The sequence below is a fragment of the Phyllobacterium sp. K27 genome, from assembly GCF_054796155.1.
Genome location: NZ_CM139240.1, coordinates 1,427,606 through 1,485,276, shown reverse-complemented (window position 1 = coordinate 1,485,276; position 57,671 = coordinate 1,427,606). Strand labels below are relative to the sequence as shown.

General features: G+C 51.8%; 51 protein-coding genes (2 of these 51 running past the window's edge). 19 read left to right on the top strand and 32 right to left on the bottom strand.

From position 1 onward, the window contains the following. From ACYJL1_RS07175 to ACYJL1_RS07155, 5 genes are all read right to left on the bottom strand, one after another. Window positions 1–693, bottom strand: the 5' portion of a protein-coding gene (locus ACYJL1_RS07175; RefSeq protein WP_460897692.1) for a cytochrome c1. It extends 177 nt beyond the left edge of the window; the window shows 693 of its 870 coding nt (coding positions 1–693); it begins with the start codon at window positions 691–693; its stop codon lies off the left edge, out of view. Between the two features lie 20 nt (window positions 694–713). Then, window positions 714–2,012: a cytochrome b gene (locus ACYJL1_RS07170; RefSeq protein ID WP_460897691.1), complete on the bottom strand. Its 1,299-nt coding sequence runs from the start codon at window positions 2,010–2,012 to the stop codon at window positions 714–716. Between the two features lie 21 nt (window positions 2,013–2,033). Beyond that, on the bottom strand, window positions 2,034–2,597 hold the full coding sequence (gene petA, locus ACYJL1_RS07165) for a ubiquinol-cytochrome c reductase iron-sulfur subunit (RefSeq protein ID WP_460897690.1): 564 nt from the start codon (window positions 2,595–2,597) through the stop codon (window positions 2,034–2,036). A gap of 185 nt (window positions 2,598–2,782) precedes the next feature. Beyond that, entirely contained in the window at window positions 2,783–4,633 is a 1,851-nt protein-coding gene (locus tag ACYJL1_RS07160) for an ABC transporter ATP-binding protein (protein ID WP_460897689.1), read from the bottom strand. Between the two features lie 130 nt (window positions 4,634–4,763). Then, the gene (locus ACYJL1_RS07155; RefSeq protein ID WP_460897688.1) at window positions 4,764–6,596 is read right to left on the bottom strand and encodes an ABC transporter ATP-binding protein; all 1,833 of its coding nucleotides are present in this window, start codon (window positions 6,594–6,596) and stop codon (window positions 4,764–4,766) included. Window positions 6,597–6,956: 360 nt separating this feature from the next. Here ACYJL1_RS07155 and ACYJL1_RS07150 point away from each other — a divergent pair, with 360 nt between their 5' ends. Further along, entirely contained in the window at window positions 6,957–7,430 is a 474-nt protein-coding gene (locus tag ACYJL1_RS07150) for a tRNA (cytidine(34)-2'-O)-methyltransferase (RefSeq protein WP_460897687.1), read from the top strand. 53 nt (window positions 7,431–7,483) lie between these two features. Here the strand turns inward: ACYJL1_RS07150 and ACYJL1_RS07145 are convergent, their stop codons facing one another. Both ACYJL1_RS07145 and ACYJL1_RS07140 read right to left on the bottom strand, forming a co-directional pair. Continuing rightward, on the bottom strand, window positions 7,484–8,587 hold the full coding sequence (locus tag ACYJL1_RS07145; RefSeq protein WP_460897686.1) for an ABC transporter substrate-binding protein: 1,104 nt from the start codon (window positions 8,585–8,587) through the stop codon (window positions 7,484–7,486). 215 nt (window positions 8,588–8,802) lie between these two features. After that, window positions 8,803–9,075, bottom strand: coding sequence for a hypothetical protein (locus ACYJL1_RS07140; protein ID WP_460897685.1), 273 nt, complete (start codon window positions 9,073–9,075; stop codon window positions 8,803–8,805). A 157-nt stretch (window positions 9,076–9,232) separates the two neighbouring features. Between ACYJL1_RS07140 and hemF the strand changes: the two genes are divergently transcribed. Further along, window positions 9,233–10,144 (top strand): oxygen-dependent coproporphyrinogen oxidase, encoded by a 912-nt coding sequence (hemF, locus tag ACYJL1_RS07135; protein ID WP_460897684.1) that lies wholly within the window; start codon window positions 9,233–9,235, stop codon window positions 10,142–10,144. A 95-nt stretch (window positions 10,145–10,239) separates the two neighbouring features. Beyond that, a complete protein-coding gene (locus tag ACYJL1_RS07130) occupies window positions 10,240–10,422 on the top strand; it encodes a DUF1059 domain-containing protein (RefSeq protein WP_460897683.1) in 183 nt (60 codons plus the stop codon). Between the two features lie 9 nt (window positions 10,423–10,431). Here the strand turns inward: ACYJL1_RS07130 and ACYJL1_RS07125 are convergent, their stop codons facing one another. From ACYJL1_RS07125 to ACYJL1_RS07115, 3 genes are read right to left on the bottom strand one after another with little or no spacing between them, the layout of a single operon-like run. Beyond that, window positions 10,432–11,703, bottom strand: a complete 1,272-nt coding sequence (locus ACYJL1_RS07125; protein WP_460897682.1) for a CCA tRNA nucleotidyltransferase — start codon at window positions 11,701–11,703, stop codon at window positions 10,432–10,434. Next, window positions 11,700–12,341 carry a CoA pyrophosphatase gene (locus ACYJL1_RS07120; RefSeq protein WP_460897681.1) on the bottom strand — a complete coding sequence of 214 codons (642 nt, stop codon included), beginning with the start codon at window positions 12,339–12,341 and terminating at the stop codon, window positions 11,700–11,702. The genes ACYJL1_RS07125 and ACYJL1_RS07120 overlap by 4 nt, the downstream gene beginning before the upstream one ends. Beyond that, the gene (locus ACYJL1_RS07115) at window positions 12,338–12,946 is read right to left on the bottom strand and encodes a DUF1285 domain-containing protein (RefSeq protein ID WP_460897680.1); all 609 of its coding nucleotides are present in this window, start codon (window positions 12,944–12,946) and stop codon (window positions 12,338–12,340) included. Before ACYJL1_RS07115 ends, ACYJL1_RS07120 begins: the two co-directional genes overlap by 4 nt. Window positions 12,947–13,069: 123 nt before the next feature. Between ACYJL1_RS07115 and ACYJL1_RS07110 the strand changes: the two genes are divergently transcribed. From ACYJL1_RS07110 to ACYJL1_RS07095, 4 genes are read left to right on the top strand one after another with little or no spacing between them, the layout of a single operon-like run. After that, window positions 13,070–14,077 carry an AAA family ATPase gene (locus ACYJL1_RS07110; protein ID WP_460897679.1) on the top strand — a complete coding sequence of 336 codons (1,008 nt, stop codon included), beginning with the start codon at window positions 13,070–13,072 and terminating at the stop codon, window positions 14,075–14,077. Next, entirely contained in the window at window positions 14,077–14,991 is a 915-nt protein-coding gene (locus tag ACYJL1_RS07105) for a DUF58 domain-containing protein (RefSeq protein ID WP_460897678.1), read from the top strand. The genes ACYJL1_RS07110 and ACYJL1_RS07105 overlap by 1 nt, the downstream gene beginning before the upstream one ends. Continuing rightward, window positions 14,988–17,816 carry a DUF4159 domain-containing protein gene (locus tag ACYJL1_RS07100; RefSeq protein ID WP_460897677.1) on the top strand — a complete coding sequence of 943 codons (2,829 nt, stop codon included), beginning with the start codon at window positions 14,988–14,990 and terminating at the stop codon, window positions 17,814–17,816. The genes ACYJL1_RS07105 and ACYJL1_RS07100 overlap by 4 nt, the downstream gene beginning before the upstream one ends. Before the next feature lie 3 nt (window positions 17,817–17,819). Beyond that, window positions 17,820–19,901, top strand: coding sequence for a hypothetical protein (locus tag ACYJL1_RS07095; protein ID WP_460897676.1), 2,082 nt, complete (start codon window positions 17,820–17,822; stop codon window positions 19,899–19,901). 2 nt (window positions 19,902–19,903) lie between these two features. Here the strand turns inward: ACYJL1_RS07095 and ACYJL1_RS07090 are convergent, their stop codons facing one another. Continuing rightward, on the bottom strand, window positions 19,904–20,410 hold the full coding sequence (locus ACYJL1_RS07090; RefSeq protein WP_460897675.1) for a GNAT family N-acetyltransferase: 507 nt from the start codon (window positions 20,408–20,410) through the stop codon (window positions 19,904–19,906). A 302-nt stretch (window positions 20,411–20,712) separates the two neighbouring features. On the opposite strand from ACYJL1_RS07090, the gene ACYJL1_RS07085 reads away from it, so the two are divergent. After that, the gene (locus tag ACYJL1_RS07085) at window positions 20,713–21,690 is read left to right on the top strand and encodes a glutathione S-transferase family protein (RefSeq protein ID WP_460897674.1); all 978 of its coding nucleotides are present in this window, start codon (window positions 20,713–20,715) and stop codon (window positions 21,688–21,690) included. A gap of 12 nt (window positions 21,691–21,702) precedes the next feature. Here ACYJL1_RS07085 and ACYJL1_RS07080 read toward each other — a convergent pair whose 3' ends face one another. After that, window positions 21,703–22,173 carry an NUDIX domain-containing protein gene (locus tag ACYJL1_RS07080; RefSeq protein ID WP_460897673.1) on the bottom strand — a complete coding sequence of 157 codons (471 nt, stop codon included), beginning with the start codon at window positions 22,171–22,173 and terminating at the stop codon, window positions 21,703–21,705. 85 nt (window positions 22,174–22,258) lie between these two features. On the opposite strand from ACYJL1_RS07080, the gene ACYJL1_RS07075 reads away from it, so the two are divergent. Further along, on the top strand, window positions 22,259–23,167 hold the full coding sequence (locus tag ACYJL1_RS07075; protein WP_460897672.1) for a metallophosphoesterase family protein: 909 nt from the start codon (window positions 22,259–22,261) through the stop codon (window positions 23,165–23,167). Between the two features lie 29 nt (window positions 23,168–23,196). On the opposite strand, the gene ACYJL1_RS07070 is transcribed toward ACYJL1_RS07075, so the two are convergent. From ACYJL1_RS07070 to putA, 7 genes are all read right to left on the bottom strand, one after another. Next, window positions 23,197–23,811 carry a hypothetical protein gene (locus ACYJL1_RS07070; RefSeq protein WP_460897671.1) on the bottom strand — a complete coding sequence of 205 codons (615 nt, stop codon included), beginning with the start codon at window positions 23,809–23,811 and terminating at the stop codon, window positions 23,197–23,199. A gap of 180 nt (window positions 23,812–23,991) precedes the next feature. Further along, window positions 23,992–25,695: a 2-isopropylmalate synthase gene (leuA, locus tag ACYJL1_RS07065; protein ID WP_460897670.1), complete on the bottom strand. Its 1,704-nt coding sequence runs from the start codon at window positions 25,693–25,695 to the stop codon at window positions 23,992–23,994. A 302-nt stretch (window positions 25,696–25,997) separates the two neighbouring features. Then, on the bottom strand, window positions 25,998–26,939 hold the full coding sequence (locus ACYJL1_RS07060; protein ID WP_460897669.1) for an alpha/beta hydrolase: 942 nt from the start codon (window positions 26,937–26,939) through the stop codon (window positions 25,998–26,000). Between the two features lie 282 nt (window positions 26,940–27,221). Next, entirely contained in the window at window positions 27,222–28,151 is a 930-nt protein-coding gene (locus ACYJL1_RS07055) for a cation diffusion facilitator family transporter (protein WP_460897668.1), read from the bottom strand. A 15-nt stretch (window positions 28,152–28,166) separates the two neighbouring features. Further along, window positions 28,167–30,350, bottom strand: coding sequence for an anthranilate synthase (locus ACYJL1_RS07050; RefSeq protein ID WP_460897962.1), 2,184 nt, complete (start codon window positions 30,348–30,350; stop codon window positions 28,167–28,169). Between the two features lie 233 nt (window positions 30,351–30,583). Beyond that, window positions 30,584–32,263 (bottom strand): formate--tetrahydrofolate ligase, encoded by a 1,680-nt coding sequence (locus ACYJL1_RS07045; protein WP_460897667.1) that lies wholly within the window; start codon window positions 32,261–32,263, stop codon window positions 30,584–30,586. Window positions 32,264–32,348: 85 nt separating this feature from the next. After that, window positions 32,349–35,438: a bifunctional proline dehydrogenase/L-glutamate gamma-semialdehyde dehydrogenase PutA gene (gene putA, locus ACYJL1_RS07040; protein ID WP_460897666.1), complete on the bottom strand. Its 3,090-nt coding sequence runs from the start codon at window positions 35,436–35,438 to the stop codon at window positions 32,349–32,351. Window positions 35,439–35,548: 110 nt separating this feature from the next. Here putA and ACYJL1_RS07035 point away from each other — a divergent pair, with 110 nt between their 5' ends. After that, window positions 35,549–36,010: an Lrp/AsnC ligand binding domain-containing protein gene (locus ACYJL1_RS07035; protein ID WP_115052381.1), complete on the top strand. Its 462-nt coding sequence runs from the start codon at window positions 35,549–35,551 to the stop codon at window positions 36,008–36,010. A gap of 62 nt (window positions 36,011–36,072) precedes the next feature. Here ACYJL1_RS07035 and ACYJL1_RS07030 read toward each other — a convergent pair whose 3' ends face one another. The 6 genes from ACYJL1_RS07030 to ACYJL1_RS07005 form a co-directional block, all read right to left on the bottom strand. Further along, window positions 36,073–37,212, bottom strand: a complete 1,140-nt coding sequence (locus ACYJL1_RS07030; protein ID WP_460897665.1) for a DUF2333 family protein — start codon at window positions 37,210–37,212, stop codon at window positions 36,073–36,075. 10 nt (window positions 37,213–37,222) lie between these two features. After that, window positions 37,223–38,509 carry a DUF6638 family protein gene (locus ACYJL1_RS07025; RefSeq protein ID WP_460897664.1) on the bottom strand — a complete coding sequence of 429 codons (1,287 nt, stop codon included), beginning with the start codon at window positions 38,507–38,509 and terminating at the stop codon, window positions 37,223–37,225. Further along, the gene (locus tag ACYJL1_RS07020) at window positions 38,509–40,419 is read right to left on the bottom strand and encodes an AAA family ATPase (protein WP_460897663.1); all 1,911 of its coding nucleotides are present in this window, start codon (window positions 40,417–40,419) and stop codon (window positions 38,509–38,511) included. The genes ACYJL1_RS07025 and ACYJL1_RS07020 overlap by 1 nt, the downstream gene beginning before the upstream one ends. A gap of 13 nt (window positions 40,420–40,432) precedes the next feature. Further along, entirely contained in the window at window positions 40,433–41,584 is a 1,152-nt protein-coding gene (locus ACYJL1_RS07015; protein ID WP_460897662.1) for a hypothetical protein, read from the bottom strand. Between the two features lie 3 nt (window positions 41,585–41,587). After that, window positions 41,588–42,676 (bottom strand): hypothetical protein, encoded by a 1,089-nt coding sequence (locus tag ACYJL1_RS07010; protein ID WP_460897661.1) that lies wholly within the window; start codon window positions 42,674–42,676, stop codon window positions 41,588–41,590. 137 nt (window positions 42,677–42,813) lie between these two features. Next, the gene (locus ACYJL1_RS07005; RefSeq protein WP_460897660.1) at window positions 42,814–43,395 is read right to left on the bottom strand and encodes a thymidine kinase; all 582 of its coding nucleotides are present in this window, start codon (window positions 43,393–43,395) and stop codon (window positions 42,814–42,816) included. A gap of 188 nt (window positions 43,396–43,583) precedes the next feature. Between ACYJL1_RS07005 and ACYJL1_RS07000 the strand changes: the two genes are divergently transcribed. The 3 genes from ACYJL1_RS07000 (at window position 43,584) to choV (ending at window position 46,503) form a co-directional block, all read left to right on the top strand. Continuing rightward, a complete protein-coding gene (locus ACYJL1_RS07000) occupies window positions 43,584–44,525 on the top strand; it encodes a choline ABC transporter substrate-binding protein (protein WP_460897659.1) in 942 nt (313 codons plus the stop codon). Window positions 44,526–44,620: 95 nt separating this feature from the next. Then, the gene (gene choW, locus ACYJL1_RS06995) at window positions 44,621–45,463 is read left to right on the top strand and encodes a choline ABC transporter permease subunit (protein ID WP_460897658.1); all 843 of its coding nucleotides are present in this window, start codon (window positions 44,621–44,623) and stop codon (window positions 45,461–45,463) included. Then, entirely contained in the window at window positions 45,460–46,503 is a 1,044-nt protein-coding gene (gene choV, locus ACYJL1_RS06990) for a choline ABC transporter ATP-binding protein (protein WP_460897657.1), read from the top strand. The genes choW and choV overlap by 4 nt, the downstream gene beginning before the upstream one ends. Before the next feature lie 49 nt (window positions 46,504–46,552). On the opposite strand, the gene ACYJL1_RS06985 is transcribed toward choV, so the two are convergent. From ACYJL1_RS06985 to ACYJL1_RS06960, 6 genes are all read right to left on the bottom strand, one after another. Beyond that, window positions 46,553–46,816, bottom strand: coding sequence for a hypothetical protein (locus ACYJL1_RS06985; protein WP_460897656.1), 264 nt, complete (start codon window positions 46,814–46,816; stop codon window positions 46,553–46,555). Between the two features lie 56 nt (window positions 46,817–46,872). Further along, a complete protein-coding gene (locus tag ACYJL1_RS06980) occupies window positions 46,873–47,706 on the bottom strand; it encodes an ABC transporter ATP-binding protein (protein WP_460897655.1) in 834 nt (277 codons plus the stop codon). Then, window positions 47,703–48,560 carry an ABC transporter ATP-binding protein gene (locus tag ACYJL1_RS06975; protein ID WP_460897654.1) on the bottom strand — a complete coding sequence of 286 codons (858 nt, stop codon included), beginning with the start codon at window positions 48,558–48,560 and terminating at the stop codon, window positions 47,703–47,705. The genes ACYJL1_RS06980 and ACYJL1_RS06975 overlap by 4 nt, the downstream gene beginning before the upstream one ends. Before the next feature lie 2 nt (window positions 48,561–48,562). Continuing rightward, a complete protein-coding gene (locus ACYJL1_RS06970; protein ID WP_460897653.1) occupies window positions 48,563–49,474 on the bottom strand; it encodes an ABC transporter permease subunit in 912 nt (303 codons plus the stop codon). Between the two features lie 11 nt (window positions 49,475–49,485). Continuing rightward, entirely contained in the window at window positions 49,486–50,490 is a 1,005-nt protein-coding gene (locus ACYJL1_RS06965; RefSeq protein WP_460897652.1) for an ABC transporter permease subunit, read from the bottom strand. A 115-nt stretch (window positions 50,491–50,605) separates the two neighbouring features. Beyond that, entirely contained in the window at window positions 50,606–52,213 is a 1,608-nt protein-coding gene (locus tag ACYJL1_RS06960; RefSeq protein ID WP_460897651.1) for an ABC transporter substrate-binding protein, read from the bottom strand. A 316-nt stretch (window positions 52,214–52,529) separates the two neighbouring features. Between ACYJL1_RS06960 and ACYJL1_RS06955 the strand changes: the two genes are divergently transcribed. The 5 genes from ACYJL1_RS06955 to ACYJL1_RS06935 all read left to right on the top strand — a co-directional run bounded on the left by ACYJL1_RS06955 (window position 52,530) and on the right by ACYJL1_RS06935 (window position 56,410). After that, a complete protein-coding gene (locus ACYJL1_RS06955) occupies window positions 52,530–53,291 on the top strand; it encodes a 3-hydroxyacyl-CoA dehydrogenase (RefSeq protein ID WP_460897650.1) in 762 nt (253 codons plus the stop codon). 127 nt (window positions 53,292–53,418) lie between these two features. Continuing rightward, on the top strand, window positions 53,419–54,615 hold the full coding sequence (locus tag ACYJL1_RS06950; protein WP_460897649.1) for a hypothetical protein: 1,197 nt from the start codon (window positions 53,419–53,421) through the stop codon (window positions 54,613–54,615). Continuing rightward, on the top strand, window positions 54,612–55,202 hold the full coding sequence (locus ACYJL1_RS06945; RefSeq protein ID WP_460897648.1) for a protein-S-isoprenylcysteine O-methyltransferase: 591 nt from the start codon (window positions 54,612–54,614) through the stop codon (window positions 55,200–55,202). The genes ACYJL1_RS06950 and ACYJL1_RS06945 overlap by 4 nt, the downstream gene beginning before the upstream one ends. Before the next feature lie 209 nt (window positions 55,203–55,411). After that, entirely contained in the window at window positions 55,412–55,909 is a 498-nt protein-coding gene (locus tag ACYJL1_RS06940; protein ID WP_460897647.1) for a hypothetical protein, read from the top strand. A gap of 114 nt (window positions 55,910–56,023) precedes the next feature. Then, the gene (locus ACYJL1_RS06935) at window positions 56,024–56,410 is read left to right on the top strand and encodes a DUF930 domain-containing protein (RefSeq protein WP_460897646.1); all 387 of its coding nucleotides are present in this window, start codon (window positions 56,024–56,026) and stop codon (window positions 56,408–56,410) included. Window positions 56,411–56,466: 56 nt separating this feature from the next. Here ACYJL1_RS06935 and ACYJL1_RS06930 read toward each other — a convergent pair whose 3' ends face one another. Then, entirely contained in the window at window positions 56,467–57,363 is an 897-nt protein-coding gene (locus ACYJL1_RS06930; protein ID WP_460897645.1) for a cell wall hydrolase, read from the bottom strand. A 270-nt stretch (window positions 57,364–57,633) separates the two neighbouring features. On the opposite strand from ACYJL1_RS06930, the gene ACYJL1_RS06925 reads away from it, so the two are divergent. Continuing rightward, window positions 57,634–57,671, top strand: partial view of a hypothetical protein gene (locus ACYJL1_RS06925; protein ID WP_460897644.1) — the 5' portion only. It continues 154 nt past the right edge of the window; the window shows 38 of its 192 coding nt (coding positions 1–38); it begins with the start codon at window positions 57,634–57,636; its stop codon lies beyond the right edge, outside the window.

The following is a 57,671-nucleotide window of genomic DNA, read 5'->3' as shown; positions in this document are numbered from 1 at the left end:
ACCATCATCATAAGTCACCTGGCCGTCTTGCAGCGGCTGTGCCATGGCAAGCGATTTGGCAGCTATGAAGTAGGGATTATAATATGTTCCTTCCGGAATTTGCATGCCTTCAGGAGGTGTCTGGCCATATCCGGTCAGCAGCGCATGGATGTAATCCGGGCCGCCTTCCTGATACTGAACCCATGGCACAAGATCATACAGAAACTGCGGGAAGCCGCGTTCCACAGAACGAGCCTTAGCAATCAAAGAGAAATCGGGCGGGGCAGCGCCACCATTGGCTGCGGCAGCCGCTTGGACATTCGGAAACGGTGATGGGAAATGGTCAGCTGGTATAGCCTTCCGGTTGACAATCTCGCCATCGGCATTCGGAGCATCCGGCACTTCGTACTCAGCAGCAAAAGCCTTTACCTGAGCTTCATTGTAACCCAGCTCCTCAAGCGCGCGAAACGGAACCAAGCTCATTGAATGGCAAGCCGAGCAAACTTCCTTATATACTTTCAAACCGCGCTGCAGCTGCTGCTTATCATAGTATCCAAAGGGACCGGCAAAGGTCCATTTGATTTCTTCCGGATGCTTGATCGGGAAATGCGTTGGCTCGGCTGCATGGTTGGCTTCTTCGGCCGCACTCGCACCACTGAAAGCCAGCATTGCACCGAAACCGGCAGCGGCAAGACCGAGGAGGATTTTTTTCATGTTTGAGTCCTTCACGATTCTTAGGCCCTGATTTCCGGAGCAGCGGTCGCGCCAGTTGGGTGACCACCATTCTTGGTTTTGGCAAGTACCGCTTCCGTAATCGAATTCGGCAAGCGTCGTGGCGTTTCGATCAAACCTAACAAAGGCATGATGACGATGAAGAAGCCAAAGTAATAAGCCGTTCCGATCTGTGAGAAGACCGTGTAGAGGCCTTCGGCAGGGCGTGAGCCCAGCCAGCCCAGTACAATCGCATCGATGACAAACAGCCAGAAGAACAGCTTGTACCAAGGGCGGTAAACAGCAGAGCGAACTTTAGATGTATCCAGCCACGGCACCAGGAAAAGGATCGCAATAGAACCGAACATGGTCAACACGCCGCCAAGCTTCGAGTCGATTGGTCCGATGTTAAAGGTGATAGCACGCAGCATGGCATAGAACGGCAGGAAATACCATTCGGGCACGATATGCGCAGGAGTCTTCAACGAGTCCGCCGGAATGTAGTTATCCGGATGACCGAGATAGTTAGGCATGTAGAAGACGAAATAAGCGAAGAGGATAAAGAAGATGCACAGGCCAAAAGCATCCTTTACCGTCGCATAGGGTGTGAACGCGACTGTATCGGTCTTCGACTTGACTTCGATACCTGTAGGGTTCGTCTGGCCGGTGACATGCAGCGCCCAAACGTGCAGCACGACAACGCCGGCAATCATGAACGGTAGCAGGTAATGCAGCGAGAAAAACCGGTTCAACGTGGGATTATCGACAGCGAAGCCACCAAGCAGCAACTCTTGAATGGGATTGCCGATGACCGGGAAGGCTGTGAAGAAGCCGGTGATAACCGTGGCACCCCAGAACGACATCTGCCCCCATGGCAGGACATAGCCCATAAAAGCAGTCGCCATCATCAAAAGCAGAATGATGACACCAAGTATCCACAAGAGCTCGCGCGGAGCCTTGTAAGACCCGTAGTAGAGACCCCGGAAAATATGAATGAACACAGCGAGGAAGAACATCGATGCGCCATTGGAATGAAGGTAACGAAGAAGCCAACCCGAATTGACGTCGCGCATGATTTTTTCAACAGAGTTGAAAGCAAGACCCGTATCGGCGGCATAATGCATGGCGAGCACAATGCCCGTGATGATCTGCGAAACCAGCATCAACGCCAGAATTCCGCCAAAGGCATAAGCATAGTTAAGATTGCGCGGAACCGGATAAGCTACGAAACTATCGTAAAGGAGACGCGGCAATGGAAGTCGCGCGTCAAACCATTTTTCGATACCGGTATTAGGCGTATAGGATGAATGTCCACCGCTCATGTCGTGTCTCCCCGTAAACCCTTAGCCGATTTTGATGACGGTGTCGGAAATGAATGAAAGCGGCGGAACCGGCAGGTTCTCCGGCGCAGGCCCCTTACGGATACGTCCGGCCGTGTCATAATGCGAACCATGGCATGGACAGAACCAGCCACCGAATTCACCCTGCTGCCCAAGTGGAATACAGCCGAGATGGGTGCAAACCCCCACCATCACCAGCCAGTTTTCCTTTTCCTTGACCGCGGTACGATCAGCATCCGTTGCCTGTGCATCGCTTGGAAGATTGGCGTTGCGCGCAATCGGGTCCTTGAGCTCACTGAGCTGCACAGCTTTGGCTTCTTCAACTTCCTTAGGCGTGCGATTGCGAATGAAGATCGGTTTGCCGCGCCATTTTACTGTCAGCGACATACCCGGCGTCAGAGCCGAAACATCAACTTCAATGGACGAGACTGCCAGCGTGGATGCATCCGGGCGCATCTGGTCGATAAAGGGCCAAGCAAAGGCGCCAACACCGACCGCACCGGCCATACCTGTCGCAATATAGAGGAAGTCACGCCGTGTCGGCTCGGTCGTATCGTGTGCGCTCACGGGGCCTGGTCCTTTCCGAATAACAACGCAGTTGGAGTCCCCGCTTTATCAACAATAGCAGATTGGCCCATATCAATGAGCCAAGCGGAATCCCCAACATATCGGGTGGTTTCTAAGCGTGTCGCAGGGGCTTGTCCAGCCTGACAAGGGCACAAGGGCAGGATGTCGCAGGGATAACCCCGGGGTCAGTCATGGGCAATAAATCCTCCGGACTGGCGCATCCAAAGGCTGGCATAAATCCCGTTCGCCGCAATGAGTTCCTCGTGCTTACCAGTTTCCACAATACCACCTTCGTCCATCACCACTAAACGATCCAATACAGCAATGGTGGAGAGCCTATGGGCAATGGCGATGACCGTCTTACCCTGCATCAGCTGGTAGAGACTGTCCTGGATTGCAGCCTCAATCTCGGAATCAAGCGCAGAGGTCGCCTCATCCAGTACCAGAATGGGAGCGTCCTTCAGCATAACACGTGCGATCGCTATGCGCTGGCGTTGCCCGCCGGAAAGCTTGACGCCGCGCTCACCAACATGCGCATCCAGACCCTTTCGTCCTTTCTGATCACTTAAATCACTAATGAAAACATCGGCTTGTGCATTTTCGACCGCCTCTTGCAAAAGTGCTTCGGTGGCATCAGGCCTGCCATACAGAATATTGTCTCGCACGGAACGATGCAGCAGCGACGTGTCCTGCGTGACCATACCGATATTGGCACGCAGCGAATCCTGCGTAACGTTCGCTATATCCTGACCGTCAACGACAATCTTCCCGCCTTCGAGATCATAAAACCGCAAAAGCAAATTAACGAGAGTTGACTTTCCTGCGCCCGAGCGCCCTACAAGCCCCACCTTCTCGCCAGGGCGGATCGATAGCGACAAACCATTGATAACCGATTTGGCACTGTCATAGTGAAACTGGATATTTTCGAAGTTGATCGAGCCCTGCGGCACCACCAGTTCTTGTGCACCTGGTTTGTCAAGGACCATCACAGGTTTTACCAGTAGCTCTTTAGAGTTTTGTATCGTGCCGTAGTTGCGCAAAAGGCCATTCAGGTTGGCCATCATCCGGGTAAGCAACATACTCAGACGCAGCACCAGTCCCAGAGTGAAAGCCACTTCACCCGATGAGATTTCTCCGGCCAGCCACAGGTCTATCGATACATAGGCGACCGTGCAAATCATGATTCCGCTGGTAGACGCCAATGAAATACGAATACCGCTCAAGCCTCGCGTCAAGGCGGTGATGGCACGCAACCAACGATCCATGCCCCGACGGATATAGGCATCATCGCGGCTTGCCGTTCCAAACAGTTTCAATGTCTGAATATTGCTATAACCATCCACGAGTTGGCCCATCGCGACGGAACTGCTTTCTGCCGTTTCGCGCGCCGCCCGGCGCACGCGCGGTAGGAAATAACGTGCGGTCAAACCAAAAACAGCGAGCCATGCGATCACCACAGATGCAAGACGCCAATCCAATCTCCCGATTAGAAAAAGAGTAGTGGCGCAATAGACGACACTAAACCAGACGGCCTGCAGCAGCGTAACCATAAAGTCACCAAGCGCCTGCCCCGTGGCCCAGACCTTCGTAACGATACGTCCGGAAAAATCGTTCTGAAAAAAAGACAGGCTCTGGCGATAGACGATGCCGTGAGCTTGCCATCTAACGAGATTATTGAAGCCGGGAACGATTGCCTGCTCTTCAACAAGCGCCGCAAGTGAAAGCACCAGCGTACGACCGATCAATACCGCCAAAAGCATGAGAAGAAGTGCTATCCCATGCTCGTCTATCAATCCGCCCCATCCTTCAACGCGATCCGTCGAGGACAGGATATCTATGATTTTTCCGACAAACCAGAAAAGCCCTGCTTCAAAAAATGCAATAAGCCCGCCGCAGACAAGCATCGCAAGAAATACATATTTTTGTTGCCGGACATAGAACCACATGAATGCCAGTGTGTGATTTGGAACACGGTCAGTCGGAGCCCTGGCGTAAGGATCAACCCAGCTTTCGAAAAGGGTAAATAGGCGCTTCATGCAGACCACATCAGTGCGGAATCCTTGAGGCTTGTTAAACCAAATCGGCCGTAACAAATGGCGACCAATAGAGCACTTTCCGTTGAGTCCTGACGGTCGTCAAATTAAACTTGCTTCACTCAACTGTCTGCTAATCATCCATTGCCAAGAAGCCTCCGGATTGGCGTGCCCACAGATCAGCATAAATACCACCCGCCGCAATAAGTTCATCGTGACTACCGCTCTCTACAATCTGCCCCTTATCCATGACAACGAGGCGGTCAAGCGCTGCGATGGTGGAAAGCCTATGCGCAATGGCAATGACTGTCTTGCCCTGCATCAGGCGATAGAGATTGTCCTGAATTGCGGCTTCCACTTCTGAATCGAGCGCCGACGTCGCCTCATCCATAATAAGGATAGGTGCGTCTTTCAACATTACCCGGGCAATTGCAACGCGCTGACGCTGTCCGCCAGAAAGCTTGACGCCGCGCTCACCCACATGAGCATCAAAACCACGACGCCCTTTCGGATCGGAAGCAGCTTCAATGAATGTATCTGCCTGCGCATTCTTGACCGCTTGCCTCATCAACTCTTCAGAAGCATCCGGTCTGCCGTAAAGCACATTGTCTCTGATTGAGCGGTGCAGCAGTGACGTGTCCTGGGTGATCATGCCAATATGTTCACGCAATGAATCTTGCCGAACTTTCGAAATATCTTGCCCATCAATTGTGATTTTCCCGCTTTCGAGGTCGTAAAATCGCAGCAGAAGGTTTACGAGCGTGGACTTTCCTGCGCCTGAGCGTCCGACCAATCCGATTTTCTCGCCTGGCTTGATCTCAAGAGACAGCCGATCGATGACACCGGCGCCCTTACCATAATGAAAACCGATTTTATCAAAGGTAATGGCACCAGCTCGCACATCAAGGTTGGGAGAATCAGGCACATCCATGACTAATCGGGGGAGCGAGATGGACGTAATACCGTCTTCCACTGTGCCGATATTTTCGAACAGCGCGGACATTTCCCACATGATCCACTGCGACATGCCGTTAAGACGCAGCACAAGACCTATACCCACGGCCACAGCACCAACAGAGATCGCTGCGCCAAGCCAAAGCCAGATCGCTATAGCGCTCACTGAAAATAGCAATAAGCAGTTCATCGCGTAGAGAGTCACGTGAAAGCCGGTCACCATGCGCATCTGGCGATAGGCAGTAGACAGAAAATCCTGCATCCCCTCGCGGGCATAGCTTTCCTCCCGTTTGGAATGGGAGAAAAGTTTGACAGTCGCAATATTGGTATAACTGTCGACAATTCGGCCCGTCATCGATGAGCGGGAATCAGCCTGTGCTTTGGATGCAACCTGCAACTTGGGTATAAAATACCACATTAGCCCTATATAGGACGCCAACCAAACCAAAAACGGCACCATGAGACGCAAGTCGGCGGCGGCGGCAATAATGAGGGTGCCCGTGAAATAGACGATCACATAATTGAGCACATCGAGCAGTTTCATCACCGCTTCACGCACAGCCAATGACGTCTGCATCAGCTTGGTGGAAATACGTCCCGCGAACTCGTCCTGAAAAAAAGTCATTGATTGGCGAACCACATAACGGTGCACCATCCACCGAATTCGCATCGGATAGTTACTTAGCAAGGTCTGGTGGATAACCAGCGAGTCAAGAAGCACGATGCCAGGCATCACAATAAGGACGATGCCTGCAAGCAGGGCCAGTTTCCAGCCTTCGTCTGCGATGAAGGTTTCACGCGAGTGATTGGATAACCAATCAACGATGTTGCCCAGAAACGCATACATCGACACTTCGAGAACTGCGATCAGCGATGTACACACCGCCATGATGGTAAGCCACGGCCAGACACCACGCGTATAGTGCAGGCAGAAGGCTACCAGAGTTTTTGGTGGCTCACTCGGTTCAGCAGAGGGAAAAGGCTCAAGCCTGTCTTCAAACCAGCGGAACATTGTCGGACCTCTTTCGGCATCGGCAAGAAATTATACCCGGCATGAATTGCCGAATCTGGTTGGGGAGAATCGCATGGAGTAATTTGCAATCGCCAACCATTGGAACGAATGCGGATTGTGTCTTGAAGAAACTAGATCGTATGAATTGACACAGCACCGCTTGCGAAACCGGCCAAGGCTTCCATTGATGGGGCCATCCGGTTTGGAAGAAGTCGGGGAAGTTCGGGCATCGACACCTTCAAATTTTTCTCAAGCGTTGCGGTGCAACCCCTATAGCGATTATGAACGTCAAATGCGAGGGGCCAATCTGCATCAACGGGGATTCGTTTAGCCAATTGTTGTCAATGGAGCACGCCGTACGTGACCAATAGTAGTTCGAACTTGCGAGTAGCACTTTATCAGCCCGACATTCCCGGGAATACGGGTACTATATTGCGCATGGCCGCTTGTTTTGGCATCGGCGTTGACGTGATTGAGCCTGCGGGTTTTGACATTTCCGACCGCTCCCTCAAGCGCGCTGGTATGGATTATCTGGAACAGGTCGCCCTGACACGCCATTCAAACTGGGAGGCCTTTCAAAACTGGCGGCTCGGTCAAAATCGCCGTCTGCTTCTATTCTCGACAAAAGCTGCAACGCCCTATACAGAATTTTCGTTTCACGTCGGTGATATTCTACTGCTAGGGCGAGAATCGTCCGGTGTACCAGAGGAGGTGCACCAAGCGGCAAACTCGCGATTGATCATTCCCATGGTCGAGGGCGCTCGTTCTTTGAACCTCGCATTGTCTGCCGCAATAGCCACGAGCGAAGCACTTCGGCAACTGCATCCTGTATAAGAGAAAGACGCCGCCGATCATTAATGATCGGCGGCGTCTTTGATTGCGCGCAACTAGTCGAGCTGAACCGGTTTACCGTCTTCCCACTTATAGAAGACGAAAGCTGGTGTCGTCAGGTCGCCCGTTTCCGAGTAGGAAAGATCGCCAACAACTGTCGGTAGCGCTTCGCCGGACTTTATTTTCGCAGCAACTTCCGTTGGCTCTGACGAACCGGCCTTTTCGATACCTGCGGCGATTACTTGCAAGGCGGCATAGGCGTTCAAGGTAAAGGCCTCAGCTGGAATATTCTTGGCAGTGAGCGCTTCTACAATCTTTGCAGCGGCAGGGTTTTTCGTTGGATCAGCACTATTGGTAAACAACGTACCGGCAGCAGCTTCACCGCCAATAGCCCAATATTCGGTATTTGACAGACCATCCGGGCCAATCAGCTGTGCCTTGATGCTCTGATCTGACAACTGACGAGCGATCAGACCGCCTTCAGCGTGATAGCCACCGAAGTAAATGACATCGGCCTTCTCGGACTTAATACGGGTAATCAGTGCGCTGTAGTCCTTTTCACCAGCATTAATGCCTTCAAACACGACCTCATTCACACCGCCCTTATTGAGAACAGCCTTCAGACCGTTACCAATGCCCGTGCCATAAGGCGTCTTGTCATAGATAATGGCAATACGCTTGTCTTTGAAATTATCAAGAATGTATTTGCCAGCAACATCGGCCTGCTGATCATCCCTTCCGCATGTGCGGAAAACGGTCTCAAGGCCACGAGTCGTCAGTTCTGGCGTTGTAGCAGTTGGCGTAACCATTACGATGCCATTCTCGGCCAATACGTCCGACACAGGCATTGCCACGCCAGACGTTACAGGCCCAACGACAAACTTGATGCCTTCGCCCACAACCTGGTTGGCTACGGAAACGCCCTGCTTCGGTTCGCCCGCATCATCAAACACCTTGGTGACAATTTTCTCACCCTTGATGCCGCCTGCCGCATTGATTGCCTCAGCCGCGCTTTCAACACCATTTTTTACCTGCAAACCGTATGCGGCAACTGGACCTGTGACAGGCGCAATGATACCCACAATGATGTCAGATCGGGCAAATGATGTCATTGCCATAGTGGCTGCCAGAGCCACTCCAGAGATCAATGATAAACGCATATTATCCTCCAATTATTGTGCGTCCCGGAAGATTCTCCGGTGCTGGAAAAAGTTCTACTGGCTTTAAAATAGACTGTCAGCACGATTCATCTGAATTAGCGAGAAATCGCCTGAAAACCCGCGATAATTTCAAAAGGCGATCGATTTTGGCCAAATCCCGATCATTTCGTTGAAGAATTCATCAATTTTATTGTTGTTTAGTGCCAAAATGCGATTTAGTCAGCATTGGGCAGTCGTCGCATGGTAAACTCGATAATATCTCCCGGACGCTCGTACCAGCTTTCAATCTCCGTCCAATATGCCGCCTTGGGGTATTGAGCAAACCATTCCTTCGCTTTTTCGCGCGCTGCAAGGCGCGGAAGCTTGAAACTCTCGCGAACGAATGCGCCGCGCTGCGGCCCCACATCTTCACGGCTTTGCCTCAATCTCTTGCGCAGACCGTCGAGAGGCGGTTTCGGAAACTGCGACTTGGGTGCTCTGGAAACCATACTCGTATCCTTCACTGAGCCCTACACGTCATAGATTATGTGGAGGGCCGCCGAAAAACGAGTCATTTTTTGTGCATTCGCGAATTGGGTAAACAGCTTTGTCTTTTGGCTGCAATCTCTTGTGCTATTGTGCTGGACAAACAAGGATTCTCATCTCATGGACCGTCCCGACATACTCGCCATCCTTCCAGAAGGGCTGGAAGAAAAGAAGACAGTAGCGACCGGCTGGTTTGCTGAACTGCGCGACAAGATTTGCGCAAGTTTTGAGCTATTGGAAGATGAGTTGGAGGGACCTCTATCTGATCGTGCGCCTGGTCGATTCAAACAAACGCCTTGGAAGCGTGAAGGTGATGGCGGCGGAGGAACCATGTCGGTGATGCATGGCCGTGTTTTTGAAAAGGTCGGCGTTCATATTTCCACAGTTCATGGCGAGTTCAGTCAGGAGTTTCGCAAGCAAATACCCGGTGCTGACGAGGATCCACGCTTTTGGGCCTCAGGAATATCGTTGATTGCACACCCACAAAGCCCGCTTGTACCTGCAGTGCATATGAATACACGAATGGTCGTGACGACACGGCAGTGGTTCGGTGGCGGTGCCGATTTGACCCCTGTTCTGGAACGCAAGCGGCAAGTGGACGATTCTGATACGGTAGCGTTTCATAAAGCGATGAAGTTTGTTTGCGATAAACATTCTGCAGTTGCCAATCACGAAAAATTCAAATCCTGGTGCGACGAATACTTCTACTTGCCGCATCGTAATGAGCCCCGCGGCACGGGCGGCATTTTTTACGATTGGCTGCATTCATCCGAAGAGAACGGGGGATGGGACGCAGATTTCAATTTCACACGCGATGTAGGCCGAGCATTTTCAGTTGTTTATCCCTATCTCGTCAGACAAAATTTTAATCAGGATTGGACCGATGCCGATCGTCAGGAGCAGCTTGTCCGGCGCGGTCGCTACGTCGAGTTCAACCTGCTTTACGATCGCGGAACGATCTTCGGATTGAAGACCGGAGGCAATGTCGATTCCATCCTTTCTTCCATGCCGCCGACAGTGAAATGGCCCTAGAAGGGATTTCGGGGGATCAAATTGAGTTATAATGCGTTATAGTCTCTACCGTTGTGAAAGAGTGCATTTGTGCACTTACAATAGGGAGAGAAGCTATGAAAGAACTTCATTGCATTGTTCCCGGATGCCAGTGGCACACACGTCACGACACCGAGGCTGAAATCATTCGCCGGACGACAGAACACCTGCGTGAAACTCATGGCGAGACAACCATTCGCGAATCCATGCTGGACACAATCAAAGCCAACATCCAGCCTGAAAAGGGCAAGGCGGCCTGATCGTCTTGTCTAATCTGTAACGGCAATCTCCGGTATTCGCGCCAAAAGTGCCTCGCGTTCCAGCGCGAAACCGGAATTCACCCATTCTTCTTCGAGTTTCCGTTGAATTTGGCCAATTGCCGGCCCCTTAAGTCCACTCTTTGCTACAATATCGCCGCCGGAGAGCGGAAATTTTGGCCGCTTGTAGTTTGCAATATATGCAAGCTGTTTTGTTAAGTGTCCAGCGCGCATCATGGCGTTATTGTCAGTCATTGCTTGACCGCGTGCGCTAACGATTGCCAAGCGCAGCCGATCTTCAATAGCTTGGACATTGCTGCGATAAAGCTTCTTGGTGAACCCTATTTCGGATATTTCCGCAGCAGGAAGCGTCGCATCTGCCCAGTTTTCGAGCCGCTCGCGCTCGCTATTTGACAGCTTAAGCCTGGCCGCCATTTCGGCTATACGCCCGACGTCTGGAGGAATGATACTAGCAAGGCGTAATATAGGGTCAACGTCCCAACGCAAATCCTGCTCAGTAATGACAAGACCGTGAATGCTATCAATACCCCACTTTTCACTTTCCGGCAGCACCGCAGACAGCACACCGGCCTGCCGCATCCACAATAAAGCTCGCGATGGATCGGGGGCCGCAAGAAGTTTTTTGAGTTCCGACCAGATGCGCTCTGCCGAAAGTTGTGCGAGACCCTCTTTCAAACGTGCGCAGGCTATCAGCCCTTCGCTTTCCGGACGACCTTTTCCATACCAGGCAAAGAAACGGAAAAACCGTAATATACGAAGATAATCCTCCCGGATGCGTTGCTCCGCATCCCCAATAAAACGAAGAGTCTGACTTTCTATATCCGCAATACCGCCTACCAAATCCGTAACCGTGCCATCGGCATCAGCATAAAGTGCGTTGATGCTGAAATCCCGGCGTTGCGCATCCACTGACCAGTCGCGGCCAAAGGCCACCTCAGCATGTCGCCCATTGGTACTCACATCAGCGCGTAGACTCGTAACCTCATAAGGCTTGCCGTGACTCACAACGGTTACTGTCCCATGATCAATACCGGTTGGGATTGCTTTAAAGCCTGCACTGGTTGCTCGTTCTAGCGTTATTTGCGGTAAACAAGTTGTCGCAATATCAATATCGGATACGGCTTGACCGAGAAGAGTATTACGCACAGCCCCACCGACAATGCGTGCTTCATCACCACCGGAAGACAATACAGCCAGTAGCGATTGCAGTGATGGTTCATTCAGCCACTCTGCCTTGCCTGCGATGGAAACTATCTTGCTCACTTGTAGAGCCTTTCATAAAGCGTTCTAATAATACCCGCGGTCACGCCCCATATAAAGCGATCCCCAAACGGCATTGTATAATAAAAGCGTTCCTCGCCCTGCCAAATTCGGCTTTCACGGCGGTGATTGGCAGGATTCATCAAGAATGACAAAGGTACCTCGAAAACATCCGCCACTTCATCAGGATTTAGCCTTAAGTCGAAGGGCGGAAATACCAATCCGATGACAGGCGTGATCGAATAGCCTGTCGTTGTCAGATAACGCGGAAGACGGCCTATCAACTCAACATTGCGGCGTTCCAGTCCGATTTCTTCATGGGCCTCACGCAATGCCGCCGTCTCAGCCTCATAATTGTCTTCCGGGTCAATTGCACCGCCGGGGAATGCGACTTGTCCGGAATGCTTGCGCATGTTTGCGTTTCGCAATGTCAGAATGACATTCGCCTCTTCGCCGCGATCGACGATCGGCACAAGCACCGCCGCATCCCGCAAAGGATTGGCAGCAATCAACATGTTAAGGTCGGGGTTGAGCACATGGTCACCATGATCGACCTCTCCATCCGGACGGCCCTTCAACCCCATGCGTCGTGCAAACGAACGTGCTGAAAACCCTTCAGTCAAAGCCGCATTCTCGCTCATCGACTTTGCTTCTCAAGTTCACTGGCAGGCATGATCGGAAAGACAGTATTTTTTGAACGGACTGCAAACATGGTCCTGCCGTCAATTTCGATCTCCTCACCATAATTAATCAACTCGTACATTACAGGCCGCGCAAGCAGGGCCTCGAGGCGACCCCGCACCAGTAGATAGGGTTTCAACCCACCATTGTCCTCATCAATGGTAAAGCGAAGAGGATTGCTCGAACTGGCCTCAACGATATCGCCGACATTGGTGCGGAATGTCATTATTTGAGTGCCAGCTACGCTCGCGACGTTCAGCTCAACAGCGAGAAAATGCGCATCCTCAACGCGAATACCGACCTTCTCGACAGGAGTAACAAGATAGGTTTTTCCATCTTCATCCTTGCGCAACACCGTGGAAAACAACCGGACGAGCGGCTGCCGTCCAATAGGGGTACCCATATAGAACCAGGTCCCGTCGGCCCTTATCTCCATGTCGAGATCGCCGCAAAAATCCGGGTTCCATTTGTCGACGGGTGGCAGCCCTTTTCCTGTAACCACGGCACGGGAGATGAGTGCTTCAAGCCCTGCTGCGTCTCCCGGTAGCTTCGTTGATTTTGCCATAGCCCCGACCTTTTTTCTGTATACGTCACGAAATAGTCAACGTTGGACCGCTTGTCAGCATGTCATAGTGTTTTAGATTCATTTAAGAAAGAGTCTGAGCAGATACCAGTTAAGAGGTGACCCATGAGTGTGATTAAACCTGAGGTATCGGTCGATCCGAAGGAGATGATCGCAGAAGCCGAGAAGGCTCTGACAGATATCGCCAGCATCAAAACGGGTATTGGCAAAGTCATATTCGGTCAGGAAAGCGTCATCGAGCGAACACTTGTCGCGCTTCTGGCTGGTGGACATGCGCTTCTTGTCGGCGTGCCGGGTCTTGCAAAAACCAAACTGGTTGAAACCTTGGGCACAGTGCTCGGCCTTGACGAGCGCCGCATTCAGTTCACGCCTGACCTGATGCCATCCGATATTCTGGGCTCGGAAATCATGGAACAGGATGAGCATGGCAAGCGGACTTTCCGCTACGTCAAAGGTCCGGTTTTTGCGCAATTGCTCATGGCCGATGAAATCAATCGCGCGTCACCACGCACGCAATCTGCATTGCTGCAAGCCATGCAAGAGTATCATGTAACAATTGCTGGCGAGCGCTATGACCTGCCGCAGCCTTTTCACGTTCTGGCAACACAGAACCCGCTGGAACAGGAAGGCACCTACCCTCTTCCAGAAGCCCAGCTCGATCGATTCCTCATGCAGATTGATATCCTTTATCCGGAGCTTGAAGCTGAGAGGCAGATCCTTCTCGCGACAACCGGAACAACAGAAGCTGTTGCGGAGAAAGTCATTGATGCCGAGCGTCTCCGCACAATGCAAAATCTCATTCGACGGATGCCGGTCCCCGAAGGTGTGGTCAATGCAATCCTCAATCTCGTTCGGGCTGCACGCCCGGGCGCGGATAATGAGATGGCAAAAAAATTCATCTCGTGGGGTCCCGGTCCTCGTGCAAGCCAAGCCTTGATGCTCTGTGCAAGGGCGCGAGCCCTCTACGATGGTCGTCTTGCTCCATCGGTGGATGATGTGAAGGCGCTTGCTGAACCAGTCCTGCAACATCGCATGGCATTGACCTTTGCCGCCCGCGCCGATGGTATGAATGTCCGGGATGTCATTGGAAACCTGACCAAGGCCGCGATCTGATGGCAGCTATCGGCGCGCAGGTCCAAAAGACTGGTACGGGAGACGCGCTTGCGCGCGCGCGCCAGCGCGCCGCGCTTCTGCCCGATCTGCTCGTCGAGGCACGCCGAATTCTCAATACGGTAAATACCGGATGGCATGGCCGTCGTAAGAGCGGTGTTGGTGAAAGCTTCTGGCAGTTCCGACCCTATGCAGAAGGCGAAGCTATATCGCGCATTGACTGGCGCCGCTCTGCCCGCGACGATCGTACCTACATTCGCGATCAGGAATGGGAAGCAGCTCATACAGTGTGGCTATGGGCCGACCCCTCACCTTCAATGTTGTTCAAATCCGAGCAGGCACAAACCTCAAAAGAAGCGCGCTCGCTTGTCATGATACTGGCTCTAGCAGAGTTATTGTCACGCAGCGGTGAGCGGATCGGCTTTCCGGGTGTTACCGATCCGACTTCGTCACGAAACGGTGCTGAACGCTTGGCCACCTCCCTTGCTCATGCCGGCAATCTCAGCGCTAAACCGGATCTCAGCCGGATCAAGCGTTTTTCGGAAGTTGTACTGGTGAGTGATTTCCTTGATCCTGTCGATGAAACAATCTCTAACCTGGAGAAACTTGCTCATTCCGGTGCGCGTGCGCATTTGATCGAAGTTTATGATCCAGCTGAAGAAGATTTTCCCTATCGGCGCAGAACCGAATTCGTTGATCCCGAAACGGGATCAACGCTGATTTTTGGACGCGCAGAAGATTATGCCGAAGAGTACCGGCGCTTATTCTTTGCCCGCCGTGCAGTATTAAGCGATTTTTGCAAGCGGATCGGCTGGAGCTATACCACCAATCGCACAGACCGGCTGGCGTCCGAAGCCCTTGTATCAGTCCACATGAACATGACCGCCAATGTGGGATATCAGGGAGGGGCATCATGAATGCACTTCCCCTGGCCTTCGATGCGCCATTGCTTCTGGCAGGCCTTGTCGTTCTTCCAGTTATTTGGTGGCTGTTGCGAGTGACGCCACCGCGTCCGGTCATGGAAATATTTCCACCGCTAAAAATACTCGCGCAGCTAAAGCAAAAAGAAGAAACGCCAAACAAAAGCCCTTGGTGGATAACCCTTCTGCGGCTTTTGCTTGCCGCCTTCATTATTCTCGCACTCTCGGAACCGATCTGGAATCCCCGTGCTGAAACTATGTCAGGAAAGAATCCGGTTGCCATTGTGCTTGATAATGGCTGGTCCTCAAATGAGGAATGGACTGCCCGTAAAGAAACTGCTGAACGGTTGATTGCCGATACGAAAAATAATGGGGCACTGATCTATATCGTCGGGACAGCGGAAAAAACAAACATCGAAATCGGCCCATTTGACGCGAATGCTGGGTTGGAGCGTCTGCGTGCCTTGACTGTGCGGCCCATTCCTGTTGATCGCCCACAGGCTTTTTCCCGTCTCAAGGCAGCCTTGGCAGGTGCGAAAGGTACGCGGCTGGCCTATCTCAATGATGGTGTGGATACACCGCAAGCGGCAGAAGCAATCAAATCGCTAGAAGGCTCCAATATTGCCTCGATGGTCTGGTATCAGCCATCCATAGGTTCTCTGGTTGCCATAAGGCAAGCCACGAACAATGCAAATGGCCTCACTGTTCGCGTTGTGCGCTCAAATGCTGATCGCAGCTCAAATGCAATCACCGTCGGAGCATTTGATGAAAAAGGTCGACGGATTGCCGATACGGGAATTGTATTCAATGCTGATGAAACCACTGCCGAGGCAGTGATAGCTGCGCCCTATGAGCTACGGAACGATTTTCATAGTCTGCGTATCGACGGCACAGCCCAGGCCGGTGCTACCTATTTAATCGACGACAACAACAAGCGTCGCCGAGTTGCCCTGCTCTCCGGATCACAAGGAGATCTGTCACAGCCCCTGCTATCACCACTCTACTACATCTCGCGTGCCCTCGAACCGTTTGCGGATCTTCTCAATCCGCGCAGTGCTGAACTGACTCGCGCTGTACCGGAGCTGCTGGAACAAAAACCCTCCGTGGTGATCATGGCCGATATTGGCAAACTTCCGGCTGAAACCGAACAAACCTTATCGGACTGGGTGAATAAAGGCGGTACGCTCATCCGCTTTGCAGGCCCGCGCCTTGCTGGTGCTGCGAGCGAAGAAGACCCTTTGCTGCCTGTAACCCTGCGTAAGGGTGAAAGGTCATTGGGCGGTGCGCTCTCATGGAAAGAGGCTCAGCCTGTCGCAGCCTTCCCCTCGAATGGCCCTTTCGCCGGTTTGCCAACACCACAAGATGTAACTGTAACGCGGCAAGTACTGGCCGATCCAGCTTCCGATCTCTTCGAAAAAAATTGGGCCAATCTGGCCGATGGAACTCCGCTTGTGACAGGTGAAACGCGCGGACGTGGACAGCTTGTCCTTTTTCATGTCACGCCGCAAGCAACTTGGTCCAACCTTCCAATTAGCGGCAGCTTTGTCGATATGTTGCACAGAATTGTCTCTCTTTCGGCAAACGCTGGAACAATTGCATCGGATAATGCAAGCAGCGCGCGCGCCTTGCCGCCCTATTTGACGCTCAATGGCGAGGGTACCTTGATGCCCCCCAATCAGGATACCAAGCCACTGATTGCTACAGGCTCCACCCCATCGGTTACGTTCGAAAATCCGCCCGGTTTCTACGGCGTAGAAGACGCGATGACCGCGCTCAATCTTTTCAAACCTGACAGCGAGATCAATCCGCTTGTCCGCCCGGAACTGAATTTTCCTATAACGACAGCACGCTATGCTGTTGATGAATCGATACCCTTGAGAGGACCGCTTTTTGCTCTTGCAGCCGTTCTGTTGGCGCTTGATGCACTTGCCATTCTCTGGCTCGGCGGACATTTGCGCCGACGATTGCGGACAACGGCGGTGGCTTCGTTGGCAATTCTCCTGCTACCTGCCCTTATTGCCTTCACTCCTACGCCCGCTCAAGCTCAACAAAATGACAACAAGCCCGGTGATCAGGCAATCCTTGAGGCTATCAATGTGACGCATCTGGCCTATGTGATTACCGGAAATAGCGCTGTTGATGATATCAGCAAGGCAGGCCTACTTGGACTCTCCCGAGCATTGGCAGACAGTACTGCACTCGAACCCGGTGATCCCATAGGCGTCGATCCTGCGCGGGATGAGCTTGCCGTCTATCCATTGATTTACTGGCCTGTGGACGCCGCAGCCAAGATGCCTTCCTCTGAAGCGATAGCCAAAATCGATGCTTATATGCAGCAAGGCGGCACTGTTCTGTTTGATACGCGCGATCAGGACGCAGCTGCATTCAACCTCGAGAACTCAACAACGCCTTCTACCCAGAGGCTACGGGACATTCTCTCAGGCCTGAACATACCTCCGCTGGAACCAGTGCCAAGCGATCATGTTCTCACCAAAACATTCTACATTCTGCAGGATTTTCCTGGCCGTTACCATGGCAGCCCTCTTTGGGTCCAGGCATCGCTCAACGAAAACAGGCGTTCCGACCGGCCTGTTCGTGCTGGCGACGGCGTGTCGCCTATCATTATCACCGGCAATGATTTTGCAGGGGCTTGGGCAATTGATGCCAATGGCTCCCCTTTATTGCCAACGATTCCAAATGATCCCGTACAGCGGGTCCATGCTTTCCGGACCGGCATTAATATTGTTATGTATATGCTGACAGGCAATTATAAATCCGATCAGGTGCATGTGCCGGACCTCCTCCTGCGATTGGGGAACTAGGCAATGTATCTTTCCGTCGATTTCCAACCACTCATTTCCAATACATTGCTCATCCTCTTGATCGCACCGCTCGTGGCGCTCGCTCTGGCAGGCGTATTCTTTCGCCAGCGTGGAAGTTTAATGCGCGTTCTGGCAGTCATCGCTCTGGTACTGGCACTTTTCAATCCGATCGTCGTCAACGAAGAACGCGAGCCGCTTAAAAGTGTGGTGGCCATTATCGCCGATCGCAGCCAGAGTCAGGATATTGGCAATCGAACTGCCGACACTGATACGGCACTGGCTCAAGTCCAGGCGGCCCTTGCTCGTCTGCCGCAATTTGAAGTCCGCACTGTTGAAACCGGACGCTCCGCTGAGAATGATGATGTAACGTCGACACGTCTTTTTGGAGCCCTGAACGGTGCATTCCGCGATGTCCCACCCGCCCGTATTGGCGGCGCGATAATGATTACTGATGGACAGGTTCACGATATCCCAGCCAACAAAGCCGGGCTTGGTTTCAATGCCCCCGTGCATGGATTGATTACCGGCGCGCCCAATGAGATCGACAGGCGTATTCAGTTTGTACGCGCTCCGCGTTTTGGTCTTACCGGCAAGCCTCAACAAATGACCTATAGGGTAACTGGCGCTGGTGAGCCCGCTGGTGGTCGCGCAGGCGTGCGCATACGCGTCAATGGTACGCAGGTAAGCACGCAGGACGCGATCATTGGTGAAGATATGCCACTGGAGGTCACACTGCCTCGTGCCGGTGTTAACATCGTCGAAATCATCGTCGATACCATTCCTGGCGAGCTGAGTGAGGTAAATAACCGCGCGGTGGCCATGATAGATGGTATTCGCGAGAATCTTCGCGTTTTGCTTGTATCGGGCGAGCCACACAATGGCGAGCGCACATGGCGTAATCTGCTCAAATCAGACGCATCGGTTGATCTGGTACACTTCACGATCTTGCGCCCGCCAGAGAAGCAGGACTCGACGCCGATCAATGAACTTTCGCTGATTGCCTTCCCGACCCGTGAACTGTTCGTCGAGCGTATTGCTGATTTCGATTTGATCATTTTCGATCGGTATCAGCATCGAGACGTGCTGCCGTTGCTCTACTACGACTATATCAATGACTATGTTCAACGGGGTGGCGCGCTCTTGATTGCCGCTGGTCCGGAATATGCCGGCAACATGTCGATTGCCAATACGCCTCTGCTTTCAGTTCTTCCTGCCATTCCAACGGGCAACATCGAGGAAAGAGCCTTCTATCCTCGCCTCAGTGAGCAGGGGAAACGTCATCCTGTAACGCGCGGGCTTGAGGGAAGTACCCAAGAGCCGCCAAACTGGAGCCGCTGGTTCCGTGTTATCGACGTCAATCAGCCCGAAGGCGAAGTCGTTATGGATGCAGGTGACCGGCCATTGCTCGTTTTAAACCGCTTGGGTGAAGGGCGTGTCGGCATGTTCCTTTCCGATCAAGGTTGGCTCTGGGCACGTGGCTTTGAGGGTGGTGGACCGCATGCGGCACTTTACCGGCGTATCGCCCATTGGTTGATGAAAGAACCTGAGTTGGAAGAGGAAGCTCTGACGGCAAAGGGCTCCGGGCGCAATTTGGAGATTCGCCGCCAGACGATGGCAAAAACTGCCGATCCTGCGAGTGTTATCACCCCATCAGGCAAGACCCGGTCCGTGCCCTTGGCCGAAACGGAGCCGGGTGTTTTCACTGCATCTGTGCCCATGGCGGAAATTGGGCTTTATCAGGTGGCTAATGGCGATCTGACAACCCTTGCGCATGTCGGACCCGTGGATGCGCCTGAGTTCGCAGACAACGTTTCCACTACAGCCAAGCTCGATCCACTGACCCATGAAACAGGTGGTGGTGCGCGCCGTCTGCGGGCGAGCGTGGATCAAACATCAATAGAGATTCCGAATATTGTCGCGTCACGCGGCGTAGCCAGCGCCAGCGGCGACAACTGGATTGGACTTCGCCCGACCAACGAGACAGTCCTTAAAAGCGTGGACCGCCTACCCTTGTTTTCAGGTTTCCTTGGCCTTGCTGCAATGATACTGCTGCTCGGTGGCATGTGGTATCGCGAAGGAAAATAACCTCATTTCGCTGAGGCATGCCTGACCTTTCCTTGGACTTCTTTCAATGCGTAAGGAACAAGCTCACATGCCAGGAAGCGCGATGGCTCAACTGGTGCCGGCATTTGGATTTGATGACCTTCAATCCTGCGAAAACCAAATGGCGCATAATAGGGTTCATCTCCGACCAGAATTACCAGACTATGACCAGCAAGTCGTGTTGCCTCCATGCTGGCTCGCATCAAAGCGGCACCAATGCCCTGTTTCTTCCAGGCAGGGCGCACAGCAAGCGGGCCAAGCAACATGGCATCAGTATCTCCGATACGAATGGGCGTGAGCCGCACGGAGCCCACAACATGATCACCATTCATTGCAACAAAGGAAAGACTGCGATCGTGAGGGCCGCCTTCACGGATACGGTAAGCGGCACGGGTAAAGCGTCCGGGGCCGAAAGCTTCCTTGTTAATATCCTCAATGGCAGCGTCATGCACCGGTTCTTCCGGCGCGTAGGTCACGACATGAGACAGCATGCTTGGTATCTTCATATGGGAGTAAGACAAAGCCTTCATGTTCAGAAGGCAATACAGGAACATCCGCCGCTATTAGCGTCGGTTAAGGTTTCATCGTCGGATGAACAAAATACCTGTCACAAATGTCTTCATTTTTCCTCGCTACCATTAAACCGAGCCGCCGTAAACCAGAAATGTGAAGGAGGATTCCAGAAAGCGACACTCTGTTTATCGCATACGCGCTGGTAACAGAATATAATAGGTATAGGTAATCACCATACATGCGTATACCCGAGTGATGAACGCTTTTGAAGGGAAACAAAATGGGCCTGTTGATTGACGGAGTTTGGCACAACCAATGGTATGACACCAAGGATAGCGGTGGCCGCTTCATCCGTTCGGAATCGCAGTTTCGCAATTGGGTAACGCCAGACGGCAGCGCCGGACCAACCGGCGATGCTGGCTTCAAAGCTGAATCGGGCCGCTATCACCTTTATGTTTCCTATGCCTGTCCTTGGGCTCACCGAACGCTGATCTTCCGCGCCCTGAAGCAACTGCAGGACGTCATTTCAGTTTCTGTTGTTGACTATTACATGGGGGCCGAAGGCTGGACGTTTGACGGGAAGGATGGCGCTACCACAGATCATCTTTTTGGATACAAGCGTCTACACGAAGTCTATACGCGCGCCGATACCAATTATTCGGGACGCGTGACTGTGCCGGTACTTTGGGATCGGCAGCAAAATACCATTGTCTCCAATGAGTCCTCCGAAATCATCCGTATGCTCAATTCAGCGTTTAACGAATTTGGCGATCCGGATTTTGATTTCTATCCCGAGGAACTACGCAGCGAAATAGACGCCATCAACGCGGTGATTTACCCGAATATCAACAATGGCGTTTATCGTACCGGATTCGCCACCACACAGGCGGCCTATGAAGAGGCCTTCGCTCAATTGTTTGGCGCGTTGGACGAAATCGAACTCAGATTATCCAACCAGCGCTATCTTGTTGGCAATCGCCTGACGGAAGCTGACTGGCGGTTATTTACAACGCTTCTACGCTTTGATCCGGTTTATGTCGGTCACTTCAAGTGCAATCGTCAGCGCATTGCCGACTACCCTAACCTGTCAAACTATGTCCGCGAACTTTATCAGGTTCCGGGCATCGCTCCGACAGTCAACATGCAGCACATAAAGCGGCATTATTATGAGAGCCATAAGACGATAAATCCGACAGGCATTGTTCCCGTTGGGCCTGACATCGACTACGCGGCACCTCATGACCGCAATCGCTTCTAACGGCTTTTGAACCTACCAAAAAAGGGGCGGCTCAAGACCGCCCAATATTTCTGCAAGCCGTTGTCGTGTGGAAGGCGTCGTTTCCTCGGGCAAGTCGTCAAGCTTGAAGAAGCCTGCCTCTGCAATTTCACGGTTGGCAAGGAAGGGTGCAACTTGACGAAAGGACTTGCAGATATAGAGGGCAACATGATCACGCTTTGAGGCGTGAGCATTATGATATATGGCGAAAAGCTCGGGACGTCCCGTCAGTTCGATATTGCCTTCCTCCATAAGTTCCTTGGCAAGAGTCTGTTCAACAGTGTGACCAGTTTCGACGCCGCCGCCGGGAAATTGCCAGCCGGCAACATAGGTATGGCGGATAAGAAAAACTGAGTTTGTTGCCTCATTGAGCACGACTCCCCGCGCACCCAGCGTCATTGGACGACGAAGTACGAAATAAGCGTGAAAGAGGCGGCGACGCCATCTGGAATATTTTTCAGCCATGGTATCCAGTTTTCCATAGACCTTTCGAACCATGCGACGGTTCTATCACTGGATTCCAATCAAATAGTCTCATAAAGCTGGATTGATGTTTCGTCTCGCCCATATCTCCGATATCCATCTGTCTCCCCTGCCCGCACTTACGTTGCGCGAGCTGATTTCAAAACGTATCACCGGCTATATCAACTGGCGTTCAAATCGCAAAGGCATGATGACTGGAGGTACGTTGGATGCGCTGACAGATGATCTCAGGGCGCAGCACCCGGATCATATTGCCGTCACCGGCGACTTGGTCAATCTTGCTCTGGACGAAGAACTTGAAACGGCTCAACGCTGGCTCGAAACCTTGGGGCAAGCGGAGGATGTCTCCGTGGTCCCGGGCAATCACGACGCTTATGTTCCAGGTGCATTGAAAAAGACGCGCCGCTTTTGGGAAGCCTGGATGCGTGGCGACAAGCAGTTAACAGAGAACCTGCCTGTTGAGTTTCCCTATCTGCGAGTGCGCGGCGACGTTGCATTAATCGGTGTTTCTTCCGCTCGCGCGACAGCCCCCTTTATGGCGACTGGCGATCTTAGATCAAAACAGGCAAAGAAGCTGGGTGAAATTCTGACCGAAACGGGGCAGCGCGGCCTGTTTCGTGTAATCATGATCCATCACCCACCTGTTCGCGGCGCAGCACCTGCCCATAAGCGACTGCTCGGAATCGGCCTTTTCCAGCGGATTGTACGTCAGCACGGCGCTGAACTTGTTTTACACGGCCATACCCACCTGGCCACGCGCTATGACATTAATGGACCAAGCTGGACTGTGCCTGTTATTTGTGTTCCTTCGGCAAGCCAGAGCTTTGGCAGTCACAAACCGCCGGCGGCATATAACTTGTTTACGATCGAAAAAACCAATTCCGGCTGGTCATGTCACATGAAACAACGTGGCGTTGTTGATGCTCAGATTACGATTCAGACCATCCGTGAAGATGAATTATTGCCCGGCGCATAATCTCCGTGTCACCCTGATTATGCGTTGACTTAAAAGTGGTTGGAAACGCGTTCCCAAAAAAATGCCACGAATGCTCCAGAGCCAATAGCTGCTCCTATAAGAAACCAGTAGAGGGCCGTGATAAATGAACTCAGACGAGATGTCTGTTTGACAACGGGAATAGTCGCAGATGCCTGAGAGGGCTGTTCAATCTGCTGAACTTCTCTCGCAGGTTTTGGCTCGATCAAAGCAATCCTGCTGCCTTCCATCATTTGCTGTCTCTCGACAATTCGTTCAGCGATATAGTGGGTGACGGCATCTGCGATGGGTCTTAATTCGGTGGATTCCGCGACGAGAATTCGACCATTCCTTGTATCGCGCACAAACCGGTAGGTGCGACGATCCCGAGCCATGCTGACGTGCGATGTGATGTCGATCCATAAGCGTGGTTGCTGTCCTTTTGAAACTGCAAATTGCCATTGCGGATCGTCAATAGGCACATCTTCAAAAACCTCTTGCAAATCCTGAGCAAGGACTTCGATCCGGGCAAGATCAGCTTCCTTCGAATCTGTGAGAACATCGTTCCTGTCAGCAAAGGCGAGCTGCGCACCGCGCACTGCTTCTGCGAGGCTCAACCTGTCGCGATGATTCGAATTTTCTTTCATCAGTTCCTTCAAGCTGAAAACCGACTGACTTGCGAGTGAAATCCGGGCCCATGATCATTAGCAATCCTACCGCCCCAATGCACCTGAAACTTGTCAGAACGAGGCCAACCCTTCGACTTAATCAAAGGATTGGCCCGAATTCATTAGCCGATAATTACAAGTATAAATTACCTGTATCGCTTACTTGGCGATGATGCGATTTGCGGCAGAAACAATGCCCTCAAGCGAGGCGGTTACAAAGTTCTTGTTAATTCCCGCACCAAATATTTTGCCACCCGCATGCTCAATTTCCATATACGTGATCGCTGCTGCATCCGAGCCATGCTGAAGTGAATGCTCCGAGTAATTCACCACCGACATTTTGAAGCCGAGATAATGCGACAGCGCATCAATAAAACCATCAATAGGGCCCGTACCCCTGCCTTCGATGCGCCTGGTCTCGCCGCCATCTGTAATCTCCGCCGCAATAATGCGTACGCCCTTACGCTCCGTATCAGGATAAGTATGGTGGTCAACAAACTTAATCCGGGCTCCCGATTGTTCGATGTAGAGCTCTTGAAAACGCTCATATATCTGCTTGGAAGAAACCTCCTTGCCGCCTTCGTCCGTGATATGCTGGATATCATCGCGGAATTCCACCTGCATGCCGCGCGGCAGGTTCAGACCATAATCCGCCTGCAAAATATAGGCGATACCGCCCTTACCAGATTGCGAGTTGATGCGAATAATCGCTTCGTAACTGCGGCCAACGTCCTGCGGATCAATCGGCAGGTACGGTACTTCCCACAAGCTTTTATTGGCTTGCTTGATCGCTTTCATGCCCTTGTTGATCGCGTCCTGATGAGAGCCCGAAAACGCTGTGTATACAAGCTCCCCGACATAGGGATGCCGTTCCGGGATCACCAGTTGGTTGGAATATTCATAGACTTCCTTCATGCGATTAATGTCGGAACAGTCAATTTCCGGGTCTACACCTTGGGTAAACATATTCAATGCCAAGGTAACGATATCAACATTGCCAGTGCGTTCACCATTGCCGAACAATGTACCCTCAACACGGTCTGCACCCGCCATCAAGCCGAGTTCCGTTGCGGCAATGCCAGTCCCGCGATCATTGTGCGGGTGCAATGAAACGATAAGATTCTCCCGGTTATCGAGCTGACGGCACATCCACTCAATACGATCTGCATAGATATTCGGCGTCGACATCTCGACCGTCGACGGCAGGTTAATAATCAACTTGTTGTCTGGTGTCGGCTTGACGATCTCGCTCACGGCATTGCAGATTTCCAAAGCCACTTCGAGTTCAGTGCCAGTGAAGCTTTCTGGTGAATACTCGAAGCGGAAGCCGCCACCTGCCTTGGCCGCCATGTCCGTGATCATCTTCGCAGCATCAGTAGCGATGGTCTTTATACCACTCACATCTTTGTTAAAAACCACTCGGCGCTGCAATTCACTGGTGGAATTATAAAAATGCACGATGGGTTTGTGTGCGCCCTGCAGCGATTCAAATGTTCGCGTAATCAGTTCGGGGCGGCACTGAACAAGCACCTGCAACGAAACATCGTCGCCGGGATTGCCTTGTTCAACACACCAGCGGGCAAAATCGAAATCGGTCTGCGACGCGGAAGGAAACCCAATCTCGATTTCCTTGAAACCCATGTCAAGCAACAACGCAAACATGCGCACCTTGCGATCATGTCCCATTGGATCAACAAGGGCCTGATTGCCATCGCGCAAATCAACAGAACACCAGATCGGCGCCTTTTCAATTCGTTTGGATGGCCATTGGCGATCCTTGAGATCAACGGAGGCATAGGGTTCATATTTCTTGGCTGCTTCGGGCATTCCCGCGACAGATCGCGATGCATTAATATCGGTCATTTGCTTCTCGTTTCCGGCCGGATGCGCATATGTATGGGCGCAATCATGGCACTCTTTTTAGGCGTTGAGCTAAACTTGTAAAGGGATAAGGAGCAAGAGCCGCATGGCGGTTTCGACCGCCGGACGCTCCTTCAACGAGCCCGGCGATCGCCAATAAGGTCGAGAAGAAGCGGAAGAAGAAAAGCGCGATTCGTCGAGCCCGTAAAGGCAGACTGAACGTTGGACATCTGTGTCGGGCGCGTTTTCATAAGCAAACACCTAAACGAGTGTTGGCTCAGATGCAAGACTTCCTGAGAGGGCGGTTATTTTTTTAGCGAGGCAGTGGCACCGGAAAGCCATTCACCAACGACCTTAACATCGTCCTTGCCAAGACCATGATCGGACTTGATTGAACGCGCCTCCACCCGAGCACCATGCGAACGCAACAGGTCCTCCAACGCAGGCGCGTAGGGAGCATAAAGCTGATCCGACGCGCCTGATACTGTCAGTACACGCGCATTACCCAAATTGGCATCAACAGAGTCTGTCAGGACTGGCATAGAACGCAACAACACCGCCTGTTTCACCAAATCTGGATAGAGCATCATGACGGAGTTGACGAGATTTGCTCCGTTTGAATAACCAAGAAATGTAGTGCGGTTAAGGTCGATTTTATACTTGGAAGCGACTTGTTTGAAGAAACCTGCGAAAGCCTGCGCCTCAGAACGAATATCCTTCTGGTCGAAGCTGACAGGCGTCAAGCGACGATACCAACGATTTGAGCCATCTTGAACCACGCGACCGCGGACAGCCAGCAGCAAAGCGTCCGGCGCGATTTTTGAGGCAAATGACACCAAGCTGGTTTCATCCTGACCTGAGCCGTGCAAAAGCACCACAGTATCACCACTCGGGATTTCCGGGCGATAGATGCGATACTTGAAGGACAAATCCTCCTGAAGCGATCCTTCGCTTTGCGGAAGAATTTCGCCTTTGATTGCCTTTTTCAAAATGCCCGTACCACCAGTTGCTAGGATGTTGATGGGTTTCAGTTTCTCTGAACCTTGGGAGACAAGCTTGCCTTTTGTTGGGCAGGCATCTGCGGCATTCTTGTCCACATCAGGTTGAGGATCAATATTCGCGGACAGGACTTCTGTCTTTCCCGATTGCAATTTGTCACAGTCAGCCGTGCTACGCGCAAAGGCAGGCGGTGCCACAGCGATCAATGATAGACTAGCAATCAGTGCATATAAATAAGGTTTACCCATAAGCTAATCCTAGTGGTTAAAGGTTAACTAAATTTGTAAACAGCCGCGGTCGTCCGCTGGCACTGCCATGCGTGTTGGCGATCAATTCCAGCTGCGGAATTGACGCTTTTACCAAATGAACTTGTCCCCAACTTCGCGCTTTTAGGCTTGATCCGGTTCGGAGAATTCGCATTGCTGATCGACGTTTCAACCAGCGAAGCTTCTATGTCAATATAATTGTAACAAAATCATGACGTCATGAAATATTACGTGACGTAATGTTGCGCGATTGCAACCGAACCATCAAGCAAAAGGTACGGCAGCCGTACCGATAGGCAGTTTGGCCTCATCTTCCGGCTCTACGTGGATCACCACGCTCGCATCTGGAATGAGCTGCATCAAAGCATTCTCTATACGATCGCAGATGATGTGCGCATCACCAACGGACATAGTCGCCTCCACGACAAGATGGAACTCGATGAAGGTCATTCGACCGGCCACGCGAGCTTTCAAATCATGAACTTCCAACGCACCTCCGGCATTTGCCGAGATAACATCGCGGATACGCATGGTCTCATCCGTCGACACCCCACCATCCATCAATCCCTGAACAGAATTGCTGATCACCCCCCAGCCCTGCCAAAGAATATTCACTGCTACGATGATTGCCAACGCGGGATCAAGAATTGTCCACCCCGTGACGACAGCTCCAACCAAACCAATGAACACGCCAAGTGATGTGATCACATCTGTCATGATGTGCTTGCCATCTGCCAATAGCGCAGGCGAGCGGTGCTTGCGCCCGCTTCTCAGTAGCAGCGTTGCCCAGCCAGCATTGATCAATGAGGCACCGCCATTGATCGCAAGTCCCAGCCAGGGCTGATCCAATGTCTTTGGTGTTTCCCAAGCCTTCCAGACTTCGTGCAGGATCAACAGAGCAGCCAAGATAATCAGCACCCCTTCGATCACCGCTGAAAAATACTCCGCCTTGTGATGACCATAGGGATGATTCTGATCGGCGGGCTTGTGGCTAACCATGATCGCCCAGAAGGCGGCAAGAGCTGCAACAACATTGACGATTGATTCAAGCGCGTCTGAATAGAGAGCGACCGACCCCGTCACATGGTAGGCTACATATTTCAGGGCAAGCACAGCGATGCCGATAAAAATCGACCAAAAAGCCAGTCGGCGCACCGTGGCTTCGCCATTAACTGCCGAGCGTGTATCAATCATGCTGAAATTCTCGCCCTAGGCCGCTCGTTCCTTCGTACGGCGTGGCAGGTGCGCCACGACGTTTTCGATCATGCGCATACCAGCATTATGTCCCAGTGTCATGATCGATTCCGGATGGAACTGCACTGCTGCAATGGGTTCATGCTTATGTTCGAAAGCCATGATGACACCATCGTCTGTCTCGGCCGTGACAATAAACTCGTCCGGAAGACGTACTGGATCCGCAAAGATTGAGTGGTAACGACCTACTGTCACTTCTTTGGGAAGCCCTGAGAAAATCCTTCCCTGTTTGGTAATGCGAATGCGTGATGGTTTTCCGTGCATCGGCACGTGGAGTTGCCTCAAGCTTCCGCCATAGGCTTCGGCCAGCGCCTGCAATCCGAGACAAACACCAAATATTGGAAGGTTGCGTGCGCGCGCTTTCTTGATTGTCGCCTTGCAATCGAAATCTGTCGGCGTACCCGGGCCGGGTGAAAGAACAACAAGATCAGGTTTGATCCGGTCAAATATCTCTTCGGGGACTGGCGTTCTGACAGTGGTGACAACGGCACCGGTCTGCCTGAAATAGTTCGCTAGCGTGTGTACGAAAGAATCTTCGTGATCGACCAGCAAAATCTGCAGTCCTTCCCCGACGCGAGCGACAGCACGCTCTTCCGGAATCACGTTGCTTTTGTGTGCATCACGCACAGCCGCAATCATCGCCGATGCTTTCAGCTCAGTTTCGGCTTCTTCCTCTTCCGGTACTGAATCATACAGCAACGTCGCTCCTGCACGAACCTGCGCGATCCCGTCTTTGATGCGGATGGTTCGCAGTGTCAGGCCAGTGTTCATATCGCCATTGAAATTGACCATGCCGATGGCGCCGCCATACCATGCGCGCGGGCTGCGTTCATTTTCCTCAATGAAGCGCATGGCCCACAGCTTTGGAGCGCCCGTAACTGTTACCGCCCATGCATGGGAGAGGAAGCCATCGAAAGCATCCATGTCTTCACGCAGGCGGCCCTCAATATGATCCACCGTATGGATAAGGCGAGAATACATTTCGATCTGGCGGCGCCCGATAACACGAACTGAACCGGGCTCGCAGACACGACTTTTATCGTTACGATCCACATCGGAGCACATGGTGAGCTCCGATTCATCTTTTTTGGAATTCAGCAGCTTGATGATTTGCTCTGCATCGGCGATAGCATCGTCACCGCGCTTGATAGTACCGGAAATCGGACAAGTCTCGATGCGCCGGCCAACAACCCGAACGAACATTTCAGGCGAAGCGCCTACGAGATATTCATTGTCACCAAGATTGATGTAGAAAGAATAAGGTGAGGGATTGATAGCCTTCAATCTTCTTGAGATCACCGAAGGGTTTGTTTCGCAGCGCTCATAAAAAGTCTGCCCCGGCACAACCTCGAACAGATCGCCGCGCATGAAGCTTTCCTTGGCCTTCTTGACCAGTTCCGCATAAACTCCCGGATTATGGTCGCCCCTGCCCGGAATGACATCCGTGGGCTTAAACGGTTTTTTGGCGGTGTCGCGTGGCAGCCCTTCGGTCGACTTGCCTTCATAAGCATAGTCGTAACGGTCCAACCACGCCTTTGCGGCATGGTGATCCACCACCAATATCTCGTCCGGCAAATAGAGCACGATATCGCGCTGATCTTCGGGGCGTTTCAGCTTGTATTCGATAGGATCAAACTGAAAAGCCAAATCATAGCCAAAAGCGCCGTAGAGGCCGAGATTGGCATCGTCTTCGGTGAAAAATAGCGCAACAATACCACGCAGAACTGTAAACACTGAAGGAATGCGTGACCGTTCTTCCTCTGTGAATGCACGCGCCGGTAACGCAATCTCCAGTTCCAGCTTCGTCTCATCGACAGAGCTGACTGTAACGTCCTCAAGTATGCCAACAGCTTGTTTAATTGGCAGAAGCAGAACTTCACCGCGCTTGTTCAGCGCCTCAATGGTCATATGTCTGCCGTTTGAGGTAATCACAACGGGAGGGTCGATAATTGCCGTATCCCACCGTGTATAACGGCCCGGATACTCATAGTTGGAAGAAAAAACCGCACCTCGCCGCTCATCAAGCGCATCAATATAGCTGTCAATCGCGCTGTCATAGGCTGTTGCCACACGCGAACGGGTAATCGCCACACCGCCCTTGGTATCGAATATTTCCAAGTCGCCCTCAATTCTATGCATCATCAATTCCTTTGTTGCATCAAGCGTTTCGGGCGATTCAAGGGGTCAAACAAAAAGGCCGCCCGGTAAACCCGTTGCGGCCCTATCCTTTTCACAAACATGCAAAAGGCTGCGCGGCCGCTAAAAGCGAGCCCACCACCAGCCAGTTGAGTGAATGCGTGTGTTCATGGCGATGATTGTTAGCGTTACATTGGATCGCTTGCAACAGCAAAAATCGGATGTTCGCCTAAGGTCTAAAACAGGCCTTCAATCAGCCCACCATTATTGAGATGAATTCGTTCCGCCGAGGGCGATTTCGGCAAGCCCGGCATGGTCATTATTTCACCGCAGATGGCCACGACAAACCCCGCCCCCGCCGAGAGCCTTACCTCGCGCACATGCACGACATGATTAACCGGTGCACCGCGCAAATCAGGATTTGTTGAAAACGAATATTGCGTTTTTGCCATACAGACCGGGAGATGACCGTATCCTGCCTCCTCCCAGCGACGTAACTGATCGCGAACACTCGCATCGGCATCTGCTTCTGCCCCACGATAAATTCTCTTTACGATTGTCTCGATTTTATCGAACAGAGAAAGCTCATCTTCGTAGAGCGGAGAAAATTGCGCCGACCCGCTTTCGGCGAGTGCTGCAACTTTCTGTGCCAGTTCTTCAATCCCGGCGGCCCCCTGAGCCCAATGCTTGCATAATACCGCTTCCGCACCATGAGTAGCAACAAAGGCTTTTACCGCTTCGATCTCGGCCTCCGTATCGGCGGTGAAATGATTGATCGCGACAATCACAGGCACACCAAACTGGCGAACATTTTCCATGTGACGGCCAAGATTTGCGCAGCCGGATTTCACCGCTGCAACATTCTCTTGACCAAGATCAGCTTTTGCTACACCGCCATGCATTTTCATCGCCCGAACCGTAGCGACGATGACCGCGGCGGCAGGCTTCAAACCAGCTTTGCGGCATTTTATGTCAAAGAATTTTTCAGCACCGAGATCAGCCCCGAAGCCCGCTTCTGTAACCACAAAATCAGCCAGTTTCAGAGCGGTTGTCGTCGCAACGACCGAATTGCAGCCATGCGCAATATTGGCAAAAGGGCCGCCATGCACAAAAGCCGGATTACTCTCAAGCGTCTGGACCAGATTGGGCTGAATCGCATCCTTTAAGAGCACAGCCATGGCTTTGTCCGCTTTGAGGTCACGCGCATAGACCGGACTGCGATCAAACCTGTAGCCGATAATGATATCGCCGAGACGCCTTTCAAGGTCGGCCAGATCAACAGCCAAGCATAGAATTGCCATGACTTCCGATGCAACGGTGATGTCAAAACCGGATTCGCGAGGAAACCCATTGGCTACACCACCCAAAGAGGATGCAATGCCACGCAAGGCGCGGTCGTTCATGTCCATCACCCGGCGCCAGGTAATCCGGCGTGTATCAAGGTTGAGTTCATTGCCCCAATAGATATGATTGTCGATCATAGCCGCGAGTAGATTATGCGCCGAAGTTATGGCATGGAAGTCACCGGTGAAATGCAGGTTGATATCCTCCATCGGGATGACCTGCGCATAACCACCGCCTGCTGCACCACCCTTGGTGCCGAAACAAGGACCAAGTGAAGCTTCGCGGATACAAACGATTGCTTTTTTGCCTATACGGTTTAGGCCATCGCCAAGTCCCACAGTCGTGGTTGTTTTGCCCTCACCAGCCGGCGTTGGGCTAACAGCTGTTACAAGGATCAACTTGCCGTTCTTGCCGTCTTTCTTGGAGCGAATGAATTCTGCCGAGAGTTTGGCCTTGTCATGGCCATAAGGCACCAGATGTTCGGCCGGAATGCCGATAGTTGCACCCACTTCCAAGATAGGTTTTTTGGTAGCGGAGCGGGCAATCTCAATATCAGATTTCATGATAACCATTGACGTTCCCCACTGTTTTAAGAATATCAATAGCATCCCGTGAGCGGGATGGGGATAGGCTGAACTTGCCTATCCCCATCTGGTATTACTCTCCCATGGCAATAAGGCTGGCATTGCCGCCAGCGGCAGCCGTATTGATTGAAACGACCTGTTCAAGTGCAAAGCGTGTCAGATAGGAGGGGCCACCAGCTTTCGGCCCAGTGCCGGAAAGACCCGAACCGCCGAAAGGTTGGGTACCTACAACAGCGCCAATCGTGTTGCGGTTAACGTAGATATTTCCAGTATCAAGCTTGTCGATAACTTTCGTCACAGTTGCTTCGATACGCGTGTGCAATCCGAAAGTCAGGCCATAGCCAGTCGACGCAATCTGATCGAGCACCTTGTCAAGATCCTTGGCCTTCCAACGCACCACATGCAGAACCGGACCGAACACCTCACGCTGCAATGCATCGGCACGATCCAGCTCAACAATATGAGGCGCAAAGAACAGACCGTCGCTGGGCGCGTCCCCCGCAAATCGAACCTTCTGAGTCTTGCGCATCGCCTCGATATGATCGCGCAACATATTATGCTGGTCTCTGTCTATAACCGGACCGATATCCGTCGATGCCAGCGCAGGATCACCGAGCACCAATTCTTTCGCAGCTCCCTCGATCATCTCCAGCATATGATCAGCCACATCCTCCTGCAGGTAGAGAATCCTTAGCGCCGAACAACGCTGACCTGCCGAACGGAAGGCTGACATGACGACGTCATCAGCCACCTGTTCCGACAAAGCCGTAGCATCAACAATCATGGCATTGAGACCGCCTGTTTCTGCAATGAGAGGAACAATCGGTCCCTTTTTCGAAGCCAATGTGCGGTTTATGGCCCAAGCCGTGTCCGTGGAGCCCGTGAAGGCAACCCCAGCAATATCCGCATGAGATGTCAGTGCTGCGCCCACTGAACCATCACCGGGCACGAACAGGACAGCATCTTTTGGAACACCTGCCTCGTGTAAAATTCTAATGGCCTCATGGGCAATAAGCGGCGTCTGTTCGGCTGGCTTGGCAATAACCGTGTTTCCAGCGGCAAGTGCAGCGGTTACCTGCCCCAAGAAAATTGCCAGGGGGAAATTCCAAGGGCTAATACATACGAAAGCGCCACGTCCACGATGTCGAAGCTTGTTATCTTCACCCGTCGGACCAGGCATAACTTTCTCCGTCCCAAACTGACGGCGGGCTTCAGCTGCGTAGTATCGGCAGAAATCGACTGCCTCACGAATTTCCGCGATACCATCATCAATGGTCTTGCCTGCCTCCCGCGAAAGGAGATCAAGCAATTGATCACGATTGTCTTCAAGCAGATCGGCTGCCTTTTCCAATGCCTTTGCGCGTGTTTCAACCGCAGTGCGGGACCAGGCAACAAAACCTTTGCGTGCAATGCTGACAGCCTTTGCGGCCTCTTCGGCGGATGCAAAAACAACTGAACCGACAGTTGCACCATTGACCGGAGAAATCACATCTTGCGTTTTGCCGGTCGGTTTCCCATCAATCAGTGGAACCGCGTGCACAGTTTTCGCGGCTTTTGAAATTCCAGCCAACAAATCGGCCAGTGCTTTCCTGTCGCCAAGTTCGACACCGGCGGAATTAATGCGTTTGCCGTAGAGCTTCAAAGGCACGGGAATATTAGGATGGCGATAGCCTCTACCGTCATTCAGCTTTTCGGCAGGACGAACCAACAGATCGGCAATCGGCACATTATTGTCGCCAACCACTGAAACAAACGAAGAATTCGCACCGTTCTCAAGCAGACGGCGCACCAGATAAGCCAGAAGATCGCGGTAACCGCCGACGGGTGCGTAGATGCGGCAAGCAATCTTGTCATTCTTCTCGGTGATCTGCTTATAAAGGCTTTCACCCATGCCATGCAGACGCTGAAATTCAAAGCCGGACTTGTCGTCTCCGGCCATTTCCAAGATCATCGCGACTGTCAATGCATTATGCGTAGCAAACTGAGGAAAAATCCGCGGTCGGGCGTCGAGCATCCGCTTGGCACACGCCATATAGGATGCGTCGGTTGCAGGCTTACGCGTGAAAACCGGATAATCGGCTAGGCCGCGTTCCTGTGCGCGCTTCACTTCAGTATCCCAATAGGCACCCTTCACCAAGCGTACCATCATCTTGCGGTTGTGGCGGGCTGCGAGCTTGTCGATGTGATCGATCACATCGACAGCACGCTTCTGATAGGCCTGAATAGCAAGACCGAAACCATCCCAACCATGCAGCGACGGATCAGCAAAAACGCGATCAATTACATCCAGCGAAAGCTCAAGCCGGTCTGCCTCTTCCGCATCAACGGTAAAATTCAGATCATAGGATTTCGCTTTTTGCGCCAATGCCAGGAGATCCGGCACCAGTTCAGCCATGACCTGATCGTGATGTGTAGCAAGATAACGCGGATGAAGCGCTGACAGTTTAACTGAAATTCCCATACGATCTGGCAATTTCTTGTTGCCAGTGGCACGGCCTATGGCATCAATCGCATCCGAATAGGATTTGAAGTAGCCTTGCGCATCCTTGCGTGTCCGCGCGCCCTCGCCCAGCATATCGAAGGAATGCCGATACCCTTTGGCCTCATTTGTGCCCGCGCGTTTCAATGCGTCCTTAATGGTTTCACCCAGCACAAAGTGATGTCCGAGATAACGCATGGCCTGTTTTGTGGCGGTGCGCACAGTTGGCAGCCCTATACGCTTTACCAGCGATGACAACACCCCCTCCGGCGTTTCCCCGGGTTTGATGACCTTGGCAGAAAGACCAAGCGCCCAAGCGGAGGCAGAGACGAACCATGTGTCGCCGCTGGGCTCATGCTCGGACCAGTGACCTTGCTTGAGCTTGTCCTCGATCAACTTGTCTTGCGTGGCGGCATCGGGAACCCGCAAAAGCGCTTCCGCCAGCACCATCAACGCCAAACCCTCGCGCGTGGAAAGACCGTATTCACGAAGGAAATCCTCAACGCCACCAATTCCGCTGGCTTCCTTGCGGATCGTTGCGATATATTTACTGGCGCGCTCGTCAATACGCCGGTTTACCGGTTCGGAAAGCGCTATGGTTTGCAGTAGTTCCGTGACCAATTGTTGATCATCGACAGCATATGGAGCGGAAAAATCTTGGGTAGATGGCGAATGGTTGGTCATCAGGCTTTCCCTTATTGATTTTTCCCATATAATCTATTCCATGTGGTTATTCTCACCAATGAAAAATTGCTAACCAGAGTAAAAAACTAAAAATGGGGAATTTTTTAGAGATGAAAAGTTTGGACAGTCTCGACCGCCGGATTTTGCGTGAGCTGCAAAAGGATGGAAGGCTATCCAATACTGAATTATCTGAACGTATCAGTCTTTCCCAAACAGCGACAACCGAACGGGTGAAGCGTCTCTCCCGTGACGGTTATATCCTAGGGTACACGGCAAAACTGTCGCCGAAAAAGTTGGATCGCGCAATGCTGGTCTTCGTTGAAATCAAGCTGGATCGAACCACGCCCGATGTCTTCGCAACTTTCGCCGCTGCAACGCGACGTAACCCGGATGTGATGGAGTGTCATATGGTGGCTGGCGGTTTTGACTATCTGATCAAAGCCCGCGTTGCAGATATGGAGCATTACCGGCGTTTTCTCTCGGACGCCCTGCTTTCACTACCGGGCGTTCGCGAAACACACACTTATGCCGTCATGGAAGAGGTCAAGGAAACATCGGCCTTGCCCGTATGAACTGATCGATACTGGCAAATATAAAAGGCGGGCTACCACCCGCCTTTTGATAACAATATGGCCTATTGTTGCAGGACCTGCTTAATATCAACCAAGTTCGACCGGACCCGCAAGATATAAAAACCCATGGTCGTCAAATGGTTTGGCAGAAGCCAACCGCCCTCACTGCCATTGGCGATGATCCAAGGCTGAATAGCCAGAGCAGAACGTAACTGCCCGTCCATACCATCCCACAGGGACTTCAAATTTTTCTCTTCCAGAACCTGTTTGAAATCCACCTCAGCTGCATTCATCAACCCGTAATACGCGTAGAGCTGCCCGTAGGCGAACCAGAAGCGATCATCAGCTCGCGTATCAAACCAGCCATTATTGTGGTTCTCGGAGCGATCTTTCAGGATCGCTGATGTTGAGCCAATATCATTGGCGATACGGTCCACAAACTGGATCAAATTATCCGCGCGCGCGTCAAATATTGCGTTGCAGTTTGCCAGCTTGGTGTTGAACGTCCGAAGATCATTCACAGCAGAGCGGTAATAGCTTGGCGTAGGTGTTTTCGGGCCAAATGGATTGAGGCCGAAATACCAAGCGTCTTCCGTGAACTGTAAATTACCACGGGCTTTTTGCAAATCACCATCGATCTGTGATGTGCCTCGCACGCGGCCAAGCGTATCAACCAACTCGATAGCGGTGCGGCGGACTGCTGAATTGATACCGCGTTGAAAGGACGCCTTGTTGTCGAGAAACGGAGTCCTATCCCAGTCCATGCCGAAAAATCCGAGCTTGTAGAGCAGCATCGAGGAGATCCAGGCATTCTGATTAACATTGAAATCCGTTAAATCCGCTGTGACTGTCACAATTGCAGATTGCGCGCAGGTCTTGGCAACATTCGTACCTGTCGCCGCAGCTTTTGCGGGAGCAGCGAGTGGCTCACCAGCGGGTGCGGTCTGGTTCTTGAAATTATAGGACGCAACATAGTCCGGATTAAAATTGGTCCAAGCCTGCGTATTGTAAAAGAAATAACCGTAAAGACCGAGCCAGACGAGGAGCGCAAGACCAAGTACAATCTTGAGAATAAAGCCCCTTTGAGTGTACCAGCTGCCGGCCCACATGAAAGGCCATAGAAGAATGCCGACGACAAACCCGATACCGCGTCCGATATAGGTGAATATCCGGCTGAAAAAATTGATCACGGGCTCGAGCATCCTGTTTCCTTCACTGGTCAAGTCCATAAAGCCGCTTGCGCAGCCCTTCCTTGTCCTTCAAATAGGTTGTTTTGAGAGTATCGACAACGTGTTCCTGATAAGGAAGGCTCCAGCGTTGGTAATCAGCATAGAAACCCGGCTTGTTGAACACATAGCGCGACAGGAAATCCCAAGGCACAAAATCACTGATCAACTGGTTCACAAGCCAAGCATCGGGGTGCTGCGGCAAGGCTCGAACAACAAGAAATCGTCGCGGGGGTTCAATATCAGACATATTTAACTGACCGGACTGTCCAATCTCTCGCTTTACTCCGTTAAGAAAGGGCCATGTGCCATCATGATTAATTAGAGCCGCATTGGCGTGAATCCATGTTTGCAGCCAAATCCGGTCAATATTCTTTAAATCACGCTCTGGTTCCAGCGTTTGGATCAGGTGACGAATAATCATCTCGCCGCGATTTTCCAGATAACCGGATTGCTCAATCCACGATGCACGCGGCAATTCAATGCGCGACGTTGTGCTGAGGAACTGAAATACCTGCTCCGCATCCTTGATCGAAATATAATTGACCTGCCAAGGACGCGAACGCCGGAATCCGGGTGCTTCAGGATTCCCGATAACAGTTGTCGTATTATCATCGACAAAAATATAGACCCCGCCGAAATGGCTGGTCCAAAAGGCGCTATGCCTGAACAGTACCTTGTCGGGAACCAGCGAATTTTCGCGAATATCGCCCGTGACTTTGGCAAGCTCCACCATGCGTTCCAGCATTGTATTGTCACGCCAGGCATCGGGCTCATTCTTGAGGCGGTCAGCCAATAGACGTAGCTCAGCAGCCTGCGCCATGACATTCTGGGCTGAAAGCACTCGGAATTCGACCTGATTGATCGAAAGCAGATCTTCGATATTGGAGACAATGGAAACGGAATCCTCAATCTCTCCGTAAAGCACATCTTTGATCGTCAGCGCATTGATCGCTCGGGCATTGCTCGAAAAAAACTCGTACAACAATTGCGATGTATTGGAGAATTGCGTGTGAACAACAGGCAAGTCAGCCTGAGACGGTGTGAGGATAATGAAGCGCCTGTTAACACCATTCGGATCGAGATAAGCGGGATCTTTCAACTCATCGGCGATCTGTGGCGAGAAACCTGTCCTGTCTATGTCAAACTCTTCCAGCTTGCTCGCCGGAAATCCAAAAGACTGAAGCGCTTTATTGTACCGCTCGACAAGGTGCGGCTGGTCGATTTTCAACAACCGTCCATAGATCAGATCGTTCTGGTAGAGCAGTTCCATCAGGCTTCCCACTGCCCCTTGGCTTTTAATGTCTCAACTTCCCTAACTGCACGCTCACGCAATCTTGCATCGCGGACCATTTTCTCAATAGCGGCATCATCCGATTTGTCCGCATAGCGGAATTCCGAATCCGCATAGCGATTGGTTTCCTGCAATACCATGTCCATCGTGAATGGCTTGCGCAGCTCCTCAATCATCGCTTTTTTGTCATCATAGTTCTTGTGCATGAACGTTTCAGGTTTTTCAAACCACTCGTCCGGAAGCTCGACATCCATCGCACGCATTTTAATTGCATCGGTGACGTTCTTGATCGCCCGTCCCGTGAAGCGCGGTTCGCGCTCCTTGATCATATGGAGATATGTACCAATGTCGGACAGCGTTTCGGGTTTACCGTTGTCCTTTATGAAGCGGTCATAAACGACTTTCAGCCCATCTTCTTGTGGCTCAGACAATTGCTCATAAGCGCTCTCCACCGCACGTTGAATTTGCTGTGCTTCATAAAGATTGTGATCTCCAAGCGGAATCTTGTGGTTTTTGCCCGCAAGCAACGCAAAGATGTCGATGTAGTCATCGCGCGACTGCGGACCATCAACCAGCCAACGAGCACCCGCGCGTTGACGCAACGCATCGTCAACATTTTCCGGATAGTTGGAAAACATTCCGAACGAGCAGTTGCCGCGTACCACCGTCGATGCGCCTGCAAAGGCCTCCATCAGAACGCCGGTAATCTCTTGCTGACCTGACGACGCCCGATCATCTGAACGCTTGGCAGCGACCTGATCGATATCGTCAATCGTGCCGAAGCCGATGGTACGTGGATTGAGAACATTGGTAATGAACTGCTTACAGTTCTGACCTGACTTGCCTTGATAGGAAGAAATCTGGTCGACGCCGAAATTTTCATAGTGGAATGCATAGCCAGCGACCTGGCAGTAATCATTCACCAGCCCTGCAATCATCTGGATCAGTGTTGTTTTGCCTGTCCCTGGCGCGCCATCGCCAATGAACGTGAACAGAAATCCACCGAGTTCCACAAATGGGTTGAGCTGCCTGTCAAAATCATAGGCCATCAGCATTTTAGACAATTTTAAGGCCTGATACTTGGCGATGTGATTGCCGACAACTTCGCTTGGCTTTTTGAAAGTCATCACCAGCGGCATGCGTTTTTTTGACGGCGCGACATCAAAGCCATCCAGCGTGAAATCATCACTATCCAGCCGCAGGTGAATATCCTCGAAACTGCCCAGCCCCTCAAACCGGCCCTTCCGCTGCAAAAGGCCATCTATGCTAAGCGCTGCAAAGGCCTTGGCTCGAGCCAGCATTGTCTGCTCGTCATTTGTCCCGCTTATCGCATTATTCAATCCCGCGATGACAGACTTTAATGCATCCTGCGATGTGTCGAAATTGAAATCGGGCTCGGCAATATCGTTTGCAGGCTCTCCATCTGCTTCAATCAACTGGGTCAAATACGCCGACAGGGAAAATGCCGCCACGTAGGATGCCGCCGACAAGAGACGCTTGAAATGGCCGGCCTCCTCACCCTGCAATGGCGATGAAGCATTGCGTGCCATGAGGCTTTCAAGATCGCTTTGCCTGGCGAAAACAGCCGCCACCGCCAAAGCAATAGCAACGCCGCGTCGTGCCCTGAACAATAATGTGTGCTGGGCAATCGACAACATTTGATCATCAGGGCGCACGGACTGAATGGTCTTGGCGAGTTCGACCTCACGCGTCTTGCGTAGTCCACCTGTCGAGACCGTCGAGACGAAACGACGACCGGTGCCCGCGATCTCAGCACCCGATTTCTGATCGCTCGTTTCCAACGAAACAAATCGCGTCACCATTGCATGTGCAACCGCAAGGTGCTTGGCGATATCTTTTTCCTCGATCGTCGTCAGGCCGACATCCATGATCCCAGTCCTTTTAAATACCGCTTATAACCTGCCCATTGGATAGGATATGCGTTTCAAATCCAGTAAAAATCCGCGAGGCTTCACCCGAGGCGTAAAGTGCCTGATATGCTTCATGAGGAACCAAGGCATGTTGCTCATAGTAACTCACACCCTGCCGCGTTGCTTCCAGATCATCAGTATTGATATGAAATTCCTCCCGAGATGGCTCTGAAGACCAGATACCGCGCCTGCCGGGTTTCTCCGCAGTTGAGAACACTTCCTGCATAGTCCAGGTCAATAGCCACGCATCTTCAGGCCGACGGACGCGCTCAAGCACATCCGCAACTTTCTGATTATGTTCTGTGATCCCTGCCGTATAGAACGGGCCCAGGACAATTCGGCGCAATTGCTTCGGGTGCAACTCTGGAAAATCCTTGTCCAGACTCATTGCGATTGTCACGGGAGATAGTGAATAGGCCGAATTTTTCGCAGCAAAATCATCGAAACGCCTGGCCAAATCAGGATTCAGCAAACCACCTACGGGAAGTGGAATTTTGACTTTCGGATTGAGCTTGCCATCCTTCTGAACCAGTGTTTCAACTATGTCGTCCGAAGAATCTTCAATGACTGCCATATAGATAAGCGGAAGATTGGAGGCACCATCAAAGGTTCCCCAATGCACAACGTAAAATGGGCGCATTGTCTTCGGATTGACCGAAACTCGGATCGTTGTAGGGAGCACGAATGGTGAGAAAACCTCGCCCTTCAAAACTGTCTCCAGATAGATGCGCTCAGCGATGGATTTTTGTAGGTCACGCGGGAACTCCCGGTGGCGCAGGATAAAGTCTGCCATCTCGCTGCGTAATGTGTCCACGGGAGGTATGGCTGCAAGGCGCTCCTTGGCTTCTTTCTTGTCATTCTCCAGTTCCAGCACATTCTGGAAGACAGGAAAGCCGCTTTCCGCCTTGGATATGCGGAAGCGTTCTGTAAAGCCAAGTCTATTACGCCAGCAGTCAAATGATGCGTCGAGCCGCTGTAAATATTCGGCAACGGTCTGAGCGACAAGATCATGCTTGTAAAGCGGCGAGTCTTGATTGTTCAAAAAAATCTCGAGCCCGTCCAATGCTGCACGGATTGCACCAAAGTAACGTTCCGCCGCCGCCAGTTCTGCATTCTCTGACATGAATTAACTCTGGGCGTAACCGGCAGAATTGTGCTTCTTGAGGACTTCGGAGAATCTGCGTGCAAATGCATCATCTGCAAGCTTCTTGCGGCGCTGAATATCTTGTGAACTGACCATGTTCTTTTCGTGCATTTCAAGAAGATCGCCAATGTGTTTTTGCGCAGCAGCACCAACACCGGCCATGGTTTCTTCCGCCGCCTTGTCCACCTGACTGCCAAGCGTGTTGATCTTGTGAGCAACGTCCTGTTGAGCCGCAGTCTTCAATGAATCTTCAAGTGCCTTGTACAGAACAATGCGCTGCTCAGTGTCGATAGCCAGCTTGTTGATAAGCGTGCTTTGAGCGGCGATCTGATTGTTCAGCGAGTCAACGAAGGTCTGGAACATCGACGTGTAGCGCTCAAGTGTCTGGCTCTCGGCCAGCAATTCCTGCTCCTTGGCCTGACGCTCATTATACTCGGTAGCAAGCTTGGAGCGTTCGCCCTCGAGTTGAGCACGTGTCCCTTGATCGGTGGACGCGGCGATACGGTTTTCGATATCGAGCAAAAGCGGATTAAGTTCTTCGATACGCTTTTGTGTCGCTTCAAGCGTAGCAATGGTGGTCTTTCGGCGCTCGATCACCGTAGCGAGACTGGTTTCCGATGTTTTGTAACGAGCATCGAGAATAACTTTCTGCTCTTTCAAAATGCCGACAATGCGATCTGACTTGGTAAGTAATTCCTGAAGATTACCGGCTAGCGACATGTTCCGCACGCGGTCGGAGCGCAGACGCTGCATCTTGTCTTTGGAAAACAGGCCAATAAATTTTTCCCAGCCCGAATAACCTTTCATGCTTTCGAACTCTGTACCGAAGATGTTGGTGGCATCCTCCAATCCGATAATCAATTCGGCAATATTGCCTTCCATTACCTTTTGCTGCCGCAACACATCATCAATGCGTGCATTCTCGATGTCAAAATCAGCAGCCCCAATCTTCGCATCGGCTTTGGCGAATTTATCCAGAACGACACTGGATTGATCAATTTTCGTACGCATGTCGTTGACCATTGTGTTGGTCTTTTCAATCTCGGCGTCGAAGTTCTGCAAACTCGCCATTATAAATCTCCCCTACTATTCAAATTAAAGTATCAACCACAGTCACGGTTGCATATAGCGATTGCACCGTGCCAAACAATGTCTGCAATCAAATGACAACGGCCACGGCGGACTTGCAAGTGGAGAATATCAGCTGGCTATATGAGGCGTCCGGTTTCATCTTCCCAATGTTTGCGGCAGAGCGAAACATAGACTGACTTTTCAATAGCGACCTGATCACCTTCAGTAAGCGCCTTGCCAGTTTGGTCCTTGCGTACCACCATGGTCGCCTTGGCTCCGCAATGGCAGATTGTTCGGATTTCACGCAAAGTATCGGCGATAGCAAGTAGTTCTGAGGAACCGGGGAAAAGCTTTCCCTGAAAGTCGGTACGTAGGCCAAAACACATAACCGGAATATTTAACCTGTCCGCTACGCGGGCAAGCTGCCACACTTGTTCTTTGGTCAGAAATTGCGCCTCATCAACAAACGCACAACTAAGCGGGGCTTGATTGTTCGCAATCTTGATTCGCGCAAACAGATCATCATCATCCCAATAGAGTTCAGCATCAGCACTGACACCAAGCCTTGATGTTATTTTCCCCACACCATTTTCTGCATAATGACCGGCAGTGAATTGTATAGTCCGCATTCCCTGCTCCCTATAGTTGTGAGAAGCCTGCAGGAGGAGCGTCGATTTGCCGGCATTCATTGCCGAATAGCTGAAATATAATTTTGCCATAATCGCTTTAATCAGACTTGCGCTCCAGCTTGAAGCCACGCCAAGAGCACGGCGCTCACTTTTTGTGGAATATCAACAACTGTCGCTATTTGACCGGATTTATGCGCGCCTATGCTTGAATGACCGCCCGTTTGATGCTTGGTTCAGGACTTTGAATGCCGGGAAACCGCCGGAAGGGGAAAACAAACATGAAAACTCTGTCCAAATTGACTCTTACCTTGGCTTTGGTGCTTTCGGCGAGCACCGCATTCGCCGCCGAACCGGAGAGTTGCAAAAATGTACGCTTCGCCGATGTCGGCTGGACTGATGTGACCGCCACGACTGCAACAACAGCTGAAGTGCTCAAGGCACTTGGCTACAACACGGACATAAAAGTTCTGTCGGTGCCTGTGACTTATGCATCTCTTGGCAAAAAAGACATCGACATTTTTCTTGGCAACTGGATGCCAACGCAGTCGGCTGACATCAAGCCTTATATTGAAAACAAGACTGTCGAGGACCTCGGCCCGAACCTGACCGGTGCGAAATATACGCTTGCCGTTCCACAATACCTTTTTGACAAGGGCTTGAAGGATTTCAAGGATATCGCCAAATTTAAGGACGAACTCGGCGGCAAAATTTACGGTATCGAGCCTGGAAATGATGGCAACCGACTCATCCTTGATATGATTGCGAAAGACCAATTTGGTTTAAAGGACTTTCAACTTGCCGAGTCATCCGAGCAGGGCATGCTGGCCCAAGTTGCGAAAGACAGCAAATCAGAAAAGCCAGTCGTGTTCCTCGGCTGGGAACCTCATCCAATGAACGCAAACTTCAAGCTCGCCTATCTTTCTGGCGGCGACGAAGTATTCGGCCCTAATTTTGGTGGCGCCGAAGTCCACACCAATGTTCGCACTGGCTACACAACTGAATGTCCGAATGTTGGTAAGCTGCTTGCCAATTTAAAGTTTACTCTCCCCATGGAAAACGAAATCATGGGCAAAATCCTCGATGAGGGAGAAGATGCGGCAGATGCTGCAACCGAATGGCTGAAAGCCAATCCGACCGTTCTTGATACCTGGCTGGCAGGCGTTACCACCTACGACGGTAAAGAGGGCCTCCCGGCCGTCAAGGCAGAGCTCGGCCTCTAGGCCGATGCAATAATGCCACTAGAATGAAAGCCGCCCGGCCAGCCGATCGGGAGGTTTTTTCGCTTGTTTGTTAAACGATAGAGGGATAGCTCGGTTTGGACTGGCTGACACAAGACAAGATTCCCGTCGGCAAGACGGCCAAGGCCGTCGTCGACTGGCTTACCACCAATTTTTCCGGATTCTTTGATGGACTTGCAATGGTTATGCAGAGTTTCATCGATGGGCTTATGTACGTACTGAAATACCCTCACCCGCTGGCCATGATCGCGATATTCGCCGCAATTGCCTATGCCTTGCGGCGTTCAACTGCCGTCACCATTCTTACGATTGTGGGGTTCCTATTCATAGTCAACCAGGGTTACTGGGATGAGACGATGGAGACCCTCACTCTGGTACTCTCTTCCTGCATCCTTTGCATGGGTATCGGTGTTCCCATTGGCATCATCGCGGCCCACCGGCCCAAATTTTATTCGGTAATTCGCCCTGTATTGGACTTGATGCAGACATTGCCAACCTTCGTCTATCTTATTCCCGCCATCGTGTTCTTCGGCATTGGGATGGTACCCGGCTTGCTGGCCACAGCAATCTTCGTCTTGCCTGCTCCCATTCGTCTGACCCATCTCGGCGTCTCATCGACACCACTGCATCTTGTCGAAGCCGGGCAAGCCTTTGGTGCATCCTCCCGGCAACTCCTATGGAAAATTGAACTGCCCTATGCCATGCCGCAAATTCTTGCAGGCCTGACCCAGACAATAATGCTGTCGCTTTCCATGGTCGTCATTGCAGCACTGGTCGGTGCCGATGGCCTTGGCGTTCCGGTTGTTCGTGCACTCAATTCGGTCAATACCGCTCTCGGCTTTGAAGCCGGTCTCGTCATCGTGGTCGTTGCCATTGTGCTTGACCGTATTTTCCGCCCTGGCAAGGAGCAAGGTGAATGACTGCGATTACACTCGATGAAGTCTGTATTGTTTTCGGCAAGCGGACAGATGCTTCACTGGCACTTGCTGATCAGGGAAAGAGCCGATCGGAAATTCAGGCAGAAACCGGTCATGTTCTAGGCGTGCACAATTGTTCGCTAACGATTGCGGAAGGCGAAATACTGGTCCTTATGGGCCTATCGGGTTCCGGCAAGTCCACGCTACTGCGTGCTATCAACCGCCTAAATCCAATTTCACGTGGTTCTGTTGTCGTTCATAATGATGGCCAGTCGATTGACGTAGGCAATGCGGATAAATCGACTTTGCGTAACCTGCGCAAGCATCTGGTTTCAATGGTCTTCCAGCAGTTCGGTTTGCTTCCTTGGCGCACCGTCGAGGAGAATGTCGGTTTTGGACTGGAACTTTCCGGAATACCGAAAGAGGAGCGCACGCATGCAGTTCAACAACAACTTGAGCTGGTCAATCTGCAAGATTGGGCCAAGCGTAGGGTTGGAGAACTCTCTGGCGGCATGCAACAGCGTGTCGGTCTTGCCCGTGCATTTGCGACCGGAGCCCCAATCCTCCTCATGGACGAACCGTTTTCAGCTCTTGATCCTCTCATTCGCAACAGACTGCAAGACGAGCTTTTGAGTCTGCAGGAACGATTGAAGAAAACAATTGTCTTTGTCAGCCATGATCTTGATGAAGCGATGAAAATTGGCAACCGCATTGCCATTATGGAAGGCGGCCGCATAATCCAATGCGGAACAGCACAGGATATCCTTCTCAATCCGGCAGATGATTATGTGGCGGATTTCGTCGCCAATATGAATCCACTTGGAGTACTGACAGCTGCCGATATCATGGTTCCGCTTGATCGTTCACGCGGCAACCGGCCCTTCGCGGCCACCGCACGGCCGGATACACCTGTACGAGAGGTTATGCAGGCTGTTGCCAAAAACAGTGGTGATGTCGGTGTAGTTGAAAAAGGTGCGATCCTTGGCATGATTTCCGCTGACGACATAGTTCGCGGGCTGCTCAAGCATCAAAAAAGCGCATAAGTTCGAGTCAATGAGGCGGCATGGTTAAAAATTGCCACGCCGCTCAAAGCTATTCTTCATCAGCGACTTCAGTATCGTCACTCTTGCCAGCTGGCTGCCAGCTGGTTGGCACGACTTTCTTCTGCGTGCTGGAATCCGTAAATATCCACCACCCCGCATCAGCCTCATCCCATTGGCCACCGGTCGCCTTGAGACGGTCCAACGAGCGATACTGCCCGATGGACTGGTTTTCCTGCCCATCCTCATCGGTCCAGAAAATCTGCACCTTGCTACCATCGGCAGGCGCGGATGAAATCGGCTGCTTTTTACTCATGGGCATTCCTCCTGTTAGTTCACTGAGTGAACGCCGGATCATAAGGCAGGTTCCGCTCAAGCGGCAGCTTTCTTCTTTGCAATACGCGCCCGGATACTCTCCACGTCAGATTTCGGCGTCGCCGCAAACAGTGTCTTGGTATAGCTGTGTTGCGGATTTGAAAACACCTCGTCGCGCGAACCGTATTCAACCACTTCTCCGTAATACATCACCATGACGTCATCAGCGATGTAACGGACTACGGACAAATCATGACTGATGAAAACATAAGTCAAGTTGAACTCGTCCTGCAAATCCGCAAGAAGATTGAGAACCTGCGCCTGCACAGACAAATCGAGAGCAGAAACCGGCTCATCCAGCACAAGCAGGCTTGGGCTTAACATCAGCGCGCGCGCAATAGCGATACGCTGACGCTGACCGCCCGAGAACATATGCGGATAGCGATTATAATGTTCCGGTCCCAGCCCGACTTTCACGAGCATTTGCATGGCAAGCTCGCGTCGCTCTGCTGCGGTTTTGTTTGTGTTCAGCAGCAAAGGCTCGCCCAGAACTTCGCCGATTTTCTGGCGCGGATTCAGCGAGCCATAGGGGTTCTGGAAAATGATCTGCACCTTGCGGCGCATTTCGGTCGTCACCTTGTCTTTGGCAATATTGATTGGCTTGCCATCGATGAGCAATTCGCCAGATGTCTGCGGGTCAATCAGCGTCAAGATACGGCCAAGCGTGGATTTCCCGCATCCACTTTCACCCACTATGGCAAGCGTCTTGCCTTTCTCCACAGTGAAATTCACGCCTTTTACGGCCTGTATGGTCTTCGCCTTTCCAAACAGGCTGCCACCAACGTGATACTCGCGTACAATATTGCGGCCTTCGAGTACGATCTCGCTCATGATGCCGCTCCTGCATTGGCTGCTTCATTTTTCATGAAGTCAGCGACGGTTGAAAGCCGGTCACCTGTAGCATTTTCAGGGAGAGCCGATAGAAGGGCGCGAGTATATGGACTTTTGGGTGCCTCAAAAAGCGTCAGCACATCGGCCTCTTCCATCTTGGTACCCTTGTACTGAACGATTACGCGATCGGCGGTTTCCGCCACCACGCCCATATCGTGAGTGATCATGATTAATCCCATGCCATGCTCAGCTTGAAGACCAACGAGCAGGTCGAGAATCTGCTTTTGGATCGTTACGTCAAGGGCGGTGGTCGGTTCATCAGCGATCAGCAGCTTGGGATTACACGCAATCGCAATAGCGATCATCACACGCTGACACTGCCCGCCAGACATCTGATGCGGATAGGATTTGAGCCGTTCTTCCGGAGTTGGAATGCCGACCTGTTTGAAAAGTTCTATCGCGCGGGCGCGCCGTGCTTTCTTGTCGAGTTTCATATGAACTCGCAGAACTTCCTCCAGCTGGAATCCAACAGTGAAACATGGATTGAGGCTTGCCATGGGCTCCTGAAAGATCATGGCAACATCGCGGCCTATAATTTCACGGCGGCGCTTGCTGGTCATTGTTAGCATGTCATGACCATCAAACGTCATGCTGTCGGCAGTAACAGTTGCCGACTTCGGCAAAAGTCCCATAACCGCAAGCATAGCCACAGATTTGCCAGAACCGGATTCGCCGACAATAGCCAGAACTTCGCGTGCTTCGACCGACAGATCGATCCCTTGCACAGCCATAAACATGCCGCTGCTGGTATCAAATCCAACGGAAAGGTTTTTGATTTCGAGTAGCTTGCTCATATTCAGCTCCTCTTCAATTTGGGATCGAGTGCATCACGCAATCCGTCACCGACGAGATTGATGGCAAGCACTGTGATCAAAATTGCAAGACCGGGCAGCGTTACCACCCACCATTGACCGCTCGCGATGAACTCACGTGCATCGGCCAGCATGGTGCCCCATTCCGACGCTGGCGGCTGCGCACCATAGCCAAGAAAGCCAAGCGCAGCAGCATCAAGGATTGCATTGGAAAATGACAGCGTCGCCTGAACGATCAACGGCGCCATACAATTCGGCAGGATCGTCTTGAACATGAGACGCAGCGGACCAGCACCAGCAACCTTTGCGGCCACTACGTAATCCCGGGTCTTTTCTGCCATGACCGCAGCACGGGTCAGACGCACAAAATGCGGTTGGTACACAAGCGCAATGGAAATCATCGCGCCGGTCAATCCCGGTCCAATGATTGCGACCAGCACAAGAGCGAGCAACAATGAAGGAAAGGCCAGAATGACGTCCATCAATCGCATGATGACAGTATCAACCCAGCCACGGAAATAACCAGCGATAACGCCGAGAAAAATGCCACCGACAAGCGCGATACAGGTAACAACAATGCCAATAAACAGCGAATAGCGCGCGCCGTAAATCAGACGCGAGAGAATATCGCGACCTACGGCATCCGTTCCGAGCAAATAACCCGCACGTCCTCCTTCCTGGAAGATTGGTGGCAAAAGTACAGCATCGCGATACTGATCTGCTGGGCCATGCGGCGCAATCCACGGTGCGAAGACTGCTGTGATAATCAGCAGTACGAAAACAACGAGGCCAATAACGGCACCACGATTTTCCGAGAAATAATACCAAAACTCGGATAGCTGACGACCGAGTGAAGCGTCATCGGACGTAGCGCTTTGAATATTTGTCTGGGCCATGATCTATCCCCTCAATGTCGAATGCGCGGATTGATCAGACCGTAGAGCAAGTCGACAGCCAGATTGACCAACATGATGGTGGCAGCAATGATGAGCAAAGCGCCCTGAATAACCGCATAGTCGCGGCGACTGACGGAATCGACCAGCCATTTTCCGATACCCGGCCAAGAGAAAATCGTCTCAGTCAGGATTGCCCCGGCAAGCATGACGCCGACCTGGAGGCCAATAGTGGTAACGACCGGGATCATGGCATTGCGAAGCGCATGAACACCGATAACCCGCAATGGTGCCAAGCCTTTGGCACGGGCTGTGCGCACATAATCTTCAGACAAGACTTCGAGCATAGCTGAACGGGTCTGGCGCGCAATTACAGCTAGCGGAATAGTGCCAAGCACAATTGTCGGCAGGATCAAATGACTCACGGCCGACTTGAACGCACCCGACTGTCCCGAAAGTAATGAATCGATCAGCATGAAACCCGTCACAGGCGGGAAAAAGAACATCAGCGAAATGCGCCCGGAAACCGGGGTCCAATGCAATGTATTGGATACGAGCATGATCAGCAGCAGGCCCCACCAGAAGATGGGCATGGAAAAGCCAATTAGGGCCGTCCCCATGATGGATTGATCAAGGAAGGAGCCGCGCTTGATTGCAGCGAAGACACCAGCCGGAATGCCGAGCAGAACTGCAAAAAGAATTGCACAGATTGAAAGCTCAAGCGTCGCTGGAAACAGATTGAAGAACTGATCAACAACTGGCTGCTTGGTCACAATCGATGTGCCGAAATCACCGTGCAGAATACCCCAAAGGTAGTCGAAATACTGAACAATGATTGGCTGATCGAAGCCAAGATCACGCGAAATAGCCGCATGACGCTCAGGCGACATGACACGTTCGCCTGAAAGTAACGCAACAGGATCGCCCGGAAGCATGCGAATAAAGGAAAAAGCAATGATGGATACCCCGACAAACGTCAGAGCCATGACCGCTATCCGCCCCATAATAAATCTGAACATATTGAACCTTCCAGCCACAATCGGTGGCGGTGCTTCCGGCTGCCTTAACGCATTTTCGCTCGGAAGAAAAAAGGGCGCCCGCCTGACGGACGCCCTTCCTACAAGTTTTCAGCTCTTACTCAGTGATGTCTACGCCATCGAAAGCGAAGTCACCAAGCGGGCTCTGATGGAAGCCCTCAACACCCTTGCGCATCGGTACGATTGACAAGGAGTGATCAAGCGTTGCCCATGGAGCCTCTTTCTTGAACACGACCTGTGCCTGCTCATAAAGTTTGGTACGCTCTGCCAGATCGGTGGTTTCTTTAGCCTTGGTAACCAGATCGTCAAATTCCTTGTTGCACCACTGTGCGCGGTTGTTACCGCCAACAGCATCGCAACCAAGCAATGTGTCGAGGAAGTTATCAGGATCACCATTGTCACCAGTCCAGCCGAGAATCGCGGCACCATCTCGGTCTTTAGCCTTGGACTTGTCGAGATACTCAGCCCATTCATAGGACACGATCTCAGCCTTGACACCGACCTTTGCAAGATCCGACTGCATCAATTCAGCAGCGCGGCGAGCATTGACCATGTAAGGACGTGCAACTGGCATCGCCCAGATCTTCATGGATAGATCCTTTACACCGGCATCTTCCAGCATTTTCTTGGCAGCTTCAGGATCGTACTTGTCGTCCTCGATCGCATCGTTGTAGGACCACATTGTCGGCGGGATCGGGTTCTTGGCAGGTGTTGCCAAGCCCTGGAATACGCCGTCAACGATTGCTTGCTTGTTGATCGCCATGTTGAGCGCATGACGTACTTCAGGTTTATCGAATGGCGCTACCAGCGTGTTGTACGCAAGGTAGGCAACATTCAGGCCTTCCTGTTCCATGACCTTCAGCTCTGGATCCGCCTTCATTGCGGCAACATCGCTAGGATTTGGATAAGGCATCAAATGGCATTCACCGGCCTTGAGCTTCTGGTAGCGTACCGAAGCGTCAGTTGTAATCGCGAAAACCAGATCGTCGATCTTCTGCTTGCCATTCCAGTAGTCAGGGTTCGCCTTGTAGCGGATGACCGCATCCTGCTGGTAAGCAACAAACGAGAACGGACCTGTGCCAAGAGGCATCTGATTTAGCTGGTTCATCTTGCCATCAGCCTGAAGCTTGTCGGCATATTCCTTCGACATGATTGAGGAAAATGGCATTGCGACGTTTGCCAGGAACGGAGCTTCCTTGCGCTTCAGAGTGAACTTCACTGTCATATCATCGACTTTTTCGATCGACTGAAGAAGTTCAGGGAAGCCCATACCTGAGAAATATTCCCAGGACGTGCCCGTGACATACTTGTTCCAGGGATGATCTTCTTTCCACTGACGCTCATAAGAGAAAATCACGTCGTCAGCGTTGAGTTCACGGGTTGGCGTGAAGAATTCTGTAGTCTGGAATTTTACGCCGGGACGAATCTTGAATGTATATTGCAGACCATCATCGGAAATAGTCCAGCTTTCGGCGAGCCCGGCTTCTGGTTCAGTTGTACCAGGCTTGAACTCGAGCAAACGATTATAAACCGTGTGGGCTGCGGCATCGAATGTGTTACCGCCCGTATAGAGGCCGGGATCAAAGCCTTCCGGCGATGCTTCCGAACAATAAACGAAAGTTTTAGCTGCGGCTCCACCTGCCATCAGCCCACCTGTCAACATTGCAAGCGCAGTCGCTGCAATGAGTTTCTTGTAGGTCTTCATGTTTTCCACCTTCAGAGGTTTTTTTGTTGCCGGCCCCCTTGCCTGCAACCGAAGCTGCATGGAAGCCTTTGCAATGTCGCAATGCAAGCAGATTTATTCGCAGTCAACCCATCCAGAGAGCCATAATTCACGATTCTGGGGAAACTCGAACACATAAATAGAAAAATAGTGAATTTCACTACAAAACCGTCCACTCACATTTTCAGAAGCCCGGAGATGATACTTACGTATCTTAGACAAAAGTCGCGACTATCAGCTTATGACTTGCCATGATAGGTGCCGTGAACAGGTGTGAAGTTTGTAAAGGAGGCGAGCTATGAATCTTGAGGGACAACCCGCAATTGTGACCGGTGGGGGATCTGGTCTGGGAGCAGCAACAGCCCGTCTGTTTGCAGAAAAGGGAGCAAAGGTTGCTCTCCTTGACATCAATCTGGATGCAGCAGAAAAGGTTGCGCGTGAAATCGGTGGAATAGCCCTTGGCTGCAATGTTTCCAGCGCCAGCGATGCCGAGAACGCCATCCAGCAGATTACGGCAAAGTTCGGCACACCACGTGTCCTTGTCAACTGCGCAGGCATTGCAAATGCCGGCCGTATCGTAGGGCGTGATGGTCCGCATGATCTTGAGCTTTACCGGCGCGTCATTGAGGTCAATCTGATCGGCTCATTCAATATGCTGCGTCTGGTGGGCGATGCAGCCGCAAAGCTCGATCCTCTGGAGACTGGTGAGCGCGGTGTGATTATCTCCACCGCTTCTGTCGCAGCATTCGATGGCCAGATTGGACAAGCAGCCTATGCCTCTTCAAAAGCAGGCATTGCAGGCCTTACCCTGCCTGCTGCACGCGAACTGGCCCGCTTCAGTATTCGCGTCATGGCTATCGCTCCTGGTATTTTCGCAACGCCTATGCTGCTTGCCATGCCGCAGGAAGTGCAGGACTCGCTCGCGGCTTCCATTCCCTTTCCTTCAAGACTTGGCAAGCCAGAGGAATACGCAGCACTCGCAGTGCATATTATCGAGAATCCAATGCTTAACGGGGAAACGATCCGCCTTGACGGAGCTATACGCATGGCACCAAAATAAAGTGGCATTACCAATTATTGCAACTTCTAATCGCTGACGACGTTCTGTTAACGCTGATCATCTAAAATCCTCGTTAGCGAAGTAAGGTAGATCGCAATCATCGGTAAGCGATGAGGAAAGGATGCGGATGTCAATCGTCAAGCGTCTGGTGATTTTACTGCCAGGCTTTGAACATATGCCTGTCGAGGCCCACCATCGGCGCTTTGTCCGCGAGGCAGACAAAACGGCGCCTGTTTACGACATGACTGTCACTGCCCCTTCCCCCCTTTCTGTCAACGCTGCCGAAAACGGAGTTGCCATGGGTCGGTTCAGTTTGGATACTGCGGGCGATGGCTGGTCTGCTCACACAGATTTTGTACTTTACGGTCTTGGCGATATCACGCTGTTTTACGCCTCCCGAAATCCGGTTACCCGTCTGCTGAGCGGATTATTTGCATTACTCGACTTTATAGTCAGCGGCACATTTCTCCGCTTCATCATGACGAGTTGGCGCTATGCGCTGTTCTTTGTCTACCCGCTGCTTGTTCTTGCAGGCATCATGATTGCATCTGTGGGTGCCGGATACCTGATCGACGATGCCTTCCCGCATAGTCCATTTGTCTTGCCAGGAACAAGCCTTTTAGCAGGGATATGTCTGTTCTGGTTCTCTGCTTCAAAGTTACATCTTTTGCTGCTCATGGATGACTGGACATTTGCTCGCGATATGGCACGTGGAAAGCGACCTGATATTATGGCGAAGATGAAGAAAGTCGTTGATCATGCCGCTTCACTGATCAGTGAAGCACCAACCGATACTGAGGTCATCGTTGCGGCCCACAGCCTAGGGGCTATCTGCGCTCTCCCAATTATTGACGAAGCCGTGAAACGCAACAAATCGAGACGCTACGGACTACTCACCGTTGGCTCCAGCCTGCTCAAAGTTGCTTTACATCCTTCGGCGGTTCGCTTGCGCGACTGTGTGTCCAACGTTGCACAAAGCAATACAACGTGGATTGACGCGCAAGCGCTGACCGATCCAATGAACTTTTATAAATCTGATCCGATTAGAGACCTGGATATTGCAAAAGGAAGGTCACCTGTTCTTATGCAGGTGCGTTTCAGGCAGCAGCTTTGCGACGAGACCTACAAGACAATCCGGCGCGATTTTTTCCGCGTACATCGCCAATTCGTATTCGGTGTGGACAAACGGACACGTTATTCGTGGCATGCTATTCTTTGTGGTCCCCAACGTTTTGCAGATATCGCCGCACGCGGGGGATTGCCCTGTGAAAAAGCCCTCTGTTCCACAGATAATCTCAAAATTGTGGGACCTGCCACTACATGATAAGCCTTTCATTCGCTGGACAGGCTTTATGGGCATTTCTGGTTGTCGGTTGGTATCTCTTGCGCCGACCCTTTGATCGCCGCGCTCGCCGAAGCTCACTCACCGTAGATCGCCGTCGCGGAGCAGATACCCTGCGGATGGCTATATCGCTGACTGGACTTGGCGTTGTGCCGGGCATCTATCTCATGACAGGGTTCCCACGGTTCGCATCATATCCTGCGCAACCGACGCTATTTGTGCTGGGCATTATCGCAGGAATCACAGCGCTTGTACTTTTTAGGCTTACCCACAAAGCACTCGGCAAGATGTGGTCAGTATCGCTACAACTGAAACAAGACCATAAACTCATCACAACAGGAATTTACAAACACATCAGGCATCCCATGTATACAGCATTCTGGTGTCTTGCCATTGCACAGGCGCTGCTCTTGCCTAACTATATTGCAGGGTTTGCGGGGATCGCCGGATTTGGCTATCTGTTCTTCTCACGGGTGGGGCCAGAGGAAACCATGATGCGTGAAGCCTTTGCAGAAGAATATGACCTCTATCGTGCACGCACTTGGCGTGTCTTGCCCTACATTTATTGATTGGCCAATGGCTGAAAGATTTCATCGTGCATAAAATCAAATCACCCTGCTTGTCATCTGCCAAAGCATTCCCAACCCTGTTGCTTTCGCTATCACTTGCGGCGTGTCAATCGTCGCCACAATCAACGGCTGCAAGCAGAATCTCGGCATATACTGCAGAGATACCACAATTGACATGTGCCGCTCACGGCAGCGTTAACGGCAATGCCGTGAAACTGACTGCCAATCGGACCACCCTTGGTGATCCCGCCTATATCGAGTTTCGTCAGCGTCTGTCGCCAGGCTTACCGAGTGGCCATCTTTATGTCGTCTTTGGACGGCTTGATTCTCAAGGCAACCCTGTGACACGACAGTATAATGGATTGTTTCCAAAAGGCAGCTTGATTGGGCTCTATGGTGGCGCAATCATTCCCATGCCGGCTGAACTCAAGCCGAATTATGCTGACTGCCATTTTTCAACCGGTGCCGCTTATCGCGTTTCATTGACTGAAAGCCAATACCAACAATTGCTGGGCAAGGTACGCTACAACCTCGCAAATCCACCGCTCTGGAGAATGTTCGGCTTCAATTGCAACAATTATGCAGCCTCTCTCGGTAGTGTTGCCGGCTTGGTCGAACCGGCAAACCGTGCTCAACCTTCTTTTTCCTATATCTATTCCTATATAGAAGCCAATGGAGACAAGGGGCGTAAATCCGCTGGTTCATGAACAAACTTTAATGTTCCAATGGTTTTGATTTCCACAATTTCGTCTTAAAAGCAGCAAACCTCATGGCACTTTGATCTATGACGGGTTACGCGATTACGCTGGAAAGCAAACTTGATGAAAATTATGGGCGCCTTGCTGCTGATCATTGCGATTTCTGCTCCAGCCTCAGCGATGGATAACAGCGCAGCCAAACAGCTTGAAAAGCTTGATCCGCAAACAAGACTCGAGCAGCGGTGTGATCTGGAAGCAATGGAGCGGATCCATAGAGATCCAGTCAAAATGGTTCCAGACGAATTGGTGGCCTATGCTTTTGCTGAGCCCAAGATCAGTGGCGATAAAATCCACTCTGCGGGCGCTGCCTTTCGCAGTAAGGGCGAATGGTATCACTTATCATACACATGCTCGACATCACCCGATCATATGACCATCCTGACATTTCAATACGCGATAGGACAGCTGGTTCCGCACAATGAGTGGGAACATCACTTTCTAGTGCCTTGAAGGGTTATTCTCGTAAATGCATTGCTAATAAAAGGCACGCCACAGCGTGCCTTTTATTAGTTCAGGGCGTTGGGCCTGTCCTGAGCAAGAAGCATTTGACCAATAGCATCCACGCTTTTGCTGTTCGGTGCCTCGTAGGCCAGTATGCCAGCCGGGGCGACTTGAGCTGTCTGCTGTGAGGCTTGTTGCGCCTGCAATGTATGCTCCATCGCCTGCACAGGCGGATCGACAGGAACAGCAACCCTCTCTCCAGCAAAAGCCATCTGCTGTGAAGCCAGATCAGCCTGAGCAACCTGTATGGGCTGCTGTGTAGCAACAACCCGCCCAGATGTTGGCGTGGAAGTCGTTGTCGTTGCGCTCGCCACCTGCGTGGTACTGCCTGCGCCAGAAGTTCTCAAGCTTGCAATATATGCATTGGCGATGGCCTGGCTCGCCTCCCTGGAAGCGATTTCTGCCGAATTATAACGATCGCGCTTTTCATAGAACGCATTGCCACCAGCAACGACTGTGTAGTGCATATTCTTGTAAGGAAACCGCAATCCGGCCGTGTGAAAAAACATCGCGTTTTTGACTTTAGGGTTACGCTTGCCTTTCAGCACGGCATCAGCAGCAGCTTGAACGTCCGGGAGCGCCGATGACTTCATCGGGCGCGACAAGACACCTGGCGCAAACTGGTTCTTGTGGCCGACAACGCTGCATATGGAATTGCCCCACTTGCCCGCGTCGAGCCGATTCATAACCACTGTCCCAACAGCTACCAAGCCATCCTGGCTTGAGCGATTGGACTCAAAGAACATGGCCCGCTCAAGGCATTCCTTGTCCTTGGGCGTATAGGCGTAGTTACTGGATCTGGTCTGTGACGTCGCTGCTTCCGGCTTGATTTTGCTGGTCTGCTGCGCATTCTGTGTCGTGCAACCACTTGCAAGGGCTGCCGCTGCTACTAGTCCCGCCACTGAGTGGAATTTCCACTTACCGCCGATCACGAAGCAATTCTCATCGCTGTTTTTCCTGCTGGTGAAGTTGAGCACAGAATGATGCCATTTGGGGCTAAACAATGGCAACAAAACACAATCTTAAAGACGTTCCATCTATCTAATTGAAATTATGCGCCTATTTTATCCAATGCAATAGCACGAAATTCCTAATAATGGCATAATTAAGAATTTGTTTACCAGTATCGGGTTAATCTTTACGCAGTTAAATGAGGTCCGAAGGGCAGACCCATGCGTTCCAATACACCACGGTACGATACGCGCGAATC

Coding starts and splice junctions, on each gene's coding strand:
- ACYJL1_RS07095 (WP_460897676.1), top strand. CDS start 17,820: ATGTATCTTTCCGTCGATTTCCAACCACTCATTTCCAATACATTGCTC.
- ACYJL1_RS07140 (WP_460897685.1), bottom strand. CDS start 9,075: ATGGTTTCCAGAGCACCCAAGTCGCAGTTTCCGAAACCGCCTCTCGAC.
- ACYJL1_RS06970 (WP_460897653.1), bottom strand. CDS start 49,474: ATGGCCCAGACAAATATTCAAAGCGCTACGTCCGATGACGCTTCACTC.
- choV (WP_460897657.1), top strand. CDS start 45,460: ATGACTGCGATTACACTCGATGAAGTCTGTATTGTTTTCGGCAAGCGG.
- ACYJL1_RS06975 (WP_460897654.1), bottom strand. CDS start 48,560: ATGAGCAAGCTACTCGAAATCAAAAACCTTTCCGTTGGATTTGATACC.
- ACYJL1_RS07020 (WP_460897663.1), bottom strand. CDS start 40,419: ATGGATGTCGGCCTGACGACGATCGAGGAAAAAGATATCGCCAAGCAC.
- ACYJL1_RS07070 (WP_460897671.1), bottom strand. CDS start 23,811: ATGAAAGAAAATTCGAATCATCGCGACAGGTTGAGCCTCGCAGAAGCA.
- ACYJL1_RS07015 (WP_460897662.1), bottom strand. CDS start 41,584: ATGTCAGAGAATGCAGAACTGGCGGCGGCGGAACGTTACTTTGGTGCA.
- ACYJL1_RS06985 (WP_460897656.1), bottom strand. CDS start 46,816: ATGAGTAAAAAGCAGCCGATTTCATCCGCGCCTGCCGATGGTAGCAAG.
- ACYJL1_RS07170 (WP_460897691.1), bottom strand. CDS start 2,012: ATGAGCGGTGGACATTCATCCTATACGCCTAATACCGGTATCGAAAAA.
- ACYJL1_RS07055 (WP_460897668.1), bottom strand. CDS start 28,151: ATGATTGATACACGCTCGGCAGTTAATGGCGAAGCCACGGTGCGCCGA.
- ACYJL1_RS07030 (WP_460897665.1), bottom strand. CDS start 37,212: ATGCTCGAGCCCGTGATCAATTTTTTCAGCCGGATATTCACCTATATC.
- ACYJL1_RS07085 (WP_460897674.1), top strand. CDS start 20,713: ATGGGCCTGTTGATTGACGGAGTTTGGCACAACCAATGGTATGACACC.
- putA (WP_460897666.1), bottom strand. CDS start 35,438: ATGACCAACCATTCGCCATCTACCCAAGATTTTTCCGCTCCATATGCT.
- ACYJL1_RS07000 (WP_460897659.1), top strand. CDS start 43,584: ATGAAAACTCTGTCCAAATTGACTCTTACCTTGGCTTTGGTGCTTTCG.
- ACYJL1_RS07035 (WP_115052381.1), top strand. CDS start 35,549: ATGAAAAGTTTGGACAGTCTCGACCGCCGGATTTTGCGTGAGCTGCAA.
- ACYJL1_RS07080 (WP_460897673.1), bottom strand. CDS start 22,173: ATGGCTGAAAAATATTCCAGATGGCGTCGCCGCCTCTTTCACGCTTAT.
- leuA (WP_460897670.1), bottom strand. CDS start 25,695: ATGACCGATATTAATGCATCGCGATCTGTCGCGGGAATGCCCGAAGCA.
- ACYJL1_RS07130 (WP_460897683.1), top strand. CDS start 10,240: ATGAAAGAACTTCATTGCATTGTTCCCGGATGCCAGTGGCACACACGT.
- ACYJL1_RS07090 (WP_460897675.1), bottom strand. CDS start 20,410: ATGCTGTCTCATGTCGTGACCTACGCGCCGGAAGAACCGGTGCATGAC.
- ACYJL1_RS06945 (WP_460897648.1), top strand. CDS start 54,612: ATGATAAGCCTTTCATTCGCTGGACAGGCTTTATGGGCATTTCTGGTT.
- ACYJL1_RS07110 (WP_460897679.1), top strand. CDS start 13,070: ATGAGTGTGATTAAACCTGAGGTATCGGTCGATCCGAAGGAGATGATC.
- ACYJL1_RS06960 (WP_460897651.1), bottom strand. CDS start 52,213: ATGAAGACCTACAAGAAACTCATTGCAGCGACTGCGCTTGCAATGTTG.
- ACYJL1_RS06955 (WP_460897650.1), top strand. CDS start 52,530: ATGAATCTTGAGGGACAACCCGCAATTGTGACCGGTGGGGGATCTGGT.
- ACYJL1_RS07120 (WP_460897681.1), bottom strand. CDS start 12,341: ATGAGCGAGAATGCGGCTTTGACTGAAGGGTTTTCAGCACGTTCGTTT.
- ACYJL1_RS07010 (WP_460897661.1), bottom strand. CDS start 42,676: ATGGCGAGTTTGCAGAACTTCGACGCCGAGATTGAAAAGACCAACACA.
- ACYJL1_RS07050 (WP_460897962.1), bottom strand. CDS start 30,350: ATGCATAGAATTGAGGGCGACTTGGAAATATTCGATACCAAGGGCGGT.
- ACYJL1_RS07060 (WP_460897669.1), bottom strand. CDS start 26,939: ATGGGTAAACCTTATTTATATGCACTGATTGCTAGTCTATCATTGATC.
- ACYJL1_RS07100 (WP_460897677.1), top strand. CDS start 14,988: ATGAATGCACTTCCCCTGGCCTTCGATGCGCCATTGCTTCTGGCAGGC.
- ACYJL1_RS07155 (WP_460897688.1), bottom strand. CDS start 6,596: ATGTTCCGCTGGTTTGAAGACAGGCTTGAGCCTTTTCCCTCTGCTGAA.
- ACYJL1_RS07025 (WP_460897664.1), bottom strand. CDS start 38,509: ATGGAACTGCTCTACCAGAACGATCTGATCTATGGACGGTTGTTGAAA.
- ACYJL1_RS06950 (WP_460897649.1), top strand. CDS start 53,419: ATGTCAATCGTCAAGCGTCTGGTGATTTTACTGCCAGGCTTTGAACAT.
- hemF (WP_460897684.1), top strand. CDS start 9,233: ATGGACCGTCCCGACATACTCGCCATCCTTCCAGAAGGGCTGGAAGAA.
- ACYJL1_RS07115 (WP_460897680.1), bottom strand. CDS start 12,946: ATGGCAAAATCAACGAAGCTACCGGGAGACGCAGCAGGGCTTGAAGCA.
- ACYJL1_RS06965 (WP_460897652.1), bottom strand. CDS start 50,490: ATGTTCAGATTTATTATGGGGCGGATAGCGGTCATGGCTCTGACGTTT.
- ACYJL1_RS07045 (WP_460897667.1), bottom strand. CDS start 32,263: ATGGTTATCATGAAATCTGATATTGAGATTGCCCGCTCCGCTACCAAA.
- ACYJL1_RS06980 (WP_460897655.1), bottom strand. CDS start 47,706: ATGAGCGAGATCGTACTCGAAGGCCGCAATATTGTACGCGAGTATCAC.
- ACYJL1_RS07105 (WP_460897678.1), top strand. CDS start 14,077: ATGGCAGCTATCGGCGCGCAGGTCCAAAAGACTGGTACGGGAGACGCG.
- ACYJL1_RS07160 (WP_460897689.1), bottom strand. CDS start 4,633: ATGAAGCGCCTATTTACCCTTTTCGAAAGCTGGGTTGATCCTTACGCC.
- ACYJL1_RS07005 (WP_460897660.1), bottom strand. CDS start 43,395: ATGGCAAAATTATATTTCAGCTATTCGGCAATGAATGCCGGCAAATCG.
- ACYJL1_RS06935 (WP_460897646.1), top strand. CDS start 56,024: ATGAAAATTATGGGCGCCTTGCTGCTGATCATTGCGATTTCTGCTCCA.
- ACYJL1_RS07145 (WP_460897686.1), bottom strand. CDS start 8,587: ATGCGTTTATCATTGATCTCTGGAGTGGCTCTGGCAGCCACTATGGCA.
- ACYJL1_RS07075 (WP_460897672.1), top strand. CDS start 22,259: ATGTTTCGTCTCGCCCATATCTCCGATATCCATCTGTCTCCCCTGCCC.